This is a genomic window from Streptococcus caprae, assembly GCF_042649745.1.
GTDB classification, from domain to species: Bacteria; Bacillota; Bacilli; order Lactobacillales; family Streptococcaceae; genus Streptococcus; species Streptococcus caprae.
Map to the genome: position 1 here is coordinate 7,585 of NZ_JBHRZV010000053.1, position 48,496 is coordinate 56,080.

Below are 48,496 nucleotides of genomic sequence, written 5' to 3' on the forward strand. Positions count from 1 at the left end.
CCCTAATGCTTCTGATTGCATAATAGTTACCTTCCTATTCTCTTATTTTGCCAAAATTGTTTCAACTTCTGTGTGCGGACGTGGAATAACGTGGACAGATACTAACTCGCCAACGCGTTGCGCTGCAGCGGCACCAGCATCAGTAGCAGCCTTAACAGCTCCGACATCTCCGCGAACCATCACAGTGACAAGGCCACCGCCGACTCGCTCTTTTCCAATCAAGGTCACATTGGCTGCCTTGACCATGGCATCTGCTGCCTCAATGGAGCCAATCAATCCTTTTGTTTCAATCATTCCTAATGCTTCTGATTGCATGATCATTACCTACCTTACTTTATTAATTTTAGTTTATGTTTCGCTGATACACCTAAAGCATTCGCCTCTTCTGTATCTAAATGACATTCCAAGCGGAAACTCTCATGAACCCGAATCGTTACATCTTGAAGAATCCCTCTCCGAGTACCTGGACATTCCAAGGAAACTTCTTGACCATCAACCACACCATATGCTTTGGCATCAACCGGAGACATATGGATATGACGTTTGGCCACAATGCACCCTCTACTTAATTGAACCGAACCTTTGGGACCGATTAAAGTACAACCAGGTGTTCCAGAGACATCCCCAGATAGACGGAGAGGTGCTTGGACGCCTATTTTATAGCAATCCGAAGCAAGGAGTTCCACTTGACTATCACTGCGAACAGGCCCTAAAATACGGACTTTTTCAAGAACACCTCTAGGACCAGCAACCAGAAGACATTCCTGCATGGCATACTGTCCCGGTTGAGACAGCTCTTTCAATCGTTGAAACTCATACCCTTGTCCAAATAATTGGTCAGCGTCGTTTTGCGACAGATGAATATGACGATTAGAAACACCTAGTGGGATAGAAAATCCTTCTATGTTAGAGGAATGTTCTAACTTCGACTCAGCTTTCTGAGGAGAGGCAACTCTTGGCTGAACATCTTTAGAATGTCCGCCCAAATGGTCAATCACTTGGTAAAACAATTCTTCCAATTCTTCCATGTCGTCTCCTTTCTATTTCTGTCGAAGTGTCGATAAAATGTCACGCACAATTGCTTCGTTATCAACTCCTGCCGGTGATTCTTTCACCTCTTTATGATTTTCTTCGACTTGTTCCCATTCAAATCTCGCCTGAATAGACTGAGGCGTCTGTTTCAAAAATTGATTTGAAGCAACTGTTTCTTTTTGAGGTTGCTGATGGTGTTGACTTGCTGATGATGTCGCATCTGTCTTGACAGGTGTCAGCATTGCTAATTTGGGCAAGGACTGAAACACCTCGTCTTCCATTAACTTAGTGACATCTTTAACACCGTATGCAACTGTCTTAACATTTACGAGATGCTTGGGAGAAAGGTTTTCAGACATAGAGCTGCCTCCTCCTGTTCCACAACCAAGTGTGAAAGAAACTGGTAAACCTGTTGAAATCCCTGTTCCCCCCTGGCTTCCGCCTGTATTAATCAAGATACGAGAAGCTGGTTTGGCAGAGAAGCGTAAGATCATATCAGGATCTTCTGTATGCATGCTCATGGTATGACCAATCCCATTTTGCAAGAGGCGGATGCTTAAGGCACAAGCCTCTTCCCAGTTTTTCACCACATAAAAACCAAGTACAGTGGTTAATTTTTCAAACGACAAAGGATTTCCTTGGCCTACGCCTGCTTGAGGTCCAACCAAAATTTTTGTATCTTTGGGCACACAGATTCCTGCTGCTTCGGCAATTTCAAGCGCTGGTCGGCCTACAAATTTAGGATTCATGGCTGGGTTGCAACCATGAGAGTTGCCTCGAAAGAGCAGGTCACAAACCTTGTCGGTTTCTTCCTTGCTCATCATGTAGCAACCTTGTTTCGTTAATCCCCGAATCACTGCATCCTTGTTAACTTCTTCGCAAATGATCGATTGCTCTGAAGCGCAGATAGTTCCGTTATCAAAAGTTTTTGAAGCTACAATCGTCCGAATAGCTTTTTCGACATTAGCCGTCCGTTCGATATAGGCTGGTGAATTTCCTGCACCAACACCGATGGCTGGCTTGCCACAGCTATAAGCTGCCTTCACCATTCCTGGGCCACCGGTTGCGATAATCATGGAAACATCTTTGGCATTCATCAGTTCATTGGTTGCAGCCAAGGTCGGGCTAGAAACAGAACCAACAATATGCTCAGGAGCTCCTGCTTCAACAGCTGCCTTTCTCACCAACTCTGCTGCCGCATTGCTACAACGTTTGGCTGACGGATGAGGAGCAAAAACAATGGCATTGCGTGATTTTATAGCAATCATGGCTTTAAAAATCACTGTTGATGTTGGGTTTGTCGAAGGCGTGATCCCTAGCAACAACCCCATTGGTTCTGCGACACTAAACACCTTGTTTCCTTCATCAAACTCAAGAATACCTGATGTCTGCAAGTCCTTGATTTCATCGTAAAGCAAATGCGAGGCAGCGTAATTTTTATAGGCCTTGTCTGCTAATTTACCAAATCCAGTCTCTTCTACCGCCATGTCAGCAAGGTAATAGGCGTTGTCGCCGACTGCTTTGACAATATTTTTCAAAATGGCATCAATTTGTTCATCTGAGAAAGTGGCAATGATATTGGCTGCCTGTTTCCCATTTCTTACGAGATCTCGTGCTTCTTGGATGGAGCAGAGATCTACATCAATCGTCTTCATCATCCGACCTCCAACTTTTTCCTATTTTTTATTCTGTGCCCTGTCCCTTGAAATCTTCCAATAAAAGAGCAATCATCTCTCGACGAATCATCCCTTGCAAGACAGCTTCTTCGATTTCTATGCGGTCATTTTCCCTGAGCAGGGCTCTTAAATCGGCTGCTTTTGTTTTGTCCAGTTTTCGCTTGTAGTCTTCAAATGCCAGAACTGGCTTTTGGACTTCTACTTCTTCAACGTCTGGTTTAAGAATTTCCTCTGACGCAGGTTCTTCTGGATTCTCGGATGCTGAACCGATAACTTCTTCTTGTTCTATAGCTCCTTCAGTTTCAAGGTCACTAGAACTGTCTGTTGTTTCAGTTTGAAGTAAAGCAGCTTCTTCCGTTTTTGCAGTTAAAGTGACGAAACGATGCAAACTAAGCAACTGTTCATCTGGTCGTGGAATAACATGTGCTCCCTGTAAATAGGACTCTCCCAAACGACGAACAGCCTCAGCTCCCGCATCTACGGCTGTCTTAACAGCTCCGACATCACCCGTGACGCTGACGTAGTACAAGCCACCTTTGACCTTCTCAGTTCCTAAAAGAGAAACATCTGCACACTTTAGCATGACATCTGCCGCCTCGACCGAACCGATAAAACCATAGGTCTCAATCATTCCTAAAGCCTTCATATATAAGTCCTCTCGTTACATCAAGTCAGACCAGTTTGAAGGGTAGGTAGTGTAGAAAATTTTTGCATTGTCTGGTGAGCCCCAGACAACATCTGATCCAGCCGGCACAAAGATGACATCTCCTGCTCGGCCGACATAGGTCTGGCCATCAATCTCAACAGAAACGGTACCTGAAATGACATAGTCAATCTCTTCGTACGGTAATTTCCAAGCAAAGTTTGATTGATCAATGGTCAAAAATCCAGCACTCATTTTTGATTCATCCTTGCTGACCAATTCTTGGAAACCGACTTTAGCACCAGGCGTTCCTGTATCAAAATCATCCATCCGAACCGTTCCACCCTTTACAACTTTCAGGCCATTTGCATGAGAAACGCAACGATAAGCTGGTGTTTCTTTGACGGGTTCCGAATCATTGGTATACAAAACCTTCTTCAAGAGTGTGAGTAACTCATCTGAAGTCAGATGATCCAATCCCTTCCCCGAGGTCTGAGAGGTAGAACCCCTTTCTGCCCCTTCTTTTAAGCAAATGCCGTATTTTTTAGCTTCATCACGCGCAGCTGGTGTCACAATGGTACCTGGTTCGATACAACAGAGCATTTTACCAGCTTCATGGCATTCCAATACATCTTTTGCCGTAATCAATTTTGCCATATTTTCTCCTTTCTAAACAATGGATTTGTAAGAATCCATTGTATTCTTGTTGTTCTACGAGAATCGTTCTATTTTTCCATTTTGCTTTTTGACGTCGTCATAATTTTCATCGATAATCCCAATGACCGCAGCATCAACAGGCATATCATCATCATTTAACATCCTCCGAGCAGCAGAACCTGTCACAATGATTACCCGATCACCGATACCTGCTCCCAGTGTGTCAACAACAACCATCAATTCTCCTGCCCTGTTGCCTCCCTTAACATCGGCCAGTAAAAATTTGACACCGTTCAAATTGTCAGATTTTCTGGTTGCCCAGATGGTATCGACTAATTCCGCAACTAGCATAAGAACCTCTTTTCTAATAGATAATATCCTGACTGCAATTCATAGCAATCCCTATCGGTGTCACAAACATAGGATTTTGTGGTTTGATGGTTTTAATCTTGGTTTCTTTTTCAATAATGGTTTCAATTCCTGTCAGACAGCTTGTGCCACCAACCAGGTAAATCACGTCCACAGCCATACCTTCAATACTTTTTTTGATAATTGAGGCTACCTTTTCAACCACCGGCTTTAGGACTGCCAGTAATTCCTTGTGGTGTTTTGGATCTCTTTTATAAGCATCTGCTTCCTCAAAAGAAAGTTTGTAGGCTCCCGCTATTACTAAGGAAAAATGTGTTCCACCAGTCGCTTCGTCCACCGACTTAATGACCTTCCCGTCTTTTAAAATTGAAATCCCTGTCGTTCCACCACCAATATCCACAATGGCACCATTCTTTAGACCAACAATAGTATTGGCTGCTGTTGGTTCGTCAAGCAGGGCCGTCAATTCAAATCCAGCTCCTTGGACGACGTTCTTAATAGCGCCACCATCTAAGGCATCTGTACCAGGTGGAATGGCTGCTGCTGCGTAGAGCAACTCTGCGTCTAACTGCCGCTCGAGAGACTCTTTTAACTCTCTCACGATTTGAATGGCACCGATATAATCTACAATCATCCCATCTTTGATAACAGAAGCAGAACGATGAGCGCCGGCCACGATATTTTTATTTTTATCTAGGACAACCAGTACAATATAGGCAGTGCCCAAATCCACCCCAGTCAGGTAAACCTGACTCTTTCCTTTAATTGGTCTTTTCTCGACACGTTCAAAATCTGCAACGTATTGATCACAGGATTTAAGGACTGTTTGTGGCATCTTGACTCACTTCCTCTCTTGTCTGTAAATAATAGGCAATCAACTGACCAATACGGTCAAGTAAAATAACCAACTCTTTTTCATTTCCAAGATGAAAATCTTGGACCACCCTCTCTAAATGGAAATAGAGGGGATACAGCTTCGTTAGCACACGACCATTCTCCGTTTGGAGAAACAAACCAACATTGGATAAATTCCCCACTATAAACTTCCGATCAAGCTGTCCTGAGGAATGATTTCCCTTGATAAGTGGGGGTAAAAGACACTCTCCACCACTTGTTAAACTAGCGAGATAACGTTCTAGGGCCGTCAACTCTTGGGCTAGTACCAAGTCACTAGAAGCCAAATCAAAGGCAACTTGTAAGAGTTCACAGCGAATATCCAACCATCTGGTATCCTCCCTCCAAGTTCTCTCTTGGGTTCTTGATTGAGGTTTGGGTAGGCTGGTTGACGTGGTTTTCTGACAAAGGGCTTTTTCATCTAGGATCTTAACCTTACGATCGAGTAAGAAGGTTCTCGCTCCAGGTGTCAGACGCTGGTCTTTTTTTACTGTAAATGTCTCAAATGGAAGGTTTCGATACTCAGTTCGCAAATCATCTTCGGTTAAAAATTTCATATACTACTTCTTTCTTTAACGGCTTCAGATGATTCCTTTCACGTTTTCCATTTCTTATAAGGCTCGATAAATAGCCTCTAGGTCCTCGATAGTGACAGAACGTGGATTTCCAGATGTACAGGCATCCTCAAGGGCACGTTTTGCCATTTCAGGAATCATAGCAGTAAATCTTTCGCGATCAATTCCGATTTCCTCAATCGTCATTGGCATCTGCATATTTTTTGCTAGGCATTTAATGGCGTAAATCAATGCTCTGGTAGCTTGTTTTGGATCTGTACCATAAATTCCTAACAGATTGGCTAATTGAGCGTAGCGTCTAGCAGTAGCCGTTGTCTCCTTTCCATCTAAAGAGGCATTAAAGGCAATCACATGGGGAAGGAGCATAGTGTTGATTCGACCATGCGACAAGTGGAAAAAGGCGCCAATCGCATGGGATAAACTATGGCAAATGCCTAATCCAGCGTTATTAAAAGCTACACCTGCAAGAGCTGAAGCATTATGCATTTTTTCACGCGCGAATTGATTCTCGCCATTTTTAAAAGTCTCAATCAGATAACGATGGGTCAAGGATATCGCTTTTTCTGCGCAGGCATCTGAAAAATCTGTCGCACCATTTGCCACATAAGCTTCCAAACCATGAGTCAAGACATCCATTCCAGCATCTGCTGTAATAGCTGGTGGAACAGTCATTGTAAAGTAAGTGTCCAATACTGCCATATCTGGCACCATCTCATCATCTATAATGACAAATTTTTCATTTTTAGATGGATCTGAAATCACGGCAAAGGCTGTAATTTCACTCCCACTACCACTGGTTGTTGGAATTGCCACCATTTTAGGTTTGGCTACTTTTTCAGATTCTGTATAGACTTTAATGACTGCCTTGGTGGAATCAATCGCTGATCCACCTCCCAAGGCAACAACCAAGTCTGGTTTAAATAGTTTGATTTCTGAGATACTCTCAGCAATCACTTCAATCGTAGGATTGGGGACAACTTTTGAAAAGACTTTTGTCTCAGCACCAGCTTTTTCAAGTTCCGTCGTTACAGCATCTACCATCTTGCTTTGGGCCATAAAGGGATCACAAATAATGTAGGCTTTTTTGACTGACAACTTGGAAAGAGCACTGGTGGAATGATGTCCCGTAATAAACTTAGGTCCTACGCTAAATTCTTGTGTTTTCATATCATTCCTTCTTCAATAGACTGACGGATGTTTTGGAGTTCTTGGATCTGTTGGTCATTGGATGGATCTAGCAGTAAAATCCTGCCGACCCTGGCCTTCTCTAATTCGCTTTTGCACCGCAATAGTCCTTCTAGGTCCTCTTTGTCCTTGATCAAGATCAGTCCAATAGTTGGAACTCGAAAGGCTTTTGCAAAATGAGGCGAGTAAATAGGAAAGCTACGGTCCGTAGATAACACCATAAAGACAGCGTTTGCATTTTGCTGTGTCGCAATAATATGCTTCATCATTCCGGCCCCTCTCAAATAAGAACTTGGAATGGAGATGCAATTCCTTAGATAAAGAATAGACTGGATATGAGGAATGTTCCTACTTCCTTCTAATAAGGATACAACCAGCTCCTTATCTCGATCATCTGGTCCAACCACCATCATTCGTTTTTTCATGACCGAGTCACTTTCACAACAGTAAAGTCCAATTGGTCTTCAAAATAGTTTAAAATCGATTGCAAGGCTGTTTGTACACTTTGCACATCCCCGCTAAACATGACTGAACCCGTAAAACGATCCACAAAACAAATATCTACATTGGCTGCTTTACCAGCAATATCTGCTGCAATAATGGCCGTTTCATAGGGAGTTAAGGCTAGAATACCAATTGCTCCAGACTCCTCAACACCCAAACTTTGGTAAACTGATTGAATCGGTGCAGCAATCATGTGAGCCAAGGTAATTTGCTTACCTGGGACGGATTCCTGGATAATCCGTTCGATCCCACTTATTTTCTCTATCAAAATCTGCACCTCCTTTTCAAGACTAGTGTTTCACAACTGTTACTGGAAAATCATAGGCTAAAATATAGGATTCAATCCGGTCTAAATCATACTGACTAAGAGAGGGATCGCCTTCGATCGGATATTCCATTCCTAATTGATGGTATTTGTTCACTCCCAACTTATGATAAGGAAGAAGATCTATCCCTTGGAAATTACTATAATCTTTGTAAGGAAGTAAGAAATCAATAATAGCTTGAATTTCCTCTTGACTATCGTTAATTCCCTTGAGCATAGGCATCCGTATTTTAACATTGTAGCCTGATTCAATAACATATTTTAGATTGGTTAGAATACGTTCGTTTCCAACACCCGTCCATTCATTATGTTTTTTAGAATCCATGTGCTTCATGTCAAAGAGAAAGAGGTCAACATAGGGTGCTACAGCTTGAAAAACTTTATTAGGAACATGGCCAGCTGTTTCGATTGCTGTATTAAGCCCATCTTGCTTACAAGCTTGTAGTAGAGCTAAGGCACCTTCTGGCTGGGCTAAACATTCACCACCCGACAGAGTGACCCCGCCTCCCGACATCTCATAGAAAGCATCGTCTTCATGGATAATCTCTAACAACTCTGAAATAGTTTTTGACTCACCTGCAACAGTCAGAGCGCCCTCAGGACACCCCTCAATATCTTCTTTTTTGGGAAGTCGCTTATTGTACTTACGGATATCAATTGGATGCTCCTTGTCTGCATAGTCAAAAGGACTAGGATTTTCAGGATTCTTATAGGAGAAGCAAATTTGACCTAAGGGACAAGTCGTTGCGCAAGAGTTATACGGTTTGCACAAAGTTTCTTTGTACATGACATTTGTTCCAAACTCCAGGCCTTCTGGATTGGCACACCACTTGCATCGCATTGGACAGCCCTTAAAAAACACAATTGTTCTGATACCAGGACCGTCATAAAGATTGTACTTTTGGACATTGAAGACATTGATTCTTGTCTCCTGTGTTTTCTTTTGCATTCCCATCACTGCTTCCTAATTATTTTCTTGATTTTTTAGCAATTAAACCTCTGTTTTCTCACTAAATTTTTGTTAATACGGTCCGTGAAATAATTTCATCTTGAACATCTTTACATAACTCAACGAAGAAGGCACTGTAGCCGGCAACACGAACAATTAGGTCACGGTATTTCTCTGGATGTTTTTGAGCATCAATCAAAATGGAGTTATCCAGATAGTTAAATTGCATTTCACCATTTCCAAGAATACTTGCCGTACGAAGGAGGGTAATCAGACTCTCTTCACCTTGAGGAGTGTCCAGCAAGCCTGCCATGATCTTAAAGTTATGCACCATACCGATGTTCATATTCTCATTAGCCATCTTGGAGACAGACTTGATAATAGCTGTAGGACCTTTTGTATCCATTCCATGATCAGGTGATATCCCATCTGACAATGGTGTCCAAGCACGACGACCAGAAGCAGAAGCACCTGTAATTTGACCGAGCGGTGTATTATTTGAAATAGATAAGGTACCGTGACTTAGAATAGAGTACAAAGTCTTATATTTACGGTGTTCTTCCTCAGTAAATTCAACAATATCTGCTGCAAAATGATCTACATAATCATCATCATTACCATATTTAGGTGCTGCCAAACAGTCTGCTTTGATTTGGTCATAACCTTCAAAGTCAGCTACCAAGGCCTTGTTTAGTTCTTCCAAGGTATATTTCTTATCTTCAAAGACTAATTTCTTGATAGCAGCCATAGAGTCTGCATAATTGGCCAAGCCAGACCAAACAACACCTGGACCAAAGTTATACATGGCCCCACCAGACTTAACACCACGACCATTTTCCATAGTCCCTTCATACATCATAGACATGAGCGGAACTGGAGCCAATTCTCTTTGGACACGTTGAGAGATAACAGTCATGACAGATGTCCACTTCGTCACATAACGAATCGTTTCCTTAACTGCTGCTTCAAAGTCCTCAAAGGTCTTATACTGATCAAGCGGTCCCATATCTGGTGTTACTGGTTTTCCATACCAAAGCGGGACGCCACGGTTCAAAGTTGTTTCAATCAAAATCGGCCATTGGGTGTAAGAGGTAGATGTCCATTGATAGAGACGACCAGATTTTTGAGGTTCCACACATCCCATCAAACAGTAGTCACGCGCATCTTCCATTGAAACACCTTTTGCTAACATCATCTTGATGTGACTATCGTCGAAGTGACAAGCCGGGAAACCAACACCCGCACGGATAACATCTACAATCTTTTGTAGATATTTGCGTGGTGATTTATTATTGATACGAGTTGCCAAGGTTGGTTGATATACTTTCACATGTCGAATTGCATCCATCAATAGATAAGTCAAATCATTGGTCGCGTCGCTACCAGAACGTGTTACACCACCCACACACATGTTGACAAATGGTTGGTACCCAGCAAAGAACTTAGAAGAACCTTCTGATGTCAACCACATCATTTCTGACATCTTAATGAACATAGAGCCAGCGATTTCAAAGGCTTGGAAATCATTCATACGTCCTTCTTCAATATCTTTCTTATAGAACGGATACATGTATTGATCGACACGACCGATGGAAAGTCCTGTTTGGTTTTCTTCACAGAGGAGCAAGTGCTGGATCGTTACCAAGTACTGCATAGCTTCCCAGAAGGTTTCTGGCTTATTGGCTGGTACGTTGGCATTGACACGAGAAATCATTTCCAACTCAGCTTTACGTTTAGGATCTTTTTCCTGGTTTGCCAATTCGGCAGCATACTCAGACATCCGTTTAGCGTAGATAATCACCCCTTCTGCAGTCAATATTTGCCCCTTGTAGAAATAAATCTTTTCAAGGTCATCTGGATTAGCGTAATCGAGTTCTTCCAAGTGCGCTTTAGCTTCAGCGATGATATCCAACATCCCCTTCTTCATACCGACGACATCATAACCCGGGTTAGAATCACCACCGCCAGACTGAGCATGGTAAGAACAGTCTGAAACGAAGGATTCTCCAGATAATTCCCAGGCACCGGCTTCACGGTACTGTGATTCGCAGGCTTCATCGACCGACTTACCTGCCCAGTAAGGGAAAATTTCTTCTACTAAAATTTTCTTATTTTCTTCTGAAAGATCATATGGATCCTGTGGACGAGTTGACACTGTATCTAACTCATCACGGAGCCAACGCCAAGAAATGTCAGGTGAGAAGGCACCCCAGCGCGGACCACCGTTTGGTGCACCAACCAGCAATTCATGATCTTGGATAACAAGTGGCGCAATTTTACAAAATTCCTTAAAGGCCGTTCCACGAAGGACGACTTTTGGCATCCCTTCATTTTCTTTAGAGACGCGGGTTAAATTAATGGCACGAACCAGAGAAATAGTTGGGCGTGCATTTAAATATTGATCTTTCAGAGCTTGCAAACGCGGAGTAATTCCTTCTGGTATCTCTGTCCCTTCTGCTACAAGGACAGGGGCTTGTTTCACTTCTGGCTTTGTGATATCATCTGAAACACTTTGAAAGATTTTAATGAGTGACGCACGTTCTGATTCACTTAATTTTTTAGTAGCCTCTTCTAATTTGGCTGTAAATTCATTCATATCCATAACTATTTTTTCCTCTCTTTAAACTATATCATTTGGATATTTGTATGAGACACGACAACTGATCCATCTTACTCAAAGCCTACTTGTCGAGTATAAGTCAGGTGCCTTGGCGTAATATTTTCTGAACGATATCCACGACCTGTTGTAATTCCGCCCAATATCAATGATGGTGCAAAACTGGATTTGACACCTGTCGCAGTACAAGCAGTTGGAGCATTAACCACTATCCGTCCAACTTCCTTGACCAGAGCAAATTCCCTGATAATTTTCCAGTCTGCCGAATGAATGGTTAAGGTGTGTCCCATCCTAAGTTCAGACAAAATACTCATGCATTTCACACAAGCTAATGTCCAATCCGGTTCCCTATAAAGAACGATAATCGGACAAAGTAATTTCTTATTAAAGAAATCTTCATTGTTCATGTAGTCTTGTACAGAAACCAAAACCTGAGTATTATCTGGAACAGAAAAACCTGACATTTTAGCCAACCATCTTGCTGATTTTCCATTGTAACTATTGAACATATTTCTCTCGGAAGCTTTCAAAAATGAAATCAATTGCTTTGTTTCATCTTCTGTCAAAATATGAGCTCCATTAGCTTCCATAATTTGCTTAATACGACCTGCAATAATATTTTCTGTTACAAGGAATTGCTCCGAACCGGGGAGAATCCCATGATTAAAGCTTCGTGAGTGTAGGACATCCTTGACTGCTTTGTCTAAATCAGCGGTCCGTTCAATAAAGACAGGCCCAGAAGATTCTCCACCATAAATCAGCGGGGTATTGGTCCTGAAGTGATTAGTGATGTACTCCGGACAACCGATGTTGATTAACAAGGACAATTTATCACTAAGTAACAACTCCATAACACTTGAATCTGTTGCTATTTCTGCTAACGATAGGCTCCCTTCTGGGTATCCCATCTCATCTAACAGTTCCAATAATTTTCTAATTGCCTCTAGGGTTGCTGGTCTAGTTAATTGATTAGCCACTAAAACCATAGCGTTCCCAGATTTGATAGCCAGTAACAAAAGATTGACAAGTAAAGTATAGGTCGGATAGGCAGGTAATAAGACACCTACAACACCTAATGGTACTCCGATTTCTATAACCTTCTCCTCGCTGTTCCCTGCAATAATGCCAGTACAGGATTCTTGTTGAAGCGTTTCTTCAAAACGCTTTAAGAACTCTTGGCAAAGGAAAACTTCATCCTCCTTCTTACCATATCGATTTTTAGAGACAAAATCTTCAATATAGGTTGCCCCATCGACTTTTAAGTGCTGAATTAATGCTTTACTGTATTGATCTAAATCAACCTGTGTCAGTTCTTGTAATTGAACAAAAGCCGTTTGAGCATTCAAGAGTAAGTTTCTAATTTCTTGGATAGAGGCTAAATCTTTGTCAATATACAACATATTCTGCACACTTTCTTATGATTAAGCTTCTACTTCAAGATTTTCGGGTAATAGACCAGATAATGAGTAACGATCAACGATCTTGCGAAGCTCCTCGTGCGGACCAGGAATCACAACGTGACTATACACCTCAGCTCCCATAGCCTCAACTGCTTTCACACCAGCTTCAACTGCCGTTTTACAAGCTTCTGTTTCTCCCTGAACAATCACCGAGATATACCCAGAAGCAACGTTTTCATATCCAATAACATCGACTTCAGAGGCTTTGACCATAGCATCTGCCGCTTCTAAAGCAAATACTAATCCAAAGGTTTCAATAGCCCCAATTGCTTGATATCTTTTCACGGTAGTCTCCTTTTTGTTCTAATTATCAATATCATGCACTGACACAATATCTCCAACACTTGGAATAGGCCTTGGCATAACATTATGAGCAGTCAATTTTCCAATGGCTGCAGCAGCTGCCGCACCAGCTTCAACAGATGCTCGAACAGCTGCGACATCACCTACAACCATGATGGTCACAAGAGTTGAACCAATATTTTCATAAGATACTAATTTGACATCACTGGCCTTTAGCATCTTGTCGCATGCTTCTAGGGCTGGAACTAATCCGACAGTTTCGACTAAGCCCAAGGCTTGTCCACCATAATATCTCATTTAATTTCCTCCGATTATCTTCTATATTCTGCTGAAATATATTTTTTGACGGCATCCAAGCCATCAGCATTGATTTTATATAAAATTCTTAACTGTTGGTTCTCATCTAAGTCATAACCAACCTGATCTAAATAACCGTTACATTCCAAAGACATTAAGTGCTCTAAAAAAAGAGGAGCTGTAAACTGTTTCTCGCTACCATACAAAGGCCTCAGCTCTTCCATTACTTGGAGCACATCCGCCTCTTCTACAGTACTCATATAGTTCAAAACAGCAGTTCTTGCTGGTAATAGTCGCATATGTTTAAACCTCTCTTTTTCTAAACAAATCCATTGGATTAGTCGTTACAATAATGGCACCCAATATGACAATAACAGAGCCGATCGCAATCGTTGGTGTTAGAGCCTGTCCTAAAAACAGAATACTAAAGAAAACACCCCAGAATGCATAAGTAATATTCAATGACATTCCGATGGCTGTACCAACCATGGCATTAGATTGGTACCATGTCGCATAAGAAATCGCAACTAAAGTACCTGACACCAGTAATAGCAACATAGGCAACGGAGCAGAAAGCATATCCTTAAAGAGACCTGTAGCACCAATAATTGGTACGATAATGACCATCTGAATCAAACCAGAAACAATTTGTCGAAGAGTAACAGCTACTTCCGAATCCAACATAGCTCCACCAAATGCTGAGATAGTTCCTTCAAGTCCCCAACAAACAGCTGCAAGGATGGCAAGGATGATTCCCATAGTAAAATTTGAGGCTCCTTCTGGCTTTACTAAATTTAAAATAACAGCACCTGCCACACACAAAATCATTCCCAAACCAACCCTAGGGGTAATCTTTTGTTTTAAGAAAATGGCTGCAAATAAAGCCCCGAAAGCAGCAGTCGTCGCAGATACAGGTATTGCAAATGCTCCTGCCAATGATAACCCAACCAAGTACGCTCCATTAGCGACAGGTCCACCCAAGATAAAACCTAGCAACATAATTTTTCCAGGTTTAGTGGCTAAACTTCTTCCAAGCTCCTTGGACTTACCCGTTCGGATAACATTTAGCAATAACGTACACCCTCCGAGGAAGTCATTTATACCTCCCATTACAAAGGGAGCCGCAAAGATACCTACGGCTGTCTTTATTGGATCCATTCCACTGATAATCATGATAACGAAGGAATAAATACCGTAAAATAAGCCCGAAATAATGCCGCTTCTAATTCCAAGCGAATGAAATTTTCTAGTTGCAGCAGCCATTTGCTGTTGCGCCAAAGTATGACTGTTGCTAGTGATATTTTGCTCCATGGAAAAACTACTCCTTTTTCAATGATTAATCTTTTTCTGGTAAAATGGTCTCCACTTCTACATGAGGACGTGGAATAACATGAACTGAAATTAGCTCACCAACCCTTTGCGCAGCTGCAGCTCCCGCATCTGTTGAAGCCTTAACAGCGCCGACATCACCACGAACTAAAACAGTTACTAAGCCACCTCCGACTAACTCTTTTCCAACCAAGACAACATTTGCTGCCTTAACCATCGCATCGGCCGCCTCAATTGCACCGATTAAACCTTTTGTTTCAATCATTCCTAATGCTTCAGAACTCATGATACAAACCTCCTTTATATATTTATTTTTTAGTTAAAAACAGTTTAATAATAAGAAGTTAAATCCATCCTTTAAGATATTTTACTTTTTTGATACCTCTTACACCTAAATTGTAAGCCTTTCCACTACGTTAAAGTCAACTATTGTCGTAAAAAATTTTTATTGTGAATTTTGTTACAAAATTTCTTGTCTTTTCCTTATTTTTTCTAATAATAAACAGTTTAATCGGAATTTTCTGAACAATAAATTGATTTGACCTCAAAAAAACCTTCCCCTTAGGGAAAGGTTTCGAAAACCTAAACACATACTCACATAGGTTGTTTGTTCAATAAGCTGCTACTGGACCAACTTGAGCTTGGTTTAAAATATCTCCTAAACTTTTGAAATAAGATCTAACTATCCCCATCTACCAAAGAGATTGGACTAGATATCTCTACTCAGCCAAGACCCAAGCTACCATTTAATAAACGTCTGTATGAAATAATCACCATCCTCAAGGCAAGGTACAAAACCAAACAACTCTACCTAGAGAGGGATAAGAAAAGACAAGAATCCCCCACTAATTATAGAACTGGTGAGAGATGTTTTCACGATATCCAAAAGAAAAAAATTCAACGGCAATTACAACAGCAAGAATGTTCACTAAAATGAGATAATAACCGACACGATAAAGCCATTATCATCATAGCAGCTCTTCCTTGCTAATGCTTTATATTCCAAAAAGTGAGAGGATATCACTGGGAAATTTGACTTCTTCAGAATTTTATTAACCATCCCCTTGACTACTCAACCTCTCCTTCACCCTCTCCGCTACTACTTCCGGTACGCCCAGTTCTCGTATCTCCTCGCTACTTGCTTCCTGGATAGCCGTAATGCTCTTGAAGTGTTTGAGGAGGAGCTGTTTGCGTTTAGGGCCAAGGCCCTCGATACCGTCCAGTTTTGAGGAGAAGCTGGTCTTGCTTCTAACCTGGCGGTGGAAGGTAATGGCAAAGCGGTGCACCTCGTCTTGGATACGGTGGAGGAGGAAAAATTCCTGAGAGTTTCTCGGCAGATCGACAACCGTCAGAGGATTACCAAAGAGGAGCTCATGGGTCTGGTGGCGGTCATTTTTTTGCAGACCAGCGATCGGAATGTTCAGACCTAGTTTGTCTAGGACAGACTGGGCCGCATTGACCTGGCCTTGGCCACCGTCGATGATGATAAGGTCTGGCAGGACAGTCCCCTCCCGCAGAGCTCTACTGTATCGTCTCTCAATGACCTCCCGCATGGAGGCATAGTCGTCAGGTCCAGCAACAGTCTTAATCTTGTACTTGCGGTAGTCCGACTTTTTCGCTCTGCCATTTTCAAAAACCACCATGGCCGAAACTGGCGCCGTCCCCATGATGTTGGAGTTGTCGAAGGCCTCGATACGGTGGAGCGTGGCGATGCCCAAGAGCTATCCCAGATTCTCGACCGCCCCTTGGGTCTTGAGCAGGTCCTTCTCTGCTAGATCGAACTGCTGCTGTAGGCTGACCCTGGCATTTTTGATGGCCAGATTGACCAGTTGCTTTTTCTCCCCCTTTTGGGGCGTGATGATTTTTGTAGGAATAATGGCTGCCGCTAGGTCAGCATCAATGCCCTGAGGAATAAAGATTTCCTTGGGCAGGAAGTGGCGTTTGTCCTAGTAAAACTGCCCCATATAGGTCAAAAAGTCCTCGTCAGGATCATTGTAGTAAGGGAAGAGCTGGCTGTCGCGCTCAATCAGCTTGCCCTGGCGGACAAAGAAGACCTGAACAGACATCCAGCCCTTGTCCACTGCATAGCCAAAGATGTCCCGATCCTGCATGTCCGCGCTCATAACCCGTTGCTTGGTCCGAAGGGTGGCGATACTGGTCAAGAGGTCCCTATACTCGGCCGCCCGTTCAAACTCAAGTGAACTGGCAGCGTCAGCCATTTTTATCCGCAACTCCTCCAAAATCTTGTCATCCTTGCCGTTGAGGAAGTGCTTGACATCCTCAGCCATTTTAGTGAAATAATCCTTGTCCACCTGACAAACGGTGTGGGCATGGCACTGGCCGATATGGTAGTAGAAACAGACCTTTTCAGGCGGATTGGTGCACTTGCGGAATGGGAAAATCCTGTCTAAGAGCTTCTTAATCTCATGGGCAGCATAAGAATCTGGGTAGGGACCAAAGTAAATGCCGTCGTGCCGTTTAACCTGACGGGTAATCATCAGACGGGGATAGGTTTCCTTGGTAATCTTGATAAAAGGATAGGACTTGTCGTCCTTGAGTTTGATGTTGAACTTGGGCTTGTTTTCTTGAATGAGGTTGATTTCTAAGAGCAAGGCCTCGGTGTTTGAGCCTGTTACGATGAACTCGAAATCCGCAATCTCAGACACCAAAAGTTCAGTCTTGGTGTCGTGACTGCCTCGAAAATAAGACCATACACGGTTTTTCAGGTTCTTGGCCTTGCCGACATAGATAATCTGCCCATGCTTGTCCTTGTGCAGATAACAACCAGGGCTGTCTGGCAGGAGTTCTAGCTTGTGTTTAATCAGTTGGTTCATAGGTCTATTATACGCTAATCCAAAAAAGGATTCCAATGCCAATAGTTTGCCTTGAAATCCTTATTTTTTAGATAACATAGCTTCTAAGCTAGACTGATAGGAAAAGCTGCGCTACATCAAAACTTTTTCACCTAGCGCTAGAGACTAGCTTAACAAATGAAGCAATTCTTGGTAAGTTCTAACTTCATAATCAGCCTGATAGGGGGTCTGGTTTTGCTGACCTTTAAAATTAACCCAAACCGTTTTTAAGCCAGCTGCAATGCCGCCAGGTATATCAGCTGTCAAGGAGTCGCCAATCATAAGCGCTTCCTCGTGCTGAAAATCCTCGATCTGCTCTGCTATTTTTTCATAGAAAAGCGCATCAGGCTTTTGGGTGCCTAACTGCTCGGAGATAAAAACTTGTGTAAAATAAGGACCGATGGGCGAGTTTTGCATGCGTCCCTGCTGGATTTTGGTGATGCCGTTGGTTGCCCCGTAAATCTGGTAGCCTTGGTTTGTCAGGTCTTTAAGAAGCTCAGCAGCCCCCGCAAAGGCATGCCCCTGCTGGCCCATGTAGCCTTGGAACTTTTCAGCCATGGTCGGACTATCAACTTCAATCCCAAAATAGGCAAAAGCCTTGGAAAACCGAGTGTTGACCAGTTCAGACTTGGTGATAAGCTTTTTCTCCAGGTCCTTCCACATGGCTTGATTCATGGGCTTATAATAGGCCCGAAAGGCCTCGTGATCTGAGAAATTCATCTCCTCTAAGAGCAAACCTAGCGCCACTTCTTCCCCCACTTCAAAATCAAGCAAGGTGTGGTCTAGGGCGAATAGTAGAAAAAAAGAATAGAGAATTCAACTAAAGTTAGCTATTCTCTATTCTAATTTTTACAAGAGTACGTATTCCGATATTTACAGTTTTTTAACGTATATAGGAGATATTAAAGGTAGTCTAATTTTAATTGATAAATTGCAAGAAAAAGTGCAACATTTATTTGAACTCGTTCAATAGAGCTTCAACGGCTGTTCTGTAAGCTAAACATTTTCGTGGTCGGTGATTGATGTCATCCAATGCTTTTCCTAAGGCTTTATCAGAAATAGTAGCTAAATCTGTTTTCTTGGGAAAATACTCTCTCAGTAACCCATTGGCGTTTTCATTGCTTCCTCTTTGCCAAGAAGAATAGGCATCTGCGAAGTAAAAGGGAATGCCTAATTTCTCCACTAAGGGATAGCAGGCAAATTCCTTTCCCCTATCCGAAGTGAAGGACTTAAAGGCTTCTTTTGGCAATAAGGTTAGGAGTTGCTCAATAGCTGAAAACATGGATTTGGCTGTTCTGTCTGGCATTTTAAAAGCCAAGTAAAAGCGTGTTTTACGCTCGACAAAAGTCGCCAAACATCCCTTGCTTTGACCTCTTGATGATACCACAGTATCTAACTCCCAGTGACCGAAGGTCTCACGACTCTTGACTTCTTTAGGGCGTTTTGAAATTGGTGCGCCAATCGTAAATTTCCCCCGTGTTTCTCTTGGTTGTCGGCTTTTTCCTTTTCGGCGTAGGACGCTTAAATCTAATTGTATCAAACCAGCATAAAGCCAGTTGTAGATGGTCTTAAAAGCGACCATTGGCTGGTGTTCAAGCCGATAGCGGCCACAGATTTGTTCAGGAGACCAGGAGGCGTTCAAACCTTTCTCAATCTTTGTTTTCAACTCCGGTGTCAAACCAGACTTTCTGCCTTTTTGTTTAGCCATTTGGTCATAATGTTTCTGTGCCAAATCTGCAGAATAGGAGGTCTGACAACGCCGGAGTTCTCTTGAAATAGTAGACTTGTGAACACCTAGTTTATTAGCAATCTGGCAAGGTTTTAACCCTAATTCCAAGTAAGTCTCTATCTTTATTCTCTCAGTTATGGTAAGATGTAAGTAACTCATAGATTTCCTCGTATTCTGTTGGTGTGGTTACTTACAGTTTACACGAAAGAAACTCTATGAGTTTTTTTGTTGCACTATATTTTACAATTTATCAATTATATAGCAAAAATCTGCAAAGGATCTATATGACCTGCTTCTAATAAAGAAAGTTGCACACGGGCAAAGGCCTCCAAATCACGGCTTCGATCCAAATTTCCCATATCAATAGTTTTAAAATGTGATTGATTGAGCAGCGTGATAAGCTTCTCTTTAGCTGACGACGAATCGCCCGCAATCATGACCAGAGGTGATTCAGTAGCAATTACTCTACTTGAAGTAAAGGTAGTATTGAAGGCTTTGATAAATGTTAAATTGGGAAAAAGTTCTGCTAGTTTTAGGCTAGCAGACTGATGTGGTGGAAAAAGAGAAGCCTTTGTCTGGTAATCTAGAGGATTACTAATGTCTATGATAATTTTATTGGTAAAATGGTCTTGATTGGGATAGATGAGACTAACCATATCCTCATAAGGGATTGCAAAAATTACAAACTTACCCTGCACTATTTCTTGTTCTCGTCCAAGGATTTGGACAGAAATTCCAGCCTGTTCAAAATGCCTTGCTAAGGCTTGCCCCATCTTACCTTTGCCAATAATACTAATAGCAGTAGTCATAACTTACTCTTCTCCTCTCACCCCATACTGATAAGGTAACCCCAAATGCTCCCGCAAGGTTTCTCCCTCATAATCCTTATGAAAAACGCCCCGCTCTTGAAGAATTGGTACCACTTCGTCCACAAAGCGGGACAAGTCTACCTCATAGACATCTGGCATGACCCAGAAACCATCAGCAGCTCCTGCATTGAACCAATCGCTCAAGTGGTCCGCAATGTCCTGAGCATTCCCGACTGCCGTCGGGTGGTAGTCGATGACCGAATGATTGACCACTTCACGAAGTGTCCATCCCTCACGTGCCACCTTGATAACATTTTCTGTACGAGGGTCGCTGTATGGTGTGATTTCGATAGCATCTAGGATGTCCGCTGAAATCGGTTTTTCTATATCAGCAGGCGTGAAATCAGTTCCTAACACATAGCTGATGTGGGCAACCCGTTGCAGGAAGGTTCTGTCGTCCAAAAGCGTGGCATGGCGCTCAATAGCGTCTTTTTTACTATCGCCAATGAGCGGCATGACCCCAGCGATAAACTTGATGGCATCAGGCTTGCGCCCATTGGCTACCGCTGCTTTTCGAAGGGCTTGACGCATGGCTTTTCCTTGCTCAATAGTCCAGACCTCACCGACATAAACATCAGCGTATTTGCCAGCAAAGTCAATACTGTTTTGCGAACCGCCTGAGTGGAAGATAACTGGCTGCCCTTGCTTGGAGGGGGGAATTGGTAGGCTACCGCTACTCTTAACATACTGACCCTTGAGATTGACTGCCTTGACCTGATCATAGTCGGCAAATTCCTTGGTTGAATGATTGAGCTTCAAGGCGTCCTCACCCCAGCTTGCCCAGAGATGCTCGACCACTTGGACGAATTCCCCTGCCTTGCCATAGCGGTCAAAGCTTGATGATAAGTCAACACCATAGGCATTAGCACTGACACCGTTAGCACCTGTCACGGCATTCCAAGCTACACGCCCCTCACTCAGAGCATCAAGTGTTTTAAACTGTCTAGCCAGCTCATAAGGATTGGACCATGAGGTCGCTCTGGTAATCCCCATTCCGATGCGGCTTGTGTTGTTGGCAATCATGGTCGCAATCAAGAGGGGATCTAGTCCCATAGTCTGCATATCGCCATTGTCAGTCGCCTTGGTTCCTGGGAAATCACCAAAGAACATAAATTGGAATTTGCCTTTTTCGGCTATCTGAGCAGCCTTTATGTCCATCGAAATATCTGGATACTTTTCTAGTTTTACAGCTGGATCCATCCAAGAACGAAAGTTAAGCCCTGCTGCACCAAACATGGCGAGACCTATTACCATTTGTTTTTGTTCTGTCATACTAAATCCTCAATTCCACGCATTAATTTGTTCATAATCACCGACACAGGTTCAATCTTATCAATCATCGAAATACCTAATCCAAACGAAGCGAATCCCTTGGTCAAATCGCCAAATAGCATACCGTCACGCATACCATTATAACCACGTTGTACTTCATAAATTTCTTCTTCGCTGGCACCTGCCTGACTCATCTCCAAGAGTTTATTTGGAATTTCCCCAGGAAGAGAACGATAGTAAGCAGGAACAGTCCGATAGAGAAGTAAGTCTGAGGCATTAGCTGTCAAGGCTTGCTCCTTAATATTTTGAGCCAAAATAGACTCTTCTGACATCATGAAAGCTGTTCCGACATATAGACCTTCTGCTCCTAGAGCAAAGGCTGCACGAGCAGTCCTATCATCCACAATCCCTCCTGCTGCCATGACAGGTACATGACCTTTAGCTGCATCAACAATCATTGGCACTATAGAGAAAGTACCAATAACCTTTTCTGGAACAGTCCCGCCTTCATCAAAACCCGTGGCCACAATGATGTCTGCACCACCCTGGATAGCTTCTTCTGTATTTTCAATAGTTGGGTTGCTTGCACGAAAGACCACTTTAATCCCTTTTTCATGGAATCGGGCAGTCCATTCAGCAGAAAAAACACCAACCATGACAGCCACCTGAACACCCTCTTCTACCATGAGGTCAAGCATAGGACCGGTGAAAATATCAGTCATAGGATGGCCAGGAGCAACATTGATACCTAGAGGCTTGTCTGTTATTTGACGGGCAATACGAATCTCCCGACGCATATTCTCGATAGTTTCTTCTACAGTTGTTGCTGCTACTTTCTGACCTGCACTAATACCCAGTACGCCTAGTCCTCCTGCTGCACTCACTGCTCCGGCATAATTACCATTTGTCAACCAAGCCAGTGGCCCTTGAATAATTGGTTTTTCAATACCTAAAATGTCTGTAATACGATTTGCCATTTGATTTCTCCTTTGTGCTTTGTTATACTTCAAATATTACAACTGTCATTTAAAATCGTCAAATGACACTTTTAAACTTATTGTCACTTAGATTACACAAAAGGAAGAACTGTCATGGTCAAACTAGACTTACGTTTTGAAAAAACAGAAAAAGCCATACAAGATGCTTTTTTACAGCTCTTGATGGCTAAAGAACTTAGGCAAATTTCAGTTAAAGAAATTTGTCAAAACGCACATATTTCTAGAAATGCTTTCTATCAACATTATGAAACTAAGGAACATCTCTACCAAGCAATCCAAACAGAGATATTACTGGCTATTGAATACGCCTGTAGACCTGTAGCTGAAAATATTGCAGATATAAAGGCGTCTGAAAACCGACAATTTCTAGATAATATCCTGATTGCTGTCAATCAACATCAGGAAAAAATTTACCAATTACTGAAAAGTCAGCCAGCAAATTTTTCACTAGCCTTCCGTGATATGCTCATCCATGCTACAAGCAAAACAAATCAGCAATTTACAAATAATGTCAATCTAGCTTTTATTCACATCTTTTCAGGTGCGGTTGCGTCATTTATTAGCTATTGGTTATTAGAAACTGATTTGACACTACTTGAAGCTCAGGAACAACTGTTTACTACTTTACAGTATTTAAGAAATAGTTGATTTAATTGAACTTAAACACTATACTCATAATCTTCTCCAGGTAAGATTTCATCATCTTTCATAGAAAGATCTACATCTATCTGCTATGGGACTTGTGAGAAAGATAACTAATATATTGGTACTTTTAAATTTAACCTCTCATATACTACCTCAAACATCTTGACTGAGTCTTACACTCTACTCCACTTCATCACTCAACTCCTGTAAGCATTCGTACATGCTCAGCTGTTGCCTGCTGGCATTTTAGACTCTTGCTAGATAAATTATTATAGCTATAATACCTCAAAATCTAATTACAAGTTAAACCAAAAACCTACAGACTTGTCAGCCAAAGATTCAAAACATGGTTACTTCTCCTCCAAAAACCTAAATAATTTTTGAAAAAGATAAATTGCAAGAAAAAGTGCAACAAAAAAACTCACAGAGTTTCTTTCGTGTAAACTGTAAGTAACGACACTAACAGAGCACGAGGAAATCTATGAGCTACTTACATCTTACCATAACTGAGAGAATAAAGATAGAGACTTACTTGGAATTAGGGTTAAAACCTTGCCAGATTGCTAATAAACTAGGTGTTCACAAGTCTACTATTTCAAGAGAACTCCGGCGTTGCCAGACCTCCTACTCTGCAGATTTGGCACAGAAACAGTATGACCAAATGGCTAAACAAAAAGGCAGAAAGTCTTGTCTAACTCCCGAGTTGAAAGAGGAAATTAAGAAAGGTTTGAACGCCTCCTGGTCTCCTGAACAAATCTGTGGTCGCTATCGGCTTGAACACCAGCCAATGGTCGCTTTTAAGACCATCTACAACTGGCTTTATGCTGGTTTGATACAATTAGATTTAAGCGTCCTACGCCGAAAAGGAAAAAGCCGACAACCAAGAGAAACACGGGGAAAATTTACGATTGGCGCACCAATTTCAAAACGCCCTAAAGAAGTCAAGAGTCGTGAGACCTTCGGTCACTGGGAGTTAGATACTGTGGTATCATCAAGAGGTCAAAGCAAGGGATGTTTGGCGACTTTTGTCGAGCGTAAAACACGCTTTTACTTGGCTTTTAAAATGCCAGACAGAACAGCCAAATCCATGTTTTTCAGCGATTGAGCAACTCCTAACCTTATTGCCAAAAGAAGCCTTTAAGTCCTTCACTTCGGATAGGGGAAAGGAATTTGCCTGCTATCCCTTAGTGGAGAAATTAGGCATTCCCTTTTACTTCGCGGATGCTTATTCTTCTTGGCAAAGAGGAAGCAATGAAAACGCCAATGGATTACTGAGAGAATATTTTCCCAAGAAAACAGATTTAGCTGTTATTTCTGATAAGGATTTGGACAAGGCTCTATCTGACATCAATCACCGACCACGAAAATGTTTAGCTTACAGAACAGCTGTTGAAGCTCTCTTGAACGAGTTTAAATAAATGTTGCACTTTTTCTTGCAATTTATCAAAACTAATAAAAATAGTTCTCAGTAGTAACATCTGATTACTATAAAAATCCCACTAGCATATCACTGATGGGATTTTTATAATCTCAGTGTCCAAAATTACCTATAACACCTTTTCCAAATGATACAGCTTGGAGGTAAAATCCCTAACACCGGCATCGAATTCCTCTGTCGATAGGGGGAGACCTGCATGCATCAAGGCATCTCCCGAATAGACTGGACCGCCATTAATTCTGTAGCGAGCCTGAGCTTCTAATCCTTTGAGATAGAGGCGACGATTCCCTTCATTAACTCGTAGGAGACTACGGTAAACACAGACAAAGACTTCTCGACCATCCTCAGAGACTACCTGCCAAGCAGTACTGTCTCCCTCAAATGGACTTAGCAAGCGTGTGAAGGTTCCGTATTGGAAGGTTCTCCGAGCCTTCTTATAAAAAACTATCTGGTCTTTAACCTCTTCAAATTCTTCCTTACTCAATTCAGACAGGTCTAATTCATAACCAAAGGCTCCGAAATAAGCTACATTGGCCCGAGTAGACAGAGGTGTTACCCGATGGACCTGCTGATTAGGCACTGCGGAGATGTGACAACCCATAGCAGACAAAGGATAAACCAGGGAAGTCCCGTACTGAATAGCTAAACGCTCCTGGGCATCTGTATCATCACTGGTCCAGGTTTGAGGGGCATAATAGAGCATACCAGGATCAAATCGAGCACCACCGCTTGAACAAGATTCAAAGAGAATATGTGGAAATTCACTCGTCAACTGTTCATACAAACGATAAAGATTGAGGATATAGCGATGGAAAATCTCTCCCTGTCTTTCCTTATCTTGTGTCACGCTAAAGACTTCCGTCATGTAGCGGTTCATATCCCACTTGATATAGTCAATATCATATTGACTCAAAAGAGTATGCAGTTGTTGGTAAATATTTTGATAGACATCCTCTCTTGAAAGGTCTAGGGTAAATTGATGTCTACCCGGTGATTGACTTCGATTAGGGTGATGGAAAATCCAATCTGGATGCTTCCGATAGAGTTGGCTATCCTTATTGACCATTTCAGGCTCAATCCACAAACCAAAACGCATGCCCATCTCATGAACTTTTTCAACAATCCCTGTCAGACCATTTGGCAGTTTTTCCATATTAACCTGCCAGTCACCTAGGCCAGCACGATCGTGATTTCTCTCTCCAAACCAGCCATCATCCATGACAAACAACTCTACTCCTACTTCAGAAGCCTTTTGAGCTAGAGTCAGAATACGTTCCTCATCAAAATCAAAGGTCATGGCCTCCCAGTTGTTGAGCAAAATTGGACGTTCCTTGTCTCTCCATTCTCCTCTGGCTAGACGTTTTTGATAGAGACTATGGTAGGTCTGACTCATCTGGTTTAAACCACCATCGCTATAAACCATGACCACTTCTGGTGTTTGGAAGGTTTCTCCTGCTTGGAGTTTCCATTCAAAACGTTCTGGATGAATTCCCAGAATGACCCTAGTCTGTTGGTAGGGGGATACATCCACTTGGGCTAGAAAGTTACCACTGTAAACCAGAGAAAAACCTAGAACTTCTCCTTGGTGTTCATCTGCTGTCGGTCTAGCTAGGGCTAAGAATGGATTATGCTCAGCGCTACTAGCTCCCTTAAGGCTATAGACAGATTGAATTCCTTGATGGAGAGCGCTTCTTTGTAGATGACGTTCCCTGCTCCAAGCCCCATCTAAATGAATCCAGTCGTAGTTGCTATCTGGCAAATCCAAATTCATGGACAAGGCACGCTTGAGTCGAATGGTTTGTTGCCCATACTGTTCAAAACGGGCACTACGCGTCACTACGGACTGTTTTTCATAAATACTATAGAGCAAATATAAGCGAGTTTCAGAAACCCTATCCACGAGGCTTATTTCCAATGAAGTGGCCTCATCTGAATTTTCAACATAAGTAACTGGCAAACCTTCTAGAGACTCTTTTCCTGAAAAAATTCGGAAAGAATCAAAAGTAAAATGAGAAAGCTGGCTACCATCTTCTTGACCAAGCAGAAAAGCTGGCTGAGCAAAGTCCCCTGTTCCATAAGAAGCATACTCTTGCCTGGTATGTTGTAGGGAAAAGGTCGGATCATCCTCAAAAACATAGGAAGTTAGCGGACGATTTTTATTTTCCAACAAATGCCCATAAGTATCATCTGTGCTAACACGTTTGCCAAAATAAAGGTTACCAATATGCCCATTGGGTAGCACACACAGGATATAGCTCAGACGATCATTAAAAAGATGAAACTCCTTTTCCTCTTCCTTAAAAAGAATACCCATAGCAACCCCCTATAACTTGCCGCCTGATGTCGCAATACCTTGTACAAACTGTTTCTGGAAGATGATGTAAATGACCACCATCGGCCAAATGGCCAGTACACTTGCCGCCATCAGTTGCGGATAGTTAACGGAGTAGGCACCTTGGATTTTTGAAAGGGCGCTTGAGAGGGTCGCTGCATCTGCTTCGGAGTTGATAATCAAGGGCCATAGAAGATCCTTGAAGGCAAAGAGGGCTGTAAAGATCCCCAGGGCAATCAAGCCAGACTTGGCCAGCGGCAACATCACCCGGAAAAAGGTTTGGCCGATATTGCAGCCATCCAGCTCTGCCGCTTCTTCCAACTCTTTTGGCAAACCTGCAAAAAACTGTCTCAGCAAGAAGGTACCAAAGGCCGACACCAAACCTGGGAAGACCAGGGCGAAAATGGTGTTGCGCATGCCCATTTGATTGACCATCAAAAACTGTGGAATGACAAAGATTTGTGAGGGTACCATCATCTGGAAGAGCACCAAGCCAAACAGGAAGTTTCTTCCCTTGAACTCCAGACGGGCAAAGGCGTAGGCCGCCATGGCACTAAAGAGGACGGAGCTGACAATCCGCCATAGCATCATTAAAATCGTATTCACGTACAGGGTGAAGAAGTCGTTGGTACGAATCACCTCTGTATAGTTTCTCGTTTGCCAGACTGCAGGAAACAGTCGGAAAGGATTCATCTGGGTGGACTCTGAGATGGTTTTGAAGGAGGTCAAGACCATCCACACAAAGGGAACAATCATTCCCAAAGCCACTAGAATCAAGAATCCGTGAATCCCAATAGCAGTCAGATATTTTTTTTGTTTCATACTCTTCCTCCCTATCTATAGTGGACCCATCTCTTCTGAACCTTCATCTGAACAAAGGTGATCATCATAATGATGAGTAAGAGCAGCATGATGATGGTCGAACCATAGCCCTTGTCAGAATACTTGAAGGAGTTATTGTAGAAAAGATAGACAAGAGAAACCGTCTTCTGATAAGCCGGACTCGTATTGCTCACCATCATGTAAATCCCATCGAAGACCTGCATGGCTGAAATAACACTGGTGACAACGACAAAAAAGAGGGTTGGGGACAGCATCGGCAGGGTAATGTAGAAAAATTGCTTGATGCCACTGGCCCCGTCAATGGTCGCTGATTCGTAGTAATCTTTCGGAATCTCTTGGAGACCTGCCAAAATCAAAATCATGGCGTAACCGACTGAACTCCAAATCCCAATGATCGCAATAGAATAAAGGGCGATTGATGGGTTTTCAATCCAGTTGACCTTTCCAATGCCGAATTGCCCTAGGATATAGTTAATGAGACCATAATTGGTATTGTAGAGCCATCTCCAGACCATGGTCACCGCAGCGGGTGCCGCTACCATGGGCAGGAAATAAATGGTCCGATAGATGTGTTTGCCCTTGATCTTTGAATTGAGCAAGACCGCCAAAATCGTTGCAAACACAACCGTTGCAGGCACGACCACGATGGTGTAACGAATCGTATTCCAAGTCGCTTGCCAGACCTCAGGATCGGCAAAGAGTTTTTGATAATTGCTTAAACCCACAAAAATCTCACCCTTACCAAAGTCTCCGCTTCTGTAAAAGCTCATCTTAAGAGTCTGGATAATCGGAATGATGTTCAGAATCAACAAACCAATAATGGTTGGTGCCACCATACCCAGTCCCCATAAGAGCTGATCTCGTTTCTTTTTCTTATGCATACAATCTCCTTTAACAAAACAGAGGGAGCTACCACTCCCCCTGCCTCATCAACTAGACTTATTTTTCCAAAGCCAATTCTTCGTTCATCATCTTCGCCATTTTGGCTGCTGCTTCCTTCACAGTCTCTTCGCCCAAGTAAGCTTGCTTGTACAGTTCGTCAGCTTTTGATTCCCACTTAGTGGTCACGTTTGAGTAAGGACGAATTTGTGCGTAGTCATCCATGTCGATGAAGTTCTTGATTGCAAAGTTTTTGTTGGAGTTTACCCAAGTATCTGCAGTACCTTCATAGGCTGAGATGGCAACACCCAGTTCAGCTTGCATTTCTTGACCTTCTTTGGATCCGAGGAATTCAACCCATTTCCAAGAAGCTTCAGGGTTTTTGGTGTTAGCTGCAACTGCGTTACCCAAACCGTTGAAGATAGTAGCACGTTTTTTACCTTTTGGCAAAACAGCTACATCAAAGTTTTCACGGATGTAGTCATCGTTGGTGAGACCTGACAAGTTCCAAGAACCAAATACTGCCATAGCAACTTGTCCATTACGAAGAAGGTCCCAACGCTCAGAGTCTTCTGTCACTTTTGGAGAAAGCCCTTCGCTTACAAAGCTAGTGTAGTATTCCAAGGCTTCGATAGTTTTTGGATCGTCGTAGCCTGAAACCTTATCTTCTGTGATAACAGTTCCTTCGTTTTGGTAGATGAAGTTGTAGAAACCTTCTTGGTTGATCAGCGGTGCCAAGAAACCATATTGGCTGCCATCACCCTTGGTCAATTTCTTAGCGGTATCTTTCAGAGTTGTCCAATCCCATGTATCATCTGGGTAAGCAATACCCGCTTGATCAAACAAGGTTTTGTTGTAGATAAGAGCGATGGTATCGTAATCTTTTGGAATAGCGTATTGGCTACCATTGACATTGTAGATACCAGTCAAGCCTTCTGGGTATTTACTCAAGTCTATCAAGTCGCTCTTCTTGATGTAATCGTCTAAATTCAACAACATCTCATTTGAACCGTAGCGATAGATTTCATTTGAATGCATCCAGAAGGTATCTGGCAAGGAACCTCCTGTTGCTCCTGCTTCCAACATGGTCCAGTAAGCATCCCATTCAACCACTTGAATATCCACTTTGATATTTGGATTTTTTTCTTCAAACTTATCTGCAATCTTACGAATACCTGGTTCCTGTCCAGAATCCCAAATGGCATAAGAAACGGTGGTTTGTTTTCCGGAATCAGCTGACTCGGTGGGTTTTGCTTCTTCCTTACTAGAGCCACAAGCTACCAATGCAAGTACAGAGGCAGCTAAAGTAATGGTTTTTCCCATTTTTCTCATCAACATAAAATTGACTCCTTTTCGTTATTACCTTTTAGAAAGGTTTAGTGTTTTGTTATCTTTATTCTATCAGGAAAACGCTTACTTTTACATGTCAATTATTGACTTAAAATATATTATTTTTTATAATTAATTGTTTTATTTCATATAAAATGTCACAATTTCATATTTTATGGTATAATGGTAAGTGTTTACAAGAGTATGTTAGAGGAATTATTTGATGGCAAAAGTAGAATTTTATCTTTTTAATAATCAATCCTATATTGATCTTTTTCCTATCCAGTTTGGTCGAGAAGAGTGTGAACCCCTGCATTCTTTCGGCCCAGCTACACGAAAACATTATCTCTTCCACTATATTATTTCAGGCAAGGGAACCTTCTATATTTCGGGGCAGGACAAGGCTTATAACCTATCAGCTGGTCAAGGTTTCTTGATTTGGCCAGACTTAATTTGTAGCTATGAAGCGGATAAAAATGATCCCTGGGCCTATATGTGGGTTGAATTTGATGGTTTAAAAAGCGAGCATTTCTTGAAGTTGGCTGGCCTTAGTAAGCATCAACCGATCTTTAACCAAACTACTTCTCCTACAGAAAGTCCTGTTTATCAAGAAATGAATCTCTTGCTAAAGAATCACGATAAACGCAGTGCCTTCATTATTTCCCATCTTTATCTGTTTCTAAATGCCGTCATCGACTTATCGATGAGCCAACATCCCATCACCCACAACGATATCACAGAACTCTATATTCGAGAAGCGGTAAACTTTATTGAACGCCATTACCAGGAATCTATTACAGTTGATGATATGGCCAATCACTGTAACCTCAATAAACATTATTTCAGTCGACTCTTTAAAAAGGAACTCAATACTTCCCCTCAACAATTCCTCATCCAATATCGCCTCAGCAAGTCCTGTGAACTGTTGCGTAATACAACCTTATCCTTACATGATATTGCTATAAAAGTTGGCTACTCTAACCAATTTAACTATTCTACTGCTTTCAAACGACAATACTTGCAAAGTCCTAAAATATGGCGCAAAGAGAATAGCCATCTAATTGACTCTGGAGATTCTACAGAATGACCCATTTAAAAATACTATTCGGTCTTCTTGGAGGAGTAAGCAAAAAACCGCATGAAAAAAATTTTCAGCGGTTTTTTTATATGATAAATTGCAAGAAAAAGTGCAACATTTATTTAAACTCGTTCAAGAGAGCTTCGACAGCTGTTCTGTAAGCTAAACATTTTCGTGGTCGGTGATTGATGTCAGATAGAGCCTTGTCCAAATCCTTATCAGGAATAACAGCTAAATCTGTTTTCTTGGGAAAATACTCTCTCAGTAATCCATTGGCGTTTTCATTGCTTCCTCTTTGCCAAGAAGAGTAAGCATCTGCGAAGTAAAAGGGAATGCCTAATTTCTCCACTAAGGGATAGCAGGCAAATTCCTTTCCCCTATCCGAAGTGAACGTTTTAAAGGCTTCTTTTGGCAATAAGGTTAGGAGTTGCTCAATAGCTGAAAACATGGATTTGGCTGTTCTGTCTGGCATTTTAAAAGCCAAGTAAAAGCGTGTTTTTCGCTCTACAAAAGTCGCCAAACATCCCTTGCTTTGACCTCTTGATGACACCACGGTATCTAACTCCCAGTGGCCGAAGGTATCACGACTCTTGACCTCTTTAGGGCGTTTTGAAATTGGTGTGCCAATCGTAAATTTCCCTCGTGTTTCTCTGGGTTGTCGGCTTTTTCCTTTTCGGCGTAGGACGCTTAAATCTAATTGTATCAAACCAGCATAAAGCCAGTTGTAGATGGTCTTGAAAGCGACCATTGGCTGGTGTTTAAGGCGATAGCGACCACAGATTTGTTCAGGAGACCAGGAGGCGTTCAAACCTTTCTCAATCTTTGTTTTCAACTCCGGTGTCAAACAAGACTTTCTGCCTTTTTGTTTAGCCATTTGGTCATAATGTTTCTGTGCCAAATCTGCAGAGTAGGAGGTCTGACATCGTCTTAACTCTCTGGAGATGGTAGACCGATGAACGCCTAATTTTCGGGCAATCTTGCAAGGTTTTAACCCTAATTCCAAATAAGTCTCTATCTTTATTCTCTCAGTTATGGTAAGATGTAAGTAGCTCATAGATTTCCTCGTGCTCTGTTAGTGTGGTTACTTACAGTTTACACGAAAGAAACTCTATGAGTTTTTTTGTTGCACTATATTTCACAATTTATCATGGTAAAATAATCAATAAAAAGGAGTTTTACGATGCCATTTGTAAAAATTGAATTGTTTGAAGGGCGCACAGAGGAGCAAAAGGTTGCCCTTGCCCGCGAGGTTGCTGAGGTGGTTTCACGAAATACCAATGCTCCGCTATCTGCCATCCATGTCTTTATCAATGATATGCCGGAAGGAACCTACTATCCACAAGGCGAGATGAAGCGTAAATAAAAAAACAGCGTGATGCTAACTTAAGCAGTAGCAGGTCACGCTGTTTTTTTATTTTCTAAAGACTATCTCCGTTCCAGATGGAGTTTTTAACCACAACATAGTTGACCTTGGTTAAACTAGCAAGGTCACGTCCACCAGCGTAGGAAATTGAAGATTGAAGATCCTGTTGCATTTCAGTTAAGGTATCTGCAATATGGCCCTTGGCTGGGAGGAGAATTTTCTTACCTTCAACGTTTTTGTGCTCCCCTTTTTGGTACTCAGAGGCAGAGCCGAAATATTCCTTGAAAGCTTCTCCGTCAACCTCAACAGTTTTTCCAGGGCTTTCGATATGACCAGCAAAGAGTGACCCAATCATGACCATGCTTGCCCCAAAGCGAATGGACTTTGCAATGTCTCCATGAGTCCGGATGCCGCCGTCAGCAATAATTGGCTTACTAGCGGCCTTAGCACACCAACGCAGAGCGGCTAATTGCCAACCACCAGTACCAAAGCCCGTTTTTACCTTGGTGATGCAGACCTTACCTGGACCAATACCGACTTTGGTCGCATCTGCACCCGCATTTTCAAGTTCACGAACTGCCTCGGGAGTCCCGACGTTTCCAGCAATGACAAAGGTCTCAGGAAGTTCTTTTTTAATATGCTTGATCATGTTGATGACACTATCCGCATGACCATGAGCAATATCAATGGTGATAAATTCTGGTGCATCATCCTTAAGAGAGCTGACAAAGTCATATTCGTAGTCCTTGACCCCTACAGAAATAGACGCAATCAGACCTTGTTCATGCATACGGGAGATGAAAGGCTTCCGCCCAGCTTCATCAAAACGGTGCATGATGTAGAAATAACCCTCTTTCGCCAACTGCTCTGCCAATGGCTCATCAATAATGGTCTGCATGTTGGCTGGAACGACAGGGAGCTTAAAGGTATGGCCACCCAAGGTTGTCGTCGTATCTGCCTCTGAACGACTGGAAATAATGCACTTATTGGGAATGAGCTGGATATCCTCATAGTCAAAAACCGGCATATCATTGAACATAAAAAGTCCTCTCCCACCAGACGGCAGGCAAAGAGGACGTCAACTTTTAGTCACATCTAGCCTGAAAACGCCTATCGGCAGGTTTCTATTCTAAATTGACCTTCCTATAACTCTGGCAATAGCAGAGCATCGCTAGGTAAAAACTTACCCTTCCATCATTATTTTAAACCAAAGTTTGGGTTTTGTCAAATTTAAATCCACAAAAAAATATATCGTTCGCTTTTTAGGCAGGATTAGATTAACTGAGCAAGCCTAATTTTTCAAAGGCCTTGTAGAGACCGTCTTCTTCGACATCGTCCGTCACCATATCTGCCATTGCAAGGATTTCTGGTCCCCCATTGCCCATAGATACACCAATCTCACAGTATTCCAACATTGGAATATCAATCTTGGCATCTCCAAAGGCTATCGTATCCTTCCGCTCCAGACCAAGGTGGTCCAGAATAACTTGCACCGCATGAGCCTTGTTAATGTCCTTAACCCCTAAATCTCCAAAGAGGGCTGTCTCTCCACGGCCACCCCAGGTATGAGCTTCTAGATTTGGGAAGGCCTCTATCGAATCCAGATGATCTTGATAAGAATCCAAGACAAAGCTAACCTTATTAAGGTCATCACGATAGAGCTCGCCACCAAAAATCATACCATGCATGACATCTTCCACTTCCAAGTCCTTGAGCTGTTCTTCAGACATTCCTTTAGAGCGGCAATAAGTTTTGACCGTTTCACGCGCCCGCTCTCGGAAATTTTCAGAAGCAAAGAGACCGTTGTTGGACTCCAAGTAAAATTCCAAACCACGCCCATGGAGCCAGTCTACAATGGCTTTTGAATCTTCTGCTGAAATCAACTGATGCATGAGGACCTGCTCGTGGTGTTCAACGTAGGAACCATTACCACCAATCATGCCATCGAGGCCGATATCCCAGAGTTCAGGTTGCATCTCTGCTCGACTGCGTCCTGTACAAACATAAACCAAATGCCCCTTGTCACGCGCCTGACGAATGGCTTTAATCGCAGACTCAGGAATACGGTTATGGTAGTCCACCAAGGTTCCGTCAACGTCTAAGAAAATAACTTTAGTCATGAGAAAAACTCCTTTGTGATTGATACTTATATTATACCCCAAAGAAAAATGAGAAAGATAGTATTATCCTCCTCATTACTGGTATTATCCTATGATTTAATCAAGCAAGGCTGTATCGTAAATGGTAAAATCTGCCCGATAGATGATGAGGCGTTTCCCGTCAATCAAGAGATAAGTGGTGTTGGGTATCCCATCAGGTGCGGAAGTTGACACACGATTTCCAAAGAAGGTCGCCAGGGGACTACCGTTTTGAGAACGCACCAAGATCAACTTCTTCTCTCCCGTCCAGTCATTTTGTAACTGCTGGAAAAAGCGATTGACAAAGGGTAAACTCCGGTCTTCTGTATTAATTTCAAGAGTAGGGCCGTATTTTTCCATGTAATCGGTCAAGCCCTTCTCCTGAAAAATCAGAGTGGATCCGACATGGATGACCTGACTGCTACCAACAGAGATATCAAGAACAGAGGACTCCTTGGAGACATTACCATTATCATCCGTGATGTCAAAACGATTATCACTGTTAATGGAAATATTAGACCCCTCAACCTTATCGATAACTTGAGAATTTTCATCAAAGGTCCGAATGGTTCCTGACAAGCCCAGATATTGCTCCTGCGTCGTCTTGAAAAAATCAGTAATCGACTGACAGCCTACTAAGACCAAACTACTGAGGACTAAAAGCCCTATAACTTTATACTTTTTCATGGTTTTCTCCTTTCCTACAGTATACCATAGAGTCAGAAAACTTGCATTTTTCAAAGGTAGCCCTTATCATGAAACTATGACTTACAAACCATACATTTTAGGGCTCTGGAACTCCCAAATGCAGCCAAAAGCCTATAAGGATTTCTTAAAGACCATAGCAGAGCAGTTCAACTACCTCTTTGAGGTAAGCCTACATGACCTAGCGACTGGTGACCCATCCCAGGACAGACTCAACCAACTGGACGGCCTGTTAACTTGGGATAACTATTCCCTTGACTTGCCCACCCTCAAATTCTCAACAGAAAATACATCAGATACGGACTCTACAGTTTACGTCCATGACACTGAAAACTGCTGGCAGGATGGCGCTTTTTGTTTGAACCTTGCTAAAAGACTTCAACTCTTTCAGGCAAATTTGATTCCAAATCCGCTCACCCTTCTCCCCCTGAGTGCCAGTCTACACAATCAAGAGGGGACAACCTTATCCAGTAATCATAAACCATCAGATCCCTATGATTTTTTAGCTGACGACCAGGCTTCTCAAGATATTCCAAACTGGATTAGGCAAGATTTGCAAGCATCCAGCACCCATAGTCTCCATCTTACCCTACCGGCCATGTCCAGCCAGCAAATCCTCATCCAGTCCTACTATGGACTGGTTAATGAAGATGGTTCACTTGGAACTATTTTGCAGCTAGTTCAAGACATCAAACCACTCCTTGCTAGCTACCTCAAAGACTCAGGCCAAGCCCTAGTCGGCTGGTCAGATACCACTTCCGGAGCCTCCATCCATAATGACCATTTTGATTTTGAAGAGGAATAGATAAGACCGAATGAACGCTCATTCGGTCTTTTATCTATTTTCTCGTTTTAGGTGGAGATATACTTTGGGTACTCAAGTACCTCATACAGTTTATACTCACTCAAAATCTCAATAGACAAGGCAGGTTGACGTAGACATAAGAGAGTTAGGCAAGGAAACCTAACGACGTATAATTTTGATTTTGGAAGAGTATTATCTTTACTCATTGAGTTTTTCAGACCTGTATAGCAGGCTTGACTACTCCTCTCGAGTAACGGTTAGTCCACCGAAGCTTTGTGAGGTTGGCATAAGTTCGATACGGTTGACATTGACATGCTCGGGTTGCTCGATAAGCCAGAGAATGGTATTTGCGATGTCTTCTGGTTGAATACTGTTGGTGCCCTCGTAGGTTTGTGTAGCTCTGCTATCGTCTCCCTTAAAACGAATATTGGAGAATTCTGTCCCTCCGCAGAGGCCAGGTTCGACGTTGGTTACACGAACCTTGGTTCCCGCAAGGTCCGCCCGCAAATTAAGGGAAAACTGCTTGACAAAGGCCTTGGTTGCCCCGTAAACATTACCACCCATGTAGGGATAATTGCCGGCCGTAGACCCGATATTAATCACTTGACCAGACTGACGCTCTACCATAGCAGGGAGAATTTGGCGTGTGATGTAGACTAGTCCCATGGTATTGGTCTCAATCATGGTCATCCAGTCCTTGATATCTGCTTCATGGGCTTTTTCCAGTCCCAGGGCCAAGCCTGCATTATTAACAAGAACATCAATGGTGGAAAAAGACTCTGGTAAACTTGCTAAGGCCTTGTCAACACCAGCAAAATCTGTCACATCCATTTCCAGTGGGTAGAACTGGTCGCCGAGTTCATTGGCTAGGGCTTCCAAGCGATCTTTGCGACGGGCTGTCCCAATCACACGATCCCCCTTTTCGACTAAGAGGCGGGCAATAGCCTGACCAAAACCAGCTGATGCACCGGTCACTAAAACTGTTTTCATACACGATACCTTCTTTCTATCTTGTTACCATTATAGCACAAGTTTAGAAAGCTATTGACTATTCCACAATACTATATTAATCTCTTTTTTCTTTACATTGTCTGATTAAAGCAGTACAATTAATTTAATAAGATTATTTTCACAACAGGAGGTTTATATGATTCAATTTGAGCATATTTCTAAACTCTACGGAGATTTTGAGGCCCTCAGTGACCTAAATTTAACCATCGAAAATGGAGAGATTTTCGGACTGATTGGTCACAATGGTGCTGGTAAGACAACAACCATTAGTCTACTTACATCTATCATTGAAGCATCTTACGGCGAAATCCGGGTGGATGGTTTAGAATTGACCCAGCATCGTGATGCCATTAAAAAGCGGATTGCCTACGTGCCTGACTCTCCCGATATCTTTTTAAATCTGACGGCTAAGGAATATTGGCATTTTATTGGGACTATCTACGGGGTTGCACCTAGTGACATTGACAGTCGAATCAGCAAGCTCGCTCAGCTATTTGATATTCAAGACCGCCAAAACGAGACCATTGATTCCTTCTCCCACGGGATGAGACAAAAAACCATTATCATCGGGGCCCTCATTCCTAATCCTGATATCTGGATTTTAGACGAACCGCTGACCGGTCTTGACCCACAGGCCTCCTTTGACCTCAAAGAGATGATGCGAGAGCACGCGCACAAGGGCAATACCGTCATCTTCTCCACCCATGTTCTCTCTGTTGCCGAGCAACTCTGTGATCGTATTGGTATCCTCCGTAAAGGGAAACTCATCTTCGTCGGTAGTTTAGAAGAACTCAAGGCTCAATATCCAGACAAGGACCTAGAAACTATCTATCTGGAACTTGCTGGTCGTCAAGGTAGCCCAAAGGTAGGTGATGAGATATGAGCTGGAAAACTATCTGGGAATTAGTAAAAATCAACATTCTCTACTCCAACCCTCAAGTTCTCGAAAGCATTCGCAAAAAACGCGCTAAAAATCCGCAAAAAGACTACCAATCTTACAAGGCCATGTTCCGTCAACAGGGACTGATGATGGTTCTTATGTTGTTGGTCTACGCCAACCTTTTTATGCGGGTAGATTACTCGGCCTATCCTCTTCAATTTACAGTTCAATTGGCACTCTTCATGCTGATTTCCCTCGTTCAGGGGTTCACCGGCTTCTTCTCCATCTTCTACGATAGCAAGGACACCAAACTCTACCTATCCCTGCCTGTCAAACTCGAAGAAGTCTTTATGGCTAAACTCCTATCAGGACAGACCAATCTCATGACCTTCCTCATGCCCTTATTGGCCCTGCTAGGCATCGCCTACGTCCAGGTCACAGGGAGCTTTCTAGCCCTACTGCTGGTGATTCCAATTTTTCTAGTCATCCTAATCTTGCTGAACCTAGTCTCACTATTGCTCCTCCATATCATAGGCGAAGTCCTGGCTAAAAGCCCCCACAAAAAGCTTGTCTCTACCATCTTGATGGTGTTGTCAACCCTGCTTGCCTTCGGGACAATCTTCTTTATCCAGTCTAGTGCTCAGCTCTCACTAGCAACCGACGAAAAAATCACGATTCCAGTTTTCAGTGCATTTTATGATATCGTCGCTCAGCCATTGGCGATAGGGACTTGGATTAATAGCGGAGCGATTCTCCTTATTATCCTAGGGCTCGGAGTCCTGACTTATCATCGGATTATCCCATCTTACTTCCGACAAATATTAGCCATGGAAGCTACCCAGGCCAAGAAAAAAATCAAGATTCGTAACTCTCGTATTTCCGACAGTCTCACAAAAACAATGATTCGTCACCATCTGTCAACCTTGGGAGAGGCTAATCTGATTATTCAGACCTATTTGATGCCGATTATTTATATCCTCATGTTTATCCCTGCCTTGATGACTGAAAAGCTCAGTCTCGCAAATCTCAGAGGAGAATTTTTCGGATCTTCTCTTATTACAGGCGCTGTCATGGGTAGCTACTTTGCCCTTCCTACGAGCTTCTTAGGGGTCGGACTCTCTCTAGAAAAGGAAAATTATACCTTCCTCAAGACACTCCCCGTCAACTTCAAATCCTTTGTCTGGCAGAAATTCTTGGTACTTAGCGGTGTTCAACATGGGCTACCAGTCCTGGTCTACCTCTTGGTTTTAACTCTGCTATTTAAAGCTCCCTTGGTCTTGATTCTAGGATTTATGATTGGACTCTTGACCGTTGCCTGGTTGGTTGGACAATTCGTCTACTGGCGCGACTATCGCCTACTCCACCTAACCTGGCAAAATATCAACCAGCTTTTTTCACGCGGTGCCAGTCAAATCATTATTGGCTTAGGAATCTTTGTCGCAATGATTGCAGGAATCACACTAGTCATCGGATCTATATTTGCCACCATTTACCTTAATAGCCTAGCAGTCAATATCACTATTATATTATTCTTTACTGTTCTAGCCCTTGTAAGTCAATTCTGGATAAAGAAATCCTTCTGGGATAAGTTTTAGAGGCTCTTCTTCCAAGAGACTAGAAATCATCTAGGATTAATGTACAAGTAAGAGTCATAATCTCAGTTCTTTTCCCTCAACGCCCCCAAGTAAGTTTTTATAGCTATCACAAAAGGACCTCAGAGAGGTCCTTTTCATCTATTCTTAATAGCTTATTTCTTCAGATTCTTCAATCAGTGCATCTGTCACTTCTTCTTCAGGTGTTTGCAGTTCACTTTCTGATTCCTGATGGACTGTTGTAGCAGTTGTCGTATACTGACTCGCATCAAATCCAACTGGAGTCGGATTCATATTGACACGGTGCCACTCGTTGATAACATAACAAATTTGAGTCAATTCATAATAGCCATAGCCATTAATTTCTTCAGTATTTTCATCTGAACCACCCAAATAACGGGTATAAAGAGCAATCAGATAGGGAGTTTCCTCCTCTACAATAGCATCCACATTAAGGGCTTCACGCACATAACCAGGTTTTTGGATGACATGAAGATCAGGTTGCAATCCTTCGTAGTATAAGCCTGTAAAGGATTGGTCCATCCAAGAAAGAATATCAGCATATTTTTCTTGGTGATGATACAGGTAATTTAACAACTGGATGTAGAAATCACTGGTTGTTTTATTACCCATTTCCATGTTTATCGTCTTTATGTCAGCTTTAGATTTACCGTAGGTTGTGAAGGTGTCATAGATTTTTTGCCAGTCACCACCCATCATAGCAATCATAGCATGTGCCGGTGTATTTTCAGAATAGAGAATAGAATACTCTTGCATCTCTGCAATAGTCATATCATCTCCAAATTGTGCACGATAAGCATCGTATTCCCCTTGATACTCATAGGTGATGTTGGTAATATCATATGCTTGATCCATGGAAAAGATACCCTCTTCCACCTTATCAACAATTTTCATATTGAGGGGAAGTTTATAGGTAGACCCTGCTGTCATAGGCTGAGTATCATTCATGGAGAATGTTTCACCAGTTTTAGTATTCTCATATGAAAAAGCCACATCAGTATCTGCAATACCATACTCTGCCATATAGGCCTTAACAACTTCTTCCAAAGACATGTTAGCATAGTCAAAATAAAGCCCGAGGCTATTCATTGTATCAGCATCTGCTTCCATCACAGCTTGCTTGGCTGCTGCAGATTTTTCAACAGGCTTTACTTTTTTTGACTGAGTCGAATTTTCTTTACCTGCTGTTGTTGTAGATTCCTGTACATTTGTATTATTGGGTTTAGATTGCCCGTTCATAGTACAACCAACTAAGCTAATCCCTAAAACTAAAGTAGCCACAAGACCAATTTTCTTTTTCACGCTCTTCTCCTAACTTTTCCTTGTCTATTATAAGAAATTGTGTGACATGTTTCAAGGAATTTTTAAAACAAATTAACAAAATTGTAATATTTTTAACATTAATCTTTGCAGAGATACTAAAAATCTCAGCCTAATTTTAGACTGAGTGTGAAACGGACTAATCCGGATTTATTTTGCTGCTTGGTAGAATTCGTCAACCTTGTTCCACTCCCCACTTCTATGGGCTTCGCTCCTTAGAAGACGGAAAACTCTATGGAGCTTTTCCTAGGGGACTGACTAGCTTTTTTCTCAAAAAATATCGTTTTGAGAAAAAACCGTCGCCAGAACCAGAATTTGAAAGGCTACTTATGCTTTTGCAGCTTGGTAGAGTTCGTCAACCTTGTTCCAGTTGATGATTTCAAAGAAAGCTTTGATGTAGTTTGGACGAACGTTGCGGTAGTTAAGGTAGTAAGCATGCTCCCAAACGTCGAGGGCCAAGATTGGTTGTTTGCCATCCATAATTGGAGTGTCTTGGTTTGGAGTTGAAACAATTTCTAATTTGCCGTCTTTGTTAACAACGAGGAAGGCCCAACCTGAACCAAAACGAGTTGTTGCAGCTGTTGTAAAAGCTTCTTTGAAGGCATCAAATGAACCAAAGGTCGCATCGATGTCCGCAGCCAATTCAGCAGAAATTTCTGTTTTTTCTGGTGACAAGAGTTCCCAAAAAAGACTATGGTTAAGGTGTCCACCACCGTTGTTGATAAGAGCTTGGCGGATGTCAGCTGGAATTGACTCAACATCTGACAAAAGCGCAACCAAGTCTTCACCGATTTCAGGGTGTTTTTCAAGTGCTGCATTGGCATTAGCAACATAAGTTGCGTGGTGCTTGTCATGGTGGAGCGTCATTGTCTCCGCATCAATGTGGGGTTCCAAAGCGTCGTATGCGTATGGAAGATCTGGTAAAATAATAGCCATGTGACATTACCTCTTTCGTTTAGATACCTTGATTATAGCCAAAAATGGCAGAGCTTTCAAGCGTTTTGTCTACGGTTTCATAAGTGAGCAATCTTAAGCAAGGTCACATCAAAGAGGTAATCCTTAGCGTAGAGACCTTGTTTAATCTGATAATCACACAGAATAAGAGCCTGAACTGCTCCTCTTAATTTAGATAGGGAATACAGTCGCGAGTCTCTGAGGGCATACTTAACCTGAAAGGCATTGACCGAACGACCCAAATAGCTGGATAAATCAGCTACGATTTGCTGCTCATTTCGACCCTGTTGAGCCAAAATCCTCACCTGGGTGTAGGTCCTAAACTGCCCCAACATGACCGCGATCAGCTTGATTTCATCCTCCCCCTGCAGACGAAGGTCTCGAACCAGATCCTGAGCCTGGTCTATTTTTTTAGACAAGACGAGCTGGGTCAAATCAAAGATATTGTCCTGCAAGGTCTTGGGAATGGCCTGAACAATATCATCCTGGATAATCATCCCTTGTCCCTTATATTGCCTAAGGAAAATTAGGTTTTTCTGGACCTCACTAAAATCAAAACTTGACTTGACCAGGAGTTCGTCAAATACGCCTCGATCAAAGGTCAGACCTGACTGATGGGCCTGTTTTTGAAAATAGGTCCTCAGCTCTGCTTCTTTCAGCTCACTGGCCTCAAAAATTTGGGCATCTCGCTTTAGAAGTTTGACGATACGACGTTTGCTGTCCAATTTCCCAGGAGCAAAAATCACCAGACGATTACTGTCCAGAGGATTTTCTAGATAGGCTTCCAAACGTTTGAGCTCCTTATCATCCAGATAGGATTTTTTCTGGGTCGTCAAATCAAGCAAATTGTCCAAAATGACAATTTTTTGGTCCGCAAAAAAGGGCAGACTCTCCAAGTCCATCTCAGCAGATTGGAAGCTGCTCTCTGACAAATCAAAATAAGAATAGGTCAAATCTGCAGTATTATAGGCAATCTGGTCTAAAAAACGCTGCTTAAGTAGACTATACTGACCAACATCATCACCAGTCACTACTGTGATTAAGCCCAGTTTAGCTGGACTCAATTTTTCAATTTCTTCAATCGCAATCATAGGTTTATTATAGCAAAAAATCAGCCATCTGACTGATTTTGTGTAATTCGTATTCATCATGAGAAATATACCTTCAGTGATGCTTCAGTTAGTCCATTTTCAAACCATCACCTCACCGTTTCTACTTTCCAGCTCTGCCAGCCATGGAATCGAATCGCTCCCTGCTGGTCAGTCCGATAGACCGTCATTTGTTCTGCCTCAAATCGCTCCAAGGTTTCAGGATTAGGATGACCATAACGATTATTTTTACCAGCAGATACAAGAGCGGTGTCTGCACCAATGTGCGCTAAAAATTCTGGATAAGAGGACCCCTTAGAGCCATGGTGGCCTGCCTTGAGAATATCGACAGGCAATTTAGGATAGCGCTTGATTAGTTCCAACTCCCCATCCTCCAAGTCTCCTGTAAAAAGGAAATTCTTGTTCAGCAGATGTCCATAGAGAATGATAGAGTCATTGTTGCCACCATCACCAGTTTCCCAGGGATAGAGGACCTGAAGCTGACTGCCCATGATAGCAAGCCGTTCTCCAGCTTGAATCACGCGCACCTTGACCTTCATAGCCTTGAGCCTAGTCACAAATTCCTGATTGGTCAGACTTCCTGGGCTAACCAGAATTTCACCAATCTTGAAGTTCTGAGCTACAACTTCCATATCACCCATGTGGTCTGTATCCGTATGAGTCAGTACCAGCTGGTCAATCTTCCCAACACCACGACTCTTAAGGTAAGGTATGAGTGTTCTTTCCGCATTGGCAGCTGTTTGGTGTTTCTGCCAGGCCTCTTGGCTTTCGAAACTGACCTTGCCGCCAACATCAATCAGAATCGTCTTCCCCCACATATCTCGCAGAAAAATGCTGTCTCCCTGCCCGATATCGACCACTGTCACTTCGTTTTCAAGGGGATTTTTAACCAGGAAAAATAGCAGGGCTAGGAGGCAGACCACGATTAAACGCACATTTTTCTTCTTGAAATAGTCATGGAAAACCGCCAGACTTAGTACAAGTAAGACCAACATAACAAGACTAGGACTCCCAAAAATCCAGCTAGGGCCTGAAAGTTTAGCAACAAGACTAATCCCCTGCTCCAACCAACTGAACAAAGGATTGAAAACAGTCAGCTTTGCTATAGGAGAGACCAGTAAAATAAGCGATAAACCTGGTAACATAGCCATGTCAAAGAGTACTGAGAGGGTCGCTGTTAGTAGGAGGGAGAGAGGTTGGTAGACCGAGAAATACCACATGAGTAAGGGGAGCATGCCAAGTGAGATGGCGAGACTCTGCAAAACCGTTCCCCACCAACCCGAGACGTCCGACCAGTCAAAGACCGACAGAACAAAGGCATAAGAGAGACTGAGAACCGCACCTGTCGTTAGGATTCCACGTGGTAAAAAGACCAAAATAAGCATCAGAGCCCAAGCAAAGTTATCCAACCCTTTTATACCAAGACGAGATAGAAAGGCTTGGATGAGGCTCCGAATAACAGAAATAGAAAACCCTGTTAAACCCGCATAAAGATAGGAAAAGGGGACTTGCAGAGCATCCACCTGTTCCAAGGTTAAGCCCAATTTCAGGCAAAACTTACGAAAGGTCAAAAGAAAAAAGCCAACCTGCATGCCTGAAAGGGCAAAGAGATGGATAATCCCAAGACTGGTGTAGAGGTCGCTCATCTCCTCAAAATCTTTGCCAAGATACCCCAACAAAAGTCCTGTCATGTAGTGCTTCATGGGGGAGGGAAAGTGCTGATCGATATAGACGATTAGCTTGCGCCTCAAGGTTTGTAGGACCTCAGCTGGCCTAATAGCAGAGCTTTTCTCCACAGCCTGGAGTTTATCTATGGTTGCCAGCCTGTAGATACCCTGTGTTTTCAGATAATTCCTATAGTTGAAGCCCTTAAAATTTCGCATTTCTTCCGCCTCAGAAAGACTCACACTGACATGAAATTTGACTGGCTCGTCTAAGCTCTTAAAGTAAGTCTGCTCTTCCTCGGATTTCAAAACATAAAAGACTTGATAGGTTCGGCCATTTGACCTACCACGAAAGGATAATTGATCCCCATTGACCGAAATGGTATCAAGAATAGGCTTAATCTCTGTCAACTGGTCAGGCTCTGATTGATAGCGAAAGTTTTGATAACTTCGGTAGACAAAAATCCCTGAACCGAATACAAGTAAGACCAGTAGAGCTTTCCCAGCCTGTCTGATGGGATAATATCGAAATAAACAGGTCACTGCCATCAATAAAATCCCTAAGCCAAGCCAATTGAAGCTTTGAATGGTCAATGAGACCAAGACCATGAGAAAAGCCAGATGAATAGATTGGATGGGTAGTTTTTTAGTCCACTGTAACAAATTCACGCAGTTTCTCCAGAGTCTTATCGCCAATGCCAGAGACATTCCCTAGGTCGTCCACAGATTTGAAGCCCCCATTTGCTTCGCGGTAGGCAATAATATCCTGGGCCTTTTTCTCACCAATACCGGAAATTGTTTGCAGTTGAGCAGCGTCAGCTGTGTTAAGGTTAACCTTGGCAGTGTCTGAGTTGGTGTCAGTCGTTCCTGTTGCAGTGGCAGAACTTGCTGCCGTGGCTAAGGCAAGCTCTTCTCCGATGGTGGCAACGTAGATAACGTCTTCGTCTTTGAGTTTTTGGGCGAGATTGACAGATTTACGTTCGGCCTGATCCGTGAATCCTCCTGCCTGCTCGATAGCGTCCGCCACGCGACTTCCCTTATCAAGGGTGTAGATACCTTCTTTTTTGACGGCACCCTTGAGGTCAATGGTGACAGTTGATGATTGGACCGTCGCTTGGGACTCCGTGCTGGCCTCATTTTTTGGAGCGGTTGCAGTTGTCACTGTCTCTACAAGAGGAAAGGTTGTCTCCTCTGCTTCTGCTGCCGGTTTGGTTACTTGAAAGATGAGGGTTCCAACCAAGACTGCCAACACTGCTCCAATCATGCTCAAAGTCTTGTTAGCCTTGAACCATTCGATAACTTGATCCATTGATTTACTCCTTTTCCTGTCTTATCTTATCATTCGTAAAAAAGAAAAAAACTGAGTCAAAAACTCAGTTTAAGATACATTAGTTACAATATTGATTCCACACGTTATCAAAAGTCCCGCCATCATGAGACCATAAATTAGGGTCACCTGCTTTTCACTTAGGTGATGGTTGATGCGGGTCCCTAGATAACCACCGACCACAGCTGTCACCGCAATAACGGGCACCGTTGCCAGGTCAAAGGTCTCAGCCGGTGTGGCAAAAAGGATGAGCAGGATTTTCGGGATTTGGGCGAAGAAAATCATCCCAATTGAATACGGTGTAGATTCCTTGGCCGTCATGGACATGAGTCCTAGAAGAACGATGATATTGAGCGGCCCGCCACCAATCCCAAGAAAGACAGAGAGGGTTCCCACTGCTAGACCAAAGCCAAAGATAGCCAGCTTGTTACGGACCTGGAACTTGGGCAAACGATCCTTGCACTGGGTAAAGAGCAGAACAGCCAGCAGGACAAAAAAGAGGAGAATAGCCTGGGTCATGGTAACCTTGCTGTTGCTGATGGACTGGGTGGCGGCCTTGAAGACCTTGTCCCCCAGGTAGCCCCCAATCAAGGAGCCTACCGCCAAAAGCAACATGATAGTCTTGTCAAAACCTTGACCGCTCTTGCTGTGCTTGTAGAGGGAAGACAGACACATGGAAAAGACAGCAATGGTCGAGTAAATCCCGATAGTGGTCGCATTGTCAATGCCAATCAGGTCAAAGACTGGCTTGATGATGGCACCGCCACCTGCCCCAGTCGTTGCCCCAAGGGCTGTCGCAAAGAGAACGATTAGTCCATAAATCACTGCTGTCATCTGACTTCCTTTCTTCTACTTCTTATTGTAAATTTTCTGCATTGTGGGCAATCACTTCCTTGTACCAATAGAAGGATTTTTTCTTAGAACGTTTGAAGGTCCCTTGACCACGGTCATCGACATCTACATAGATAAAACCGTATCGTTTTTTCATCTCACCAGTTGACCAAGCAACCAAATCGATACAACCCCAAGGTGTGTAGCCCATGAGGTCAACCCCGTCCAAGTCCACGGCATCCCGCATGGCCCGAATATGGGTATCCAGATAGTCAATCCGGTAATCATCATGGATGGAACCATCTTCTTCTACCACATCGACTGCTCCAAGACCATTTTCAACGATAAAGAGCGGTACATGGTAACGGTCGTACATCTCAGACAAGGCAATGCGCAAGCCTAGTGGATCCAGAGCCCAGCCCCACTCGGAGACTTCCAGATTTGGATTTTTGTAGCTCATCATGTTGTTGCCAGGCGTTTTTGGAATGGAAGTATCGGTTGTTGACATAGTGGACATGTAGTAAGAAAAACCGATAAAGTCTACACAGCCAGCTTCAATCACAGCCAAATCATCTGCAGCCATGACAAGCTCAATTCCTTTGCGCTCGTATTCCTTGAACTTATAGGCTGGGTAATAGCCCTTAACCATGACATCCAGGTAAAATTCTACCTGACGCTTGTAGGTGATATTTTCCATGACATCTTCTGGTTTGGCAGTCATGGCATAGCTAGGAGCGTACATGATCATGTTACCAATTTTTGCATCAGGAATCAAGTCATGGCAGAGCTGAACAGCCTTGGCTGACGCGACAAGGAGATGGTGAACTGCCTGCGCTTTGGTTGCGTCATCGTTAGGATGAATCCCCATCTGTAACCAGGACCGCAGAACGTTGATCTCATTAAAGGTCATCCAATACTTGACCTTATCCTTGTAGCGCTTGAAGACTGTCTCTGCATAGTGGACAAAATAATCTATTGTCTCCCGACTGGAGAAACCATTGTAGGTATCCGCCAAATACAAGGGAATATCAAAGTGACAGAGGGTCACGACAGGTTCGATACCGTACTTAAGGCATTCATCAAAGACCGCATCGTAGAAGGCTAGGCCTGCTTCATTTGGCTCAGCCTCAGTCCCTGTTGGAAAAATTCGTGTCCAGGCAATGGACATGCGGTAGGCCTTGAAACCCATCTCTGCAAAGAGGGCGATATCCTCCTTGTAATGGTGGTAAAAGTCAATGGCTGTATGCGATGGGTAAAAATCTTCAGGATCAATGTAGCCTGTCGCCCCCTCAGGAACTGCTGCCAACCGCTCATCCTTGCAAACTTGCCCTTCTACCGTCTTATAGGTAATCTGGCGTGGGTTTTGGGCATCGCCCACGGTCAGGGTATCCATGGTCGTCAACCCACGGCCATCTTCCTGATAAGCTCCTTCAATCTGATTGGCAGCGGTCGCACCGCCCCATAAAAAGTCCTTGGAAAATCCCATGTCTCTGCTCCTTTGTTTATCCGATTATTTCCTAGAAAGGAGAGTGGGACAAAAATCGGTAACTCGTAGAGTTCGATTTTGTCGTCCCACCTCCGCACGGTTGAGTAGGGGTATAAAAGCTGATGAAATCAGCGAATTAGAATCCACTCAACCACTGCGTCTTGCAAAGAATACCTTATTAAGTTTGAAGCTGATACTTTTGTCCCAGCCT

46 protein-coding genes and 2 pseudogenes are annotated in these 48,496 nt (G+C 42.8%); 7 read left to right on the top strand and 41 right to left on the bottom strand.

Translation table 11 applies throughout. The features are described 5' to 3' along the window. Nucleotides 1–42: 42 nt before the first annotated feature. From eutM to ACFORF_RS10625, 25 genes and pseudogenes are all read right to left on the bottom strand, one after another. Entirely contained in the window at nt 43–315 is a 273-nt protein-coding gene (gene eutM, locus ACFORF_RS10505; RefSeq protein ID WP_354366142.1) for an ethanolamine utilization microcompartment protein EutM, read from the bottom strand. A gap of 14 nt (nt 316–329) precedes the next feature. Then, nucleotides 330–1,028, bottom strand: coding sequence for a phosphate propanoyltransferase (locus tag ACFORF_RS10510; RefSeq protein ID WP_380428002.1), 699 nt, complete (start codon nt 1,026–1,028; stop codon nt 330–332). 12 nt (nt 1,029–1,040) lie between these two features. After that, nucleotides 1,041–2,687, bottom strand: a complete 1,647-nt coding sequence (locus ACFORF_RS10515; protein WP_380428224.1) for an acetaldehyde dehydrogenase (acetylating) — start codon at nt 2,685–2,687, stop codon at nt 1,041–1,043. Nucleotides 2,688–2,715: 28 nt separating this feature from the next. Beyond that, on the bottom strand, nt 2,716–3,354 hold the full coding sequence (locus ACFORF_RS10520) for a BMC domain-containing protein (protein ID WP_380428004.1): 639 nt from the start codon (nt 3,352–3,354) through the stop codon (nt 2,716–2,718). Between the two features lie 15 nt (nt 3,355–3,369). Next, nucleotides 3,370–4,008, bottom strand: coding sequence for a cupin domain-containing protein (locus ACFORF_RS10525; RefSeq protein ID WP_380428006.1), 639 nt, complete (start codon nt 4,006–4,008; stop codon nt 3,370–3,372). A 54-nt stretch (nt 4,009–4,062) separates the two neighbouring features. Further along, nucleotides 4,063–4,359, bottom strand: coding sequence for a EutN/CcmL family microcompartment protein (locus tag ACFORF_RS10530; protein WP_354366146.1), 297 nt, complete (start codon nt 4,357–4,359; stop codon nt 4,063–4,065). A 13-nt stretch (nt 4,360–4,372) separates the two neighbouring features. Next, complete coding sequence (eutJ, locus tag ACFORF_RS10535; RefSeq protein WP_380428008.1) at nt 4,373–5,212, bottom strand: ethanolamine utilization protein EutJ; 840 nt, start codon at nt 5,210–5,212, stop codon at nt 4,373–4,375. Next, nucleotides 5,193–5,828: a hypothetical protein gene (locus ACFORF_RS10540; protein WP_380428010.1), complete on the bottom strand. Its 636-nt coding sequence runs from the start codon at nt 5,826–5,828 to the stop codon at nt 5,193–5,195. The genes eutJ and ACFORF_RS10540 overlap by 20 nt, the downstream gene beginning before the upstream one ends. 54 nt (nt 5,829–5,882) lie before the next feature. Continuing rightward, nucleotides 5,883–7,013: a 1-propanol dehydrogenase PduQ gene (locus ACFORF_RS10545; protein ID WP_380428012.1), complete on the bottom strand. Its 1,131-nt coding sequence runs from the start codon at nt 7,011–7,013 to the stop codon at nt 5,883–5,885. Further along, a complete protein-coding gene (locus tag ACFORF_RS10550) occupies nt 7,010–7,456 on the bottom strand; it encodes a EutP/PduV family microcompartment system protein (protein WP_380428014.1) in 447 nt (148 codons plus the stop codon). Before ACFORF_RS10550 ends, ACFORF_RS10545 begins: the two co-directional genes overlap by 4 nt. Further along, complete coding sequence (locus ACFORF_RS10555; protein ID WP_380428016.1) at nt 7,453–7,803, bottom strand: BMC domain-containing protein; 351 nt, start codon at nt 7,801–7,803, stop codon at nt 7,453–7,455. The genes ACFORF_RS10550 and ACFORF_RS10555 overlap by 4 nt, the downstream gene beginning before the upstream one ends. 22 nt (nt 7,804–7,825) lie before the next feature. Then, nucleotides 7,826–8,815 carry a choline TMA-lyase-activating enzyme gene (gene cutD, locus ACFORF_RS10560; protein ID WP_380428018.1) on the bottom strand — a complete coding sequence of 330 codons (990 nt, stop codon included), beginning with the start codon at nt 8,813–8,815 and terminating at the stop codon, nt 7,826–7,828. Nucleotides 8,816–8,870: 55 nt separating this feature from the next. Next, nucleotides 8,871–11,411: a choline trimethylamine-lyase gene (gene cutC / locus ACFORF_RS10565; protein WP_380428020.1), complete on the bottom strand. Its 2,541-nt coding sequence runs from the start codon at nt 11,409–11,411 to the stop codon at nt 8,871–8,873. Between the two features lie 68 nt (nt 11,412–11,479). Continuing rightward, nucleotides 11,480–12,826, bottom strand: a complete 1,347-nt coding sequence (locus ACFORF_RS10570) for an aldehyde dehydrogenase family protein (RefSeq protein WP_380428022.1) — start codon at nt 12,824–12,826, stop codon at nt 11,480–11,482. Between the two features lie 21 nt (nt 12,827–12,847). Next, on the bottom strand, nt 12,848–13,171 hold the full coding sequence (locus ACFORF_RS10575) for a BMC domain-containing protein (RefSeq protein WP_354366155.1): 324 nt from the start codon (nt 13,169–13,171) through the stop codon (nt 12,848–12,850). Between the two features lie 18 nt (nt 13,172–13,189). Beyond that, the gene (locus ACFORF_RS10580) at nt 13,190–13,486 is read right to left on the bottom strand and encodes a BMC domain-containing protein (RefSeq protein WP_354366156.1); all 297 of its coding nucleotides are present in this window, start codon (nt 13,484–13,486) and stop codon (nt 13,190–13,192) included. A gap of 14 nt (nt 13,487–13,500) precedes the next feature. Continuing rightward, complete coding sequence (locus ACFORF_RS10585; RefSeq protein WP_354366157.1) at nt 13,501–13,785, bottom strand: hypothetical protein; 285 nt, start codon at nt 13,783–13,785, stop codon at nt 13,501–13,503. A gap of 4 nt (nt 13,786–13,789) precedes the next feature. Then, nucleotides 13,790–14,797, bottom strand: a complete 1,008-nt coding sequence (locus tag ACFORF_RS10590) for a DMT family transporter (RefSeq protein WP_354366158.1) — start codon at nt 14,795–14,797, stop codon at nt 13,790–13,792. 25 nt (nt 14,798–14,822) lie between these two features. Next, nucleotides 14,823–15,101 (bottom strand): BMC domain-containing protein, encoded by a 279-nt coding sequence (locus ACFORF_RS10595; protein ID WP_354366159.1) that lies wholly within the window; start codon nt 15,099–15,101, stop codon nt 14,823–14,825. Nucleotides 15,102–15,867: 766 nt separating this feature from the next. Continuing rightward, nucleotides 15,868–17,649: pseudogene (gene uvrC, locus ACFORF_RS10600) on the bottom strand (excinuclease ABC subunit UvrC). A 144-nt stretch (nt 17,650–17,793) separates the two neighbouring features. Next, the gene (locus ACFORF_RS10605; protein ID WP_380428226.1) at nt 17,794–18,483 is read right to left on the bottom strand and encodes a YjjG family noncanonical pyrimidine nucleotidase; all 690 of its coding nucleotides are present in this window, start codon (nt 18,481–18,483) and stop codon (nt 17,794–17,796) included. Nucleotides 18,484–18,619: 136 nt separating this feature from the next. Further along, nucleotides 18,620–19,555, bottom strand: a complete 936-nt coding sequence (locus tag ACFORF_RS10610; protein WP_380428024.1) for an IS30 family transposase — start codon at nt 19,553–19,555, stop codon at nt 18,620–18,622. A gap of 95 nt (nt 19,556–19,650) precedes the next feature. Further along, complete coding sequence (locus tag ACFORF_RS10615) at nt 19,651–20,205, bottom strand: NADPH-dependent F420 reductase (RefSeq protein WP_380428026.1); 555 nt, start codon at nt 20,203–20,205, stop codon at nt 19,651–19,653. Between the two features lie 3 nt (nt 20,206–20,208). Continuing rightward, the gene (locus ACFORF_RS10620) at nt 20,209–21,537 is read right to left on the bottom strand and encodes an NtaA/DmoA family FMN-dependent monooxygenase (RefSeq protein ID WP_380428028.1); all 1,329 of its coding nucleotides are present in this window, start codon (nt 21,535–21,537) and stop codon (nt 20,209–20,211) included. Continuing rightward, complete coding sequence (locus ACFORF_RS10625; RefSeq protein WP_380428030.1) at nt 21,534–22,514, bottom strand: NAD(P)H-dependent flavin oxidoreductase; 981 nt, start codon at nt 22,512–22,514, stop codon at nt 21,534–21,536. The genes ACFORF_RS10620 and ACFORF_RS10625 overlap by 4 nt, the downstream gene beginning before the upstream one ends. A 114-nt stretch (nt 22,515–22,628) precedes the next feature. Between ACFORF_RS10625 and ACFORF_RS10630 the strand changes: the two genes are divergently transcribed. Both ACFORF_RS10630 and ACFORF_RS10635 read left to right on the top strand, forming a co-directional pair. Further along, nucleotides 22,629–23,183 carry a TetR/AcrR family transcriptional regulator gene (locus ACFORF_RS10630; RefSeq protein WP_380428032.1) on the top strand — a complete coding sequence of 185 codons (555 nt, stop codon included), beginning with the start codon at nt 22,629–22,631 and terminating at the stop codon, nt 23,181–23,183. 478 nt (nt 23,184–23,661) lie between these two features. Further along, nucleotides 23,662–24,598 (top strand): annotated as a pseudogene (locus tag ACFORF_RS10635) (IS30 family transposase). Nucleotides 24,599–24,727: 129 nt separating this feature from the next. On the opposite strand, the gene ACFORF_RS10640 reads toward ACFORF_RS10635, so the two are convergent. Genes ACFORF_RS10640 through ACFORF_RS10655 form a run of 4 tightly spaced genes read right to left on the bottom strand, consistent with a single transcriptional unit; the run spans nt 24,728 to nt 30,004 of the window. Then, entirely contained in the window at nt 24,728–26,932 is a 2,205-nt protein-coding gene (locus ACFORF_RS10640; RefSeq protein WP_380428034.1) for an alpha-galactosidase, read from the bottom strand. Between the two features lie 9 nt (nt 26,933–26,941). Then, nucleotides 26,942–27,772 carry a carbohydrate ABC transporter permease gene (locus ACFORF_RS10645; protein WP_380428036.1) on the bottom strand — a complete coding sequence of 277 codons (831 nt, stop codon included), beginning with the start codon at nt 27,770–27,772 and terminating at the stop codon, nt 26,942–26,944. Between the two features lie 11 nt (nt 27,773–27,783). Beyond that, nucleotides 27,784–28,674: a carbohydrate ABC transporter permease gene (locus ACFORF_RS10650; protein ID WP_380428038.1), complete on the bottom strand. Its 891-nt coding sequence runs from the start codon at nt 28,672–28,674 to the stop codon at nt 27,784–27,786. Nucleotides 28,675–28,732: 58 nt separating this feature from the next. Continuing rightward, nucleotides 28,733–30,004, bottom strand: a complete 1,272-nt coding sequence (locus ACFORF_RS10655) for a sugar ABC transporter substrate-binding protein (RefSeq protein ID WP_380428228.1) — start codon at nt 30,002–30,004, stop codon at nt 28,733–28,735. A 220-nt stretch (nt 30,005–30,224) separates the two neighbouring features. On the opposite strand from ACFORF_RS10655, the gene ACFORF_RS10660 reads away from it, so the two are divergent. Then, nucleotides 30,225–31,088, top strand: coding sequence for an AraC family transcriptional regulator (locus ACFORF_RS10660; RefSeq protein ID WP_380428040.1), 864 nt, complete (start codon nt 30,225–30,227; stop codon nt 31,086–31,088). A gap of 109 nt (nt 31,089–31,197) precedes the next feature. Here ACFORF_RS10660 and ACFORF_RS10665 read toward each other — a convergent pair whose 3' ends face one another. Next, nucleotides 31,198–32,133, bottom strand: coding sequence for an IS30 family transposase (locus ACFORF_RS10665; RefSeq protein ID WP_380428042.1), 936 nt, complete (start codon nt 32,131–32,133; stop codon nt 31,198–31,200). Between the two features lie 126 nt (nt 32,134–32,259). On the opposite strand from ACFORF_RS10665, the gene ACFORF_RS10670 reads away from it, so the two are divergent. Further along, entirely contained in the window at nt 32,260–32,442 is a 183-nt protein-coding gene (locus ACFORF_RS10670; protein WP_380428044.1) for a 4-oxalocrotonate tautomerase, read from the top strand. A gap of 55 nt (nt 32,443–32,497) precedes the next feature. Here ACFORF_RS10670 and guaC read toward each other — a convergent pair whose 3' ends face one another. From guaC to ACFORF_RS10685, 3 genes are all read right to left on the bottom strand, one after another. Further along, nucleotides 32,498–33,481, bottom strand: coding sequence for a GMP reductase (guaC, locus tag ACFORF_RS10675; protein WP_380428046.1), 984 nt, complete (start codon nt 33,479–33,481; stop codon nt 32,498–32,500). Nucleotides 33,482–33,719: 238 nt separating this feature from the next. Then, nucleotides 33,720–34,562, bottom strand: a complete 843-nt coding sequence (locus ACFORF_RS10680) for an HAD family hydrolase (RefSeq protein WP_380428048.1) — start codon at nt 34,560–34,562, stop codon at nt 33,720–33,722. A 96-nt stretch (nt 34,563–34,658) separates the two neighbouring features. Continuing rightward, nucleotides 34,659–35,267 (bottom strand): DUF5052 family protein, encoded by a 609-nt coding sequence (locus ACFORF_RS10685; protein ID WP_380428050.1) that lies wholly within the window; start codon nt 35,265–35,267, stop codon nt 34,659–34,661. 76 nt (nt 35,268–35,343) lie between these two features. On the opposite strand from ACFORF_RS10685, the gene ACFORF_RS10690 reads away from it, so the two are divergent. After that, nucleotides 35,344–36,090 (top strand): hypothetical protein, encoded by a 747-nt coding sequence (locus ACFORF_RS10690; protein WP_380428052.1) that lies wholly within the window; start codon nt 35,344–35,346, stop codon nt 36,088–36,090. 237 nt (nt 36,091–36,327) lie between these two features. On the opposite strand, the gene ACFORF_RS10695 is transcribed toward ACFORF_RS10690, so the two are convergent. Further along, on the bottom strand, nt 36,328–37,080 hold the full coding sequence (locus ACFORF_RS10695) for an SDR family oxidoreductase (RefSeq protein WP_380428054.1): 753 nt from the start codon (nt 37,078–37,080) through the stop codon (nt 36,328–36,330). Between the two features lie 157 nt (nt 37,081–37,237). Between ACFORF_RS10695 and ACFORF_RS10700 the strand changes: the two genes are divergently transcribed. Together ACFORF_RS10700 and ACFORF_RS10705 are read left to right on the top strand one after the other, a co-directional pair. Beyond that, nucleotides 37,238–37,984: an ABC transporter ATP-binding protein gene (locus ACFORF_RS10700; RefSeq protein WP_380428056.1), complete on the top strand. Its 747-nt coding sequence runs from the start codon at nt 37,238–37,240 to the stop codon at nt 37,982–37,984. Further along, nucleotides 37,981–39,576, top strand: coding sequence for a hypothetical protein (locus ACFORF_RS10705; protein WP_380428058.1), 1,596 nt, complete (start codon nt 37,981–37,983; stop codon nt 39,574–39,576). Before ACFORF_RS10700 ends, ACFORF_RS10705 begins: the two co-directional genes overlap by 4 nt. A gap of 144 nt (nt 39,577–39,720) precedes the next feature. On the opposite strand, the gene ACFORF_RS10710 is transcribed toward ACFORF_RS10705, so the two are convergent. The 7 genes from ACFORF_RS10710 to ACFORF_RS10740 all read right to left on the bottom strand — a co-directional run bounded on the left by ACFORF_RS10710 (nt 39,721) and on the right by ACFORF_RS10740 (nt 48,285). Next, the gene (locus ACFORF_RS10710; RefSeq protein ID WP_380428060.1) at nt 39,721–40,896 is read right to left on the bottom strand and encodes a serine hydrolase; all 1,176 of its coding nucleotides are present in this window, start codon (nt 40,894–40,896) and stop codon (nt 39,721–39,723) included. A 345-nt stretch (nt 40,897–41,241) separates the two neighbouring features. Continuing rightward, the gene (gene sodA / locus ACFORF_RS10715) at nt 41,242–41,850 is read right to left on the bottom strand and encodes a superoxide dismutase SodA (RefSeq protein WP_380428062.1); all 609 of its coding nucleotides are present in this window, start codon (nt 41,848–41,850) and stop codon (nt 41,242–41,244) included. A 77-nt stretch (nt 41,851–41,927) separates the two neighbouring features. Continuing rightward, the gene (gene holA / locus ACFORF_RS10720; protein ID WP_380428064.1) at nt 41,928–42,959 is read right to left on the bottom strand and encodes a DNA polymerase III subunit delta; all 1,032 of its coding nucleotides are present in this window, start codon (nt 42,957–42,959) and stop codon (nt 41,928–41,930) included. A 107-nt stretch (nt 42,960–43,066) separates the two neighbouring features. Beyond that, nucleotides 43,067–45,349 (bottom strand): DNA internalization-related competence protein ComEC/Rec2, encoded by a 2,283-nt coding sequence (locus tag ACFORF_RS10725; protein WP_380428066.1) that lies wholly within the window; start codon nt 45,347–45,349, stop codon nt 43,067–43,069. After that, nucleotides 45,288–45,950 carry a helix-hairpin-helix domain-containing protein gene (locus tag ACFORF_RS10730; protein WP_380428068.1) on the bottom strand — a complete coding sequence of 221 codons (663 nt, stop codon included), beginning with the start codon at nt 45,948–45,950 and terminating at the stop codon, nt 45,288–45,290. Before ACFORF_RS10730 ends, ACFORF_RS10725 begins: the two co-directional genes overlap by 62 nt. 69 nt (nt 45,951–46,019) lie before the next feature. After that, the gene (locus ACFORF_RS10735; protein ID WP_380428070.1) at nt 46,020–46,802 is read right to left on the bottom strand and encodes a sulfite exporter TauE/SafE family protein; all 783 of its coding nucleotides are present in this window, start codon (nt 46,800–46,802) and stop codon (nt 46,020–46,022) included. A 22-nt stretch (nt 46,803–46,824) separates the two neighbouring features. After that, entirely contained in the window at nt 46,825–48,285 is a 1,461-nt protein-coding gene (locus ACFORF_RS10740) for a glycoside hydrolase family 1 protein (RefSeq protein WP_380428072.1), read from the bottom strand. Between the last annotated feature and the right edge of the window lie 211 nt (nt 48,286–48,496).

Bases quoted from the DNA above. Each gene is read 5' to 3' on its own strand.
- ACFORF_RS10730 (WP_380428068.1), bottom strand. From the start codon at position 45,950: ATGGATCAAGTTATCGAATGGTTCAAGGCTAACAAGACTTTGAGCATG.
- guaC (WP_380428046.1), bottom strand. From the start codon at position 33,481: ATGTTCAATGATATGCCGGTTTTTGACTATGAGGATATCCAGCTCATT.
- ACFORF_RS10530 (WP_354366146.1), bottom strand. From the start codon at position 4,359: ATGCTAGTTGCGGAATTAGTCGATACCATCTGGGCAACCAGAAAATCT.
- ACFORF_RS10545 (WP_380428012.1), bottom strand. From the start codon at position 7,013: ATGAAAACACAAGAATTTAGCGTAGGACCTAAGTTTATTACGGGACAT.
- cutD (WP_380428018.1), bottom strand. From the start codon at position 8,815: ATGGGAATGCAAAAGAAAACACAGGAGACAAGAATCAATGTCTTCAAT.
- ACFORF_RS10670 (WP_380428044.1), top strand. From the start codon at position 32,260: ATGCCATTTGTAAAAATTGAATTGTTTGAAGGGCGCACAGAGGAGCAA.
- ACFORF_RS10660 (WP_380428040.1), top strand. From the start codon at position 30,225: ATGGCAAAAGTAGAATTTTATCTTTTTAATAATCAATCCTATATTGAT.
- ACFORF_RS10650 (WP_380428038.1), bottom strand. From the start codon at position 28,674: ATGCATAAGAAAAAGAAACGAGATCAGCTCTTATGGGGACTGGGTATG.
- ACFORF_RS10735 (WP_380428070.1), bottom strand. From the start codon at position 46,802: ATGACAGCAGTGATTTATGGACTAATCGTTCTCTTTGCGACAGCCCTT.
- ACFORF_RS10615 (WP_380428026.1), bottom strand. From the start codon at position 20,205: ATGACTACTGCTATTAGTATTATTGGCAAAGGTAAGATGGGGCAAGCC.
- ACFORF_RS10665 (WP_380428042.1), bottom strand. From the start codon at position 32,133: ATGAGCTACTTACATCTTACCATAACTGAGAGAATAAAGATAGAGACT.
- ACFORF_RS10515 (WP_380428224.1), bottom strand. From the start codon at position 2,687: ATGAAGACGATTGATGTAGATCTCTGCTCCATCCAAGAAGCACGAGAT.
- sodA (WP_380428062.1), bottom strand. From the start codon at position 41,850: ATGGCTATTATTTTACCAGATCTTCCATACGCATACGACGCTTTGGAA.
- ACFORF_RS10625 (WP_380428030.1), bottom strand. From the start codon at position 22,514: ATGGCAAATCGTATTACAGACATTTTAGGTATTGAAAAACCAATTATT.
- ACFORF_RS10700 (WP_380428056.1), top strand. From the start codon at position 37,238: ATGATTCAATTTGAGCATATTTCTAAACTCTACGGAGATTTTGAGGCC.
- ACFORF_RS10510 (WP_380428002.1), bottom strand. From the start codon at position 1,028: ATGGAAGAATTGGAAGAATTGTTTTACCAAGTGATTGACCATTTGGGC.
- ACFORF_RS10580 (WP_354366156.1), bottom strand. From the start codon at position 13,486: ATGAGATATTATGGTGGACAAGCCTTGGGCTTAGTCGAAACTGTCGGA.
- ACFORF_RS10640 (WP_380428034.1), bottom strand. From the start codon at position 26,932: ATGGGTATTCTTTTTAAGGAAGAGGAAAAGGAGTTTCATCTTTTTAAT.
- ACFORF_RS10740 (WP_380428072.1), bottom strand. From the start codon at position 48,285: ATGGGATTTTCCAAGGACTTTTTATGGGGCGGTGCGACCGCTGCCAAT.
- eutM (WP_354366142.1), bottom strand. From the start codon at position 315: ATGCAATCAGAAGCATTAGGAATGATTGAAACAAAAGGATTGATTGGC.
- ACFORF_RS10590 (WP_354366158.1), bottom strand. From the start codon at position 14,797: ATGGAGCAAAATATCACTAGCAACAGTCATACTTTGGCGCAACAGCAA.
- ACFORF_RS10550 (WP_380428014.1), bottom strand. From the start codon at position 7,456: ATGAAAAAACGAATGATGGTGGTTGGACCAGATGATCGAGATAAGGAG.
- ACFORF_RS10585 (WP_354366157.1), bottom strand. From the start codon at position 13,785: ATGCGACTATTACCAGCAAGAACTGCTGTTTTGAACTATATGAGTACT.
- ACFORF_RS10690 (WP_380428052.1), top strand. From the start codon at position 35,344: ATGACTTACAAACCATACATTTTAGGGCTCTGGAACTCCCAAATGCAG.
- ACFORF_RS10680 (WP_380428048.1), bottom strand. From the start codon at position 34,562: ATGACTAAAGTTATTTTCTTAGACGTTGACGGAACCTTGGTGGACTAC.
- cutC (WP_380428020.1), bottom strand. From the start codon at position 11,411: ATGGATATGAATGAATTTACAGCCAAATTAGAAGAGGCTACTAAAAAA.
- ACFORF_RS10540 (WP_380428010.1), bottom strand. From the start codon at position 5,828: ATGAAATTTTTAACCGAAGATGATTTGCGAACTGAGTATCGAAACCTT.
- ACFORF_RS10595 (WP_354366159.1), bottom strand. From the start codon at position 15,101: ATGAGTTCTGAAGCATTAGGAATGATTGAAACAAAAGGTTTAATCGGT.
- ACFORF_RS10525 (WP_380428006.1), bottom strand. From the start codon at position 4,008: ATGGCAAAATTGATTACGGCAAAAGATGTATTGGAATGCCATGAAGCT.
- ACFORF_RS10725 (WP_380428066.1), bottom strand. From the start codon at position 45,349: ATGTCTCTGGCATTGGCGATAAGACTCTGGAGAAACTGCGTGAATTTG.
- ACFORF_RS10705 (WP_380428058.1), top strand. From the start codon at position 37,981: ATGAGCTGGAAAACTATCTGGGAATTAGTAAAAATCAACATTCTCTAC.
- ACFORF_RS10655 (WP_380428228.1), bottom strand. From the start codon at position 30,004: ATGAGAAAAATGGGAAAAACCATTACTTTAGCTGCCTCTGTACTTGCA.
- ACFORF_RS10630 (WP_380428032.1), top strand. From the start codon at position 22,629: ATGGTCAAACTAGACTTACGTTTTGAAAAAACAGAAAAAGCCATACAA.
- ACFORF_RS10695 (WP_380428054.1), bottom strand. From the start codon at position 37,080: ATGAAAACAGTTTTAGTGACCGGTGCATCAGCTGGTTTTGGTCAGGCT.
- ACFORF_RS10610 (WP_380428024.1), bottom strand. From the start codon at position 19,555: ATGAGTTACTTACATCTTACCATAACTGAGAGAATAAAGATAGAGACT.
- ACFORF_RS10520 (WP_380428004.1), bottom strand. From the start codon at position 3,354: ATGAAGGCTTTAGGAATGATTGAGACCTATGGTTTTATCGGTTCGGTC.
- eutJ (WP_380428008.1), bottom strand. From the start codon at position 5,212: ATGCCACAAACAGTCCTTAAATCCTGTGATCAATACGTTGCAGATTTT.
- ACFORF_RS10570 (WP_380428022.1), bottom strand. From the start codon at position 12,826: ATGTTGTATATTGACAAAGATTTAGCCTCTATCCAAGAAATTAGAAAC.
- ACFORF_RS10685 (WP_380428050.1), bottom strand. From the start codon at position 35,267: ATGAAAAAGTATAAAGTTATAGGGCTTTTAGTCCTCAGTAGTTTGGTC.
- ACFORF_RS10620 (WP_380428028.1), bottom strand. From the start codon at position 21,537: ATGACAGAACAAAAACAAATGGTAATAGGTCTCGCCATGTTTGGTGCA.
- holA (WP_380428064.1), bottom strand. From the start codon at position 42,959: ATGATTGCGATTGAAGAAATTGAAAAATTGAGTCCAGCTAAACTGGGC.
- ACFORF_RS10645 (WP_380428036.1), bottom strand. From the start codon at position 27,772: ATGAAACAAAAAAAATATCTGACTGCTATTGGGATTCACGGATTCTTG.